At 42.0% G+C, this 57,671-nt stretch carries 56 protein-coding genes and 1 other RNA gene (1 of these 57 running past the window's edge); 39 read left to right on the top strand and 18 right to left on the bottom strand.

Annotation, left to right across the window (positions count from 1 at the left end):
* Nucleotides 1-1,965, top strand: the 3' portion of a protein-coding gene (leuS, locus tag EG2_RS12995; protein WP_060815072.1) for a leucine--tRNA ligase. Its footprint begins 450 nt before the window's first position; only the last 1,965 of its 2,415 coding nucleotides appear in the window; its start codon lies off the left edge, out of view; its stop codon occupies nucleotides 1,963-1,965.
* A 356-nt stretch (nucleotides 1,966-2,321) separates the two neighbouring features.
* Here leuS and EG2_RS12990 read toward each other — a convergent pair whose 3' ends face one another.
* A complete protein-coding gene (locus EG2_RS12990; protein WP_060815071.1) occupies nucleotides 2,322-2,552 on the bottom strand; it encodes a hypothetical protein in 231 nt (76 codons plus the stop codon).
* Nucleotides 2,553-2,782: 230 nt separating this feature from the next.
* Here EG2_RS12990 and EG2_RS12985 point away from each other — a divergent pair, with 230 nt between their 5' ends.
* Complete coding sequence (locus EG2_RS12985) at nucleotides 2,783-3,082, top strand: DUF5960 family protein (protein ID WP_005472910.1); 300 nt, start codon at nucleotides 2,783-2,785, stop codon at nucleotides 3,080-3,082.
* Between the two features lie 140 nt (nucleotides 3,083-3,222).
* Here EG2_RS12985 and murE read toward each other — a convergent pair whose 3' ends face one another.
* Complete coding sequence (murE, locus tag EG2_RS12980) at nucleotides 3,223-4,737, bottom strand: UDP-N-acetylmuramyl-tripeptide synthetase (RefSeq protein WP_060815070.1); 1,515 nt, start codon at nucleotides 4,735-4,737, stop codon at nucleotides 3,223-3,225.
* Nucleotides 4,738-4,933: 196 nt separating this feature from the next.
* On the opposite strand from murE, the gene EG2_RS12975 reads away from it, so the two are divergent.
* Nucleotides 4,934-6,580, top strand: coding sequence for a putative polysaccharide biosynthesis protein (locus EG2_RS12975; protein ID WP_060815069.1), 1,647 nt, complete (start codon nucleotides 4,934-4,936; stop codon nucleotides 6,578-6,580).
* 90 nt (nucleotides 6,581-6,670) lie between these two features.
* Nucleotides 6,671-7,396 (top strand): pseudouridine synthase, encoded by a 726-nt coding sequence (locus EG2_RS12970; protein WP_060815068.1) that lies wholly within the window; start codon nucleotides 6,671-6,673, stop codon nucleotides 7,394-7,396.
* 95 nt (nucleotides 7,397-7,491) lie between these two features.
* Here EG2_RS12970 and EG2_RS12965 read toward each other — a convergent pair whose 3' ends face one another.
* Nucleotides 7,492-8,343, bottom strand: a complete 852-nt coding sequence (locus EG2_RS12965) for an RluA family pseudouridine synthase (protein ID WP_060815067.1) — start codon at nucleotides 8,341-8,343, stop codon at nucleotides 7,492-7,494.
* A gap of 193 nt (nucleotides 8,344-8,536) precedes the next feature.
* Between EG2_RS12965 and EG2_RS12960 the strand changes: the two genes are divergently transcribed.
* From EG2_RS12960 to EG2_RS12940, 5 genes are all read left to right on the top strand, one after another.
* Nucleotides 8,537-10,693 carry a PBP1A family penicillin-binding protein gene (locus EG2_RS12960; RefSeq protein WP_060815066.1) on the top strand — a complete coding sequence of 719 codons (2,157 nt, stop codon included), beginning with the start codon at nucleotides 8,537-8,539 and terminating at the stop codon, nucleotides 10,691-10,693.
* A 70-nt stretch (nucleotides 10,694-10,763) separates the two neighbouring features.
* Nucleotides 10,764-11,105: a YlbF family regulator gene (locus EG2_RS12955; protein ID WP_060815065.1), complete on the top strand. Its 342-nt coding sequence runs from the start codon at nucleotides 10,764-10,766 to the stop codon at nucleotides 11,103-11,105.
* Between the two features lie 258 nt (nucleotides 11,106-11,363).
* Nucleotides 11,364-12,551, top strand: a complete 1,188-nt coding sequence (locus tag EG2_RS12950; protein ID WP_060815064.1) for a metallophosphoesterase family protein — start codon at nucleotides 11,364-11,366, stop codon at nucleotides 12,549-12,551.
* Entirely contained in the window at nucleotides 12,548-15,208 is a 2,661-nt protein-coding gene (locus EG2_RS12945; protein ID WP_071870146.1) for an ATP-binding protein, read from the top strand. Before EG2_RS12950 ends, EG2_RS12945 begins: the two co-directional genes overlap by 4 nt.
* 28 nt (nucleotides 15,209-15,236) lie before the next feature.
* Nucleotides 15,237-16,181 carry a 3'-5' exoribonuclease YhaM family protein gene (locus tag EG2_RS12940; protein WP_060815081.1) on the top strand — a complete coding sequence of 315 codons (945 nt, stop codon included), beginning with the start codon at nucleotides 15,237-15,239 and terminating at the stop codon, nucleotides 16,179-16,181.
* Nucleotides 16,182-16,219: 38 nt separating this feature from the next.
* On the opposite strand, the gene EG2_RS12935 is transcribed toward EG2_RS12940, so the two are convergent.
* From EG2_RS12935 to EG2_RS12925, 3 genes are all read right to left on the bottom strand, one after another.
* Nucleotides 16,220-17,248, bottom strand: coding sequence for a peptidylprolyl isomerase (locus tag EG2_RS12935; RefSeq protein WP_003128425.1), 1,029 nt, complete (start codon nucleotides 17,246-17,248; stop codon nucleotides 16,220-16,222).
* Between the two features lie 127 nt (nucleotides 17,249-17,375).
* Entirely contained in the window at nucleotides 17,376-17,741 is a 366-nt protein-coding gene (locus tag EG2_RS12930) for a YtxH domain-containing protein (RefSeq protein ID WP_060815063.1), read from the bottom strand.
* Entirely contained in the window at nucleotides 17,742-18,167 is a 426-nt protein-coding gene (locus EG2_RS12925; RefSeq protein ID WP_005472896.1) for an HIT family protein, read from the bottom strand.
* A 196-nt stretch (nucleotides 18,168-18,363) separates the two neighbouring features.
* Between EG2_RS12925 and EG2_RS12920 the strand changes: the two genes are divergently transcribed.
* The 14 genes from EG2_RS12920 to EG2_RS12855 all read left to right on the top strand — a co-directional run bounded on the left by EG2_RS12920 (nucleotide 18,364) and on the right by EG2_RS12855 (nucleotide 28,643).
* Complete coding sequence (locus EG2_RS12920) at nucleotides 18,364-18,840, top strand: hypothetical protein (protein WP_060815062.1); 477 nt, start codon at nucleotides 18,364-18,366, stop codon at nucleotides 18,838-18,840.
* A gap of 74 nt (nucleotides 18,841-18,914) precedes the next feature.
* Nucleotides 18,915-19,649, top strand: a complete 735-nt coding sequence (locus EG2_RS12915; protein ID WP_003128430.1) for an ABC transporter ATP-binding protein — start codon at nucleotides 18,915-18,917, stop codon at nucleotides 19,647-19,649.
* On the top strand, nucleotides 19,646-20,857 hold the full coding sequence (locus EG2_RS12910) for an ABC transporter permease (RefSeq protein WP_060815061.1): 1,212 nt from the start codon (nucleotides 19,646-19,648) through the stop codon (nucleotides 20,855-20,857). The genes EG2_RS12915 and EG2_RS12910 overlap by 4 nt, the downstream gene beginning before the upstream one ends.
* Before the next feature lie 104 nt (nucleotides 20,858-20,961).
* On the top strand, nucleotides 20,962-21,741 hold the full coding sequence (locus tag EG2_RS12905) for a phosphotransferase family protein (protein WP_003128432.1): 780 nt from the start codon (nucleotides 20,962-20,964) through the stop codon (nucleotides 21,739-21,741).
* 53 nt (nucleotides 21,742-21,794) lie between these two features.
* Nucleotides 21,795-22,457 (top strand): tRNA (guanosine(46)-N7)-methyltransferase TrmB, encoded by a 663-nt coding sequence (trmB, locus tag EG2_RS12900; protein WP_060815080.1) that lies wholly within the window; start codon nucleotides 21,795-21,797, stop codon nucleotides 22,455-22,457.
* A gap of 111 nt (nucleotides 22,458-22,568) precedes the next feature.
* Nucleotides 22,569-23,510: a competence type IV pilus ATPase ComGA gene (gene comGA / locus EG2_RS12895; RefSeq protein ID WP_060815060.1), complete on the top strand. Its 942-nt coding sequence runs from the start codon at nucleotides 22,569-22,571 to the stop codon at nucleotides 23,508-23,510.
* The gene (gene comGB / locus EG2_RS12890) at nucleotides 23,485-24,516 is read left to right on the top strand and encodes a competence type IV pilus assembly protein ComGB (protein ID WP_060815059.1); all 1,032 of its coding nucleotides are present in this window, start codon (nucleotides 23,485-23,487) and stop codon (nucleotides 24,514-24,516) included. The genes comGA and comGB overlap by 26 nt, the downstream gene beginning before the upstream one ends.
* Entirely contained in the window at nucleotides 24,513-24,788 is a 276-nt protein-coding gene (gene comGC, locus EG2_RS12885) for a competence type IV pilus major pilin ComGC (RefSeq protein ID WP_029487321.1), read from the top strand. The genes comGB and comGC overlap by 4 nt, the downstream gene beginning before the upstream one ends.
* Nucleotides 24,757-25,236 (top strand): competence type IV pilus minor pilin ComGD, encoded by a 480-nt coding sequence (comGD, locus tag EG2_RS12880; protein WP_060815058.1) that lies wholly within the window; start codon nucleotides 24,757-24,759, stop codon nucleotides 25,234-25,236. Before comGC ends, comGD begins: the two co-directional genes overlap by 32 nt.
* Nucleotides 25,217-25,528: a hypothetical protein gene (locus EG2_RS12875; RefSeq protein WP_071870145.1), complete on the top strand. Its 312-nt coding sequence runs from the start codon at nucleotides 25,217-25,219 to the stop codon at nucleotides 25,526-25,528. The genes comGD and EG2_RS12875 overlap by 20 nt, the downstream gene beginning before the upstream one ends.
* Complete coding sequence (gene comGF, locus EG2_RS12870; RefSeq protein ID WP_060815057.1) at nucleotides 25,518-25,931, top strand: competence type IV pilus minor pilin ComGF; 414 nt, start codon at nucleotides 25,518-25,520, stop codon at nucleotides 25,929-25,931. The genes EG2_RS12875 and comGF overlap by 11 nt, the downstream gene beginning before the upstream one ends.
* A gap of 22 nt (nucleotides 25,932-25,953) precedes the next feature.
* Nucleotides 25,954-26,241 (top strand): competence type IV pilus minor pilin ComGG, encoded by a 288-nt coding sequence (gene comGG, locus EG2_RS12865; protein ID WP_258863374.1) that lies wholly within the window; start codon nucleotides 25,954-25,956, stop codon nucleotides 26,239-26,241.
* A 191-nt stretch (nucleotides 26,242-26,432) separates the two neighbouring features.
* Complete coding sequence (locus EG2_RS12860; RefSeq protein WP_060815056.1) at nucleotides 26,433-27,434, top strand: class I SAM-dependent methyltransferase; 1,002 nt, start codon at nucleotides 26,433-26,435, stop codon at nucleotides 27,432-27,434.
* Nucleotides 27,435-27,458: 24 nt separating this feature from the next.
* Nucleotides 27,459-28,643 carry an acetate/propionate family kinase gene (locus EG2_RS12855; protein WP_003128443.1) on the top strand — a complete coding sequence of 395 codons (1,185 nt, stop codon included), beginning with the start codon at nucleotides 27,459-27,461 and terminating at the stop codon, nucleotides 28,641-28,643.
* 208 nt (nucleotides 28,644-28,851) lie between these two features.
* Here the strand turns inward: EG2_RS12855 and EG2_RS12850 are convergent, their stop codons facing one another.
* The 5 genes from EG2_RS12850 to EG2_RS12830 are packed head-to-tail and all read right to left on the bottom strand — an operon-like array spanning nucleotide 28,852 to nucleotide 31,561.
* On the bottom strand, nucleotides 28,852-29,163 hold the full coding sequence (locus EG2_RS12850; RefSeq protein WP_060815055.1) for a DUF1048 domain-containing protein: 312 nt from the start codon (nucleotides 29,161-29,163) through the stop codon (nucleotides 28,852-28,854).
* 9 nt (nucleotides 29,164-29,172) lie between these two features.
* Complete coding sequence (locus tag EG2_RS12845) at nucleotides 29,173-29,514, bottom strand: DUF1048 domain-containing protein (RefSeq protein ID WP_060815054.1); 342 nt, start codon at nucleotides 29,512-29,514, stop codon at nucleotides 29,173-29,175.
* A gap of 10 nt (nucleotides 29,515-29,524) precedes the next feature.
* Nucleotides 29,525-30,304: an ABC transporter permease gene (locus tag EG2_RS12840; protein ID WP_060815053.1), complete on the bottom strand. Its 780-nt coding sequence runs from the start codon at nucleotides 30,302-30,304 to the stop codon at nucleotides 29,525-29,527.
* 3 nt (nucleotides 30,305-30,307) lie between these two features.
* On the bottom strand, nucleotides 30,308-31,210 hold the full coding sequence (locus EG2_RS12835; protein ID WP_060815052.1) for an ABC transporter ATP-binding protein: 903 nt from the start codon (nucleotides 31,208-31,210) through the stop codon (nucleotides 30,308-30,310).
* Between the two features lie 9 nt (nucleotides 31,211-31,219).
* Nucleotides 31,220-31,561 (bottom strand): PadR family transcriptional regulator, encoded by a 342-nt coding sequence (locus EG2_RS12830; RefSeq protein WP_060815051.1) that lies wholly within the window; start codon nucleotides 31,559-31,561, stop codon nucleotides 31,220-31,222.
* A 991-nt stretch (nucleotides 31,562-32,552) separates the two neighbouring features.
* Between EG2_RS12830 and EG2_RS12825 the strand changes: the two genes are divergently transcribed.
* Together EG2_RS12825 and EG2_RS12820 are read left to right on the top strand one after the other, a co-directional pair.
* The gene (locus EG2_RS12825) at nucleotides 32,553-34,013 is read left to right on the top strand and encodes a peptide MFS transporter (protein WP_060815050.1); all 1,461 of its coding nucleotides are present in this window, start codon (nucleotides 32,553-32,555) and stop codon (nucleotides 34,011-34,013) included.
* Between the two features lie 99 nt (nucleotides 34,014-34,112).
* The gene (locus EG2_RS12820) at nucleotides 34,113-34,970 is read left to right on the top strand and encodes an SPL family radical SAM protein (RefSeq protein WP_060815049.1); all 858 of its coding nucleotides are present in this window, start codon (nucleotides 34,113-34,115) and stop codon (nucleotides 34,968-34,970) included.
* Between the two features lie 172 nt (nucleotides 34,971-35,142).
* On the opposite strand, the gene abc-f is transcribed toward EG2_RS12820, so the two are convergent.
* The 3 genes from abc-f to EG2_RS12810 all read right to left on the bottom strand — a co-directional run bounded on the left by abc-f (nucleotide 35,143) and on the right by EG2_RS12810 (nucleotide 39,025).
* On the bottom strand, nucleotides 35,143-36,726 hold the full coding sequence (abc-f, locus tag EG2_RS12815) for a ribosomal protection-like ABC-F family protein (protein ID WP_060815048.1): 1,584 nt from the start codon (nucleotides 36,724-36,726) through the stop codon (nucleotides 35,143-35,145).
* A gap of 104 nt (nucleotides 36,727-36,830) precedes the next feature.
* Nucleotides 36,831-36,959 carry a hypothetical protein gene (locus EG2_RS19720; RefSeq protein WP_005472862.1) on the bottom strand — a complete coding sequence of 43 codons (129 nt, stop codon included), beginning with the start codon at nucleotides 36,957-36,959 and terminating at the stop codon, nucleotides 36,831-36,833.
* A gap of 59 nt (nucleotides 36,960-37,018) precedes the next feature.
* On the bottom strand, nucleotides 37,019-39,025 hold the full coding sequence (locus EG2_RS12810) for a KUP/HAK/KT family potassium transporter (RefSeq protein ID WP_060815077.1): 2,007 nt from the start codon (nucleotides 39,023-39,025) through the stop codon (nucleotides 37,019-37,021).
* Nucleotides 39,026-39,295: 270 nt separating this feature from the next.
* Here EG2_RS12810 and EG2_RS12805 point away from each other — a divergent pair, with 270 nt between their 5' ends.
* Both EG2_RS12805 and EG2_RS12800 read left to right on the top strand, forming a co-directional pair.
* Entirely contained in the window at nucleotides 39,296-40,057 is a 762-nt protein-coding gene (locus EG2_RS12805; protein WP_003128453.1) for an ABC transporter ATP-binding protein, read from the top strand.
* Complete coding sequence (locus EG2_RS12800; RefSeq protein WP_060815047.1) at nucleotides 40,054-41,634, top strand: hypothetical protein; 1,581 nt, start codon at nucleotides 40,054-40,056, stop codon at nucleotides 41,632-41,634. The genes EG2_RS12805 and EG2_RS12800 overlap by 4 nt, the downstream gene beginning before the upstream one ends.
* A gap of 378 nt (nucleotides 41,635-42,012) precedes the next feature.
* Here EG2_RS12800 and EG2_RS12790 read toward each other — a convergent pair whose 3' ends face one another.
* The 4 genes from EG2_RS12790 to EG2_RS12775 all read right to left on the bottom strand — a co-directional run bounded on the left by EG2_RS12790 (nucleotide 42,013) and on the right by EG2_RS12775 (nucleotide 44,531).
* The gene (locus tag EG2_RS12790) at nucleotides 42,013-42,495 is read right to left on the bottom strand and encodes a universal stress protein (RefSeq protein WP_003128457.1); all 483 of its coding nucleotides are present in this window, start codon (nucleotides 42,493-42,495) and stop codon (nucleotides 42,013-42,015) included.
* Between the two features lie 63 nt (nucleotides 42,496-42,558).
* A complete protein-coding gene (locus EG2_RS12785; protein WP_003128458.1) occupies nucleotides 42,559-42,843 on the bottom strand; it encodes a hypothetical protein in 285 nt (94 codons plus the stop codon).
* A gap of 118 nt (nucleotides 42,844-42,961) precedes the next feature.
* Nucleotides 42,962-43,156: non-coding RNA, 6S RNA (ssrS, locus tag EG2_RS12780), on the bottom strand.
* Nucleotides 43,157-43,253: 97 nt separating this feature from the next.
* Nucleotides 43,254-44,531 carry a replication-associated recombination protein A gene (locus tag EG2_RS12775; RefSeq protein WP_060815045.1) on the bottom strand — a complete coding sequence of 426 codons (1,278 nt, stop codon included), beginning with the start codon at nucleotides 44,529-44,531 and terminating at the stop codon, nucleotides 43,254-43,256.
* A 176-nt stretch (nucleotides 44,532-44,707) separates the two neighbouring features.
* Here EG2_RS12775 and EG2_RS12770 point away from each other — a divergent pair, with 176 nt between their 5' ends.
* From EG2_RS12770 to EG2_RS12715, 12 genes are all read left to right on the top strand, one after another.
* Complete coding sequence (locus tag EG2_RS12770) at nucleotides 44,708-45,328, top strand: DNA-3-methyladenine glycosylase (protein ID WP_005472850.1); 621 nt, start codon at nucleotides 44,708-44,710, stop codon at nucleotides 45,326-45,328.
* Nucleotides 45,329-45,345: 17 nt separating this feature from the next.
* Nucleotides 45,346-45,834, top strand: a complete 489-nt coding sequence (locus tag EG2_RS12765) for a DUF3013 family protein (RefSeq protein ID WP_060815044.1) — start codon at nucleotides 45,346-45,348, stop codon at nucleotides 45,832-45,834.
* Nucleotides 45,835-45,845: 11 nt separating this feature from the next.
* The gene (gene prmA / locus EG2_RS12760) at nucleotides 45,846-46,787 is read left to right on the top strand and encodes a 50S ribosomal protein L11 methyltransferase (protein ID WP_060815043.1); all 942 of its coding nucleotides are present in this window, start codon (nucleotides 45,846-45,848) and stop codon (nucleotides 46,785-46,787) included.
* Between the two features lie 10 nt (nucleotides 46,788-46,797).
* Nucleotides 46,798-47,553 (top strand): 16S rRNA (uracil(1498)-N(3))-methyltransferase, encoded by a 756-nt coding sequence (locus tag EG2_RS12755; RefSeq protein WP_060815042.1) that lies wholly within the window; start codon nucleotides 46,798-46,800, stop codon nucleotides 47,551-47,553.
* Nucleotides 47,554-47,557: 4 nt separating this feature from the next.
* A complete protein-coding gene (locus EG2_RS12750; RefSeq protein ID WP_060815041.1) occupies nucleotides 47,558-48,217 on the top strand; it encodes a beta/alpha barrel domain-containing protein in 660 nt (219 codons plus the stop codon).
* Nucleotides 48,218-48,425: 208 nt separating this feature from the next.
* Nucleotides 48,426-50,636, top strand: a complete 2,211-nt coding sequence (locus EG2_RS12745; protein ID WP_003128466.1) for a RelA/SpoT family protein — start codon at nucleotides 48,426-48,428, stop codon at nucleotides 50,634-50,636.
* Between the two features lie 10 nt (nucleotides 50,637-50,646).
* The gene (gene dtd / locus EG2_RS12740; protein WP_060815040.1) at nucleotides 50,647-51,093 is read left to right on the top strand and encodes a D-aminoacyl-tRNA deacylase; all 447 of its coding nucleotides are present in this window, start codon (nucleotides 50,647-50,649) and stop codon (nucleotides 51,091-51,093) included.
* A 354-nt stretch (nucleotides 51,094-51,447) separates the two neighbouring features.
* A complete protein-coding gene (locus EG2_RS12735; RefSeq protein ID WP_060815039.1) occupies nucleotides 51,448-52,992 on the top strand; it encodes an ABC transporter permease in 1,545 nt (514 codons plus the stop codon).
* A gap of 12 nt (nucleotides 52,993-53,004) precedes the next feature.
* Nucleotides 53,005-53,679: an ABC transporter ATP-binding protein gene (locus tag EG2_RS12730; RefSeq protein ID WP_003128471.1), complete on the top strand. Its 675-nt coding sequence runs from the start codon at nucleotides 53,005-53,007 to the stop codon at nucleotides 53,677-53,679.
* Nucleotides 53,672-55,168 (top strand): PASTA domain-containing protein, encoded by a 1,497-nt coding sequence (locus EG2_RS12725; RefSeq protein ID WP_060815038.1) that lies wholly within the window; start codon nucleotides 53,672-53,674, stop codon nucleotides 55,166-55,168. The genes EG2_RS12730 and EG2_RS12725 overlap by 8 nt, the downstream gene beginning before the upstream one ends.
* 314 nt (nucleotides 55,169-55,482) lie before the next feature.
* Nucleotides 55,483-57,222, top strand: a complete 1,740-nt coding sequence (locus EG2_RS12720) for an ABC transporter ATP-binding protein (RefSeq protein ID WP_060815037.1) — start codon at nucleotides 55,483-55,485, stop codon at nucleotides 57,220-57,222.
* The coding region (locus EG2_RS12715; protein WP_255210088.1) for an ABC transporter transmembrane domain-containing protein at nucleotides 57,212-57,671 on the top strand (460 nt) is incomplete at its 3' end. The genes EG2_RS12720 and EG2_RS12715, both read left to right, overlap by 11 nt.

Here is a 57,671-nt window from a genome sequence, read left to right as displayed (position 1 = left end):
GCAGAAGTTCCTGTCAATTGGGTTCCAGAATTAGGAACGGTTATCGCCAATGAAGAAGTGATCGATGGCAAAAGTGAACGCGGCGGCTACGATGTTATTCGCAAACCTATGCGTCAGTGGATGTTGAAGATCACGGCTTATGCGGATCGCTTGCTAGATGATCTAGAAGAAGTTGATTGGCCTGAGAGCATCAAAGAAATGCAACGGAATTGGATTGGTCGTTCTGTGGGTGCCAATGTCACCTTCAAAGTAGCGGGTAGCGATGCAGCATTCACCGTCTTTACGACACGACCAGATACATTGTTCGGTGCCACTTATACGGTTTTGGCTCCTGAACATGAGTTGGTACAAGCCATCACTACACCGGAGCAAAAAGCAGCGGTTGAGGCATATGTAGCAGAAACAGCGAAGAAGTCCGATTTGAATCGTACCGATTTGTCTAAAGAAAAGACAGGTGTCTTCACAGGGGCCTATGCGGTCAATCCAGCGAATGGGAAAGAAGTGCCAATTTGGATTGCTGACTATGTGTTGGCTTCATATGGTACTGGTGCGATCATGGCTGTGCCAGCTCATGACGAACGTGACCATGAATTTGCAAAAACTTTTGGGTTAGAAATCGTTCCTGTTGTGGCTGGGGGAGACGTTGAAGAAGCTGCTTATACTGAAGACGGTCCTCATATCAATTCAGAGTTTCTGGATGGTCTAGATAAAGAAGCTGCAATTGAAAAAATGAACCACTGGTTAGAAGAACAAGGAGTCGGTAAAAAAGAAATCAGCTACCGTCTGCGAGACTGGCTGTTTTCTCGGCAGCGTTACTGGGGTGAGCCGATCCCGATCATTCATTGGGAAGACGGTACTACAACAACTCTTCCGGAAGATCAATTGCCACTACGCTTGCCAAAAACCGATAATATCAAGCCAAGTGGTACAGGTGAATCGCCATTGGCGAATGTCAGCGAGTGGGTCAATGTCGTTGATCCAGAAACAGGCATGAAGGGACGTCGTGAAACGAATACGATGCCACAATGGGCAGGGAGTTCTTGGTATTTCTTGCGGTTTATTGACCCTCATAATAAAAATCGCTTAGCCGATTTTGACAAATTGAAACGCTGGTTACCAGTAGATATCTATATCGGTGGGGCAGAACATGCAGTGCTTCATTTACTTTATGCTCGTTTCTGGCATAAGTTCCTTTATGATCTTGGTGTCGTACCGACAAAAGAACCATTCCAGAAATTATTCAATCAAGGAATGATCCTTGGGGAAAACAATGAAAAAATGTCGAAGTCTCGCGGAAACGTCGTAAATCCGGATGATGTCATCGAACAATACGGAGCAGATACACTGCGCATGTATGAAATGTTCATGGGTCCATTAGATGCGTCGATCGCATGGAATGAAAACGGCTTGGAAGGCAGCCGTAAATTCCTAGACCGCGTCTGGCGTCTGATCGTGGATGAAAATGGCAAAATGCGTGATCGAATTACTACATTCAATGATGGCAAACTAAGTAAAGTTTACAACCAAACAGTTAAAAAAGTTACCGAAGATTTTGAACAGCTTCATTTCAACACGGCTATTTCACAGCTGATGGTCTTTGTGAACGAAGCATATAAAGCCGATGCACTACCATATGAATACGTTGCTGGATTTGTCCAATTGTTGGCACCGATTGCCCCTCATATCGGTGAGGAACTATGGGCAATTCTCGGAAATAAAGAGGGCATCTCTTATGTGCCATGGCCAACTTATGATGAAAGTGCGCTAGTCGAAGATGAAATCGAAGTGGTATTCCAAGTGAACGGCAAAGTTCGCGCAAAAGCCAAAGTTCCTGCGGATGCAGACAAAGCGACGCTCGAACAGTTAGCTCAATCAAATGAACTGGTAAAAGAACAATTGAATGGAAAAACGATTCGCAAAATCATCGTTGTACCAAATAAATTGGTCAATATCGTCGCTAATTAATTGAAAAGAGGGACTGTGCCATAAGTCTCCTACAAGTAAAACTATCCGAACATTAACTAGTATTGCTCCTGCGGTGCAGTGACTCCTCGTCGCAAAAGTCAGAGGAATCTATCCTAGCAATAGAATACTATTCGGTTTAACTTGTTGGATGATGACTTATGGCACGGTCCCTCTAAACCTGTCTAAACGGCGGGAGCAGATGCAATTCCGAGAAATAAGACGAAATACCCAAAAATTTGAAAAGCAATTTCTGTGTATTCCTCCGTATTTCTCGGAGTTTAACACTTCTGTCCCCACCTTTTTTTGTACAAAAAAGCAGCGGTTCAGCTGATGCAAACATCAACTGCCGCTGCATACTATTTTTTGCGAATAATGCCGTAAAACAATACAGCTGTAGCCACTAATGGAATGAAGATCACCAATAGAAAGCCATTTGGATATGTTGCGCGAGTGAAGATTTCTGTGGAAGAATCATTTGTGCCGATCAAGTGGTTTGCTACTAAAAATTGTCCGACCAATGCGATCATTGCTAGAAAACCTACTGTTGCCCCTGTTCCAAAGAAGATTTTTTTCTTTGTGCTGTTCATTGCGTCTGCCCCTTTAATATTCTCTATGTCCCATTATACAAAAAATGAAAAAGTCTTCAATGCGATTTTGTCAAATCATTGATTCGTAATACACTTGAAATGAATTTGACATATTTTTCTAGTCAGCTGTCTCTTTCTAAGTGAAACGGCAATCAAATAATTCGCTGAACTAAGAGGGGTCTCGTATAATAGAATTAACGCAAATGAAAGCACAGAAAGAAGGAATAAAAATGGACTATCAATCTTTTGAAGGCCAAGAGGCTTTTTTCAATGATTATCAACGAGTAGCAAAAGCAGGTTACCAAGAAGAAGAAGTGATCGATGACGTGTTGGAACAGCTGAATCAGCAATTGACTGCGGACCAGCTAATCTACCGAGTGGAAGCGGAAAAAACGAAAGACGGTGAAGTCTTTCTGTTTCCTTTCAGCAAATTCATGTATACCGAAGATTTGGACGCAGCAATCTCGACAGAATTTCGCTATGATGGCGCTCCTTATGTCTATGAAACCTATGAGGATGAACAACCATAATTTTCAGCAAGGTACTTAAATCAAGAACTTTTTAAGTGCCATTTGCATAGACACAAAAATAGACACCCAAAGGATGACCTGCTTGATGCTGTCATTCTTTGGGTGTTTGTTGTTAACGGATAGGTGAGGCAATGAAAAAATCAAAGCAAACGCTGAGCGATCTGCAGATCACCTTCATAAGGTTCTTTTTGACCATTGACTTTCAAATATTGCTCAGCGCCTTTACCAGCTAGAATCACGATATCTTGACTAGTGGCTTCAGCAACCGCTGATTGAACCGCAAGGCTGCGGTCCATCTGTTCTTCAATAATGACAGTAGGTGCAGTGATCGCAGCGGCTATCTCGGCAGCGATAGCACGAGGATCCTCAAAGTTAGGGTCATCAGAAGTTAAATAGACTTTATCTGCATACTCAGAAAGCGCTCGACCCATGTCAGGACGTCGTGATTCTGCTTTGCCGCCGGCACTGCCGGTCACAAAAATCAGCCGTCCTTTTGGCCGCAATGTATGGGCTAGCTCACTCAGTGACTTAAAGCTTAAGTAGTTGTGGGCATAATCAACGATGATCAATGCGCCATTTTGTTTTTCCAGAACGATCATTCGTCCTGGGATCGTTACATTAGGCAAGACAGATTGGGCTTCTTCTTGGGTAGCTCCCGCAAGACAAGCAGCAACGATTGCAGCAGTAGCATTGTCGTGATTGAATTCTCCTAGCAAAGCCAACTGATAGTCGCCATTCACAAGAAAAATATCTTTTTCAGAATGGATGCGGAATGATTTAGGATCGCCCGATTCCGCTGGTAATACTTGATAATCTCCATCGCATTGGCCATAGGTGATCAATGGTACTTGATGAGCAGCACAAGTTTCTTTCAATAGCTCAAAATAATCGCTTTGTCGGTTAATGATCATTTGTTTACTATTGTGGATCAACTCGCGTTTGCAGAAAAGATAATCATCAAAGTCCGGATGTTCTACTGGACCGATATGATCGGGCGAAATATTTAGAAAGATTCCAATTTCATAAGTGATCCCGGAGACACGTTTGGTTTTATAAGCTTGGGAAGAGACTTCCATTACTAGATGTGTCATACCATTAGCGACTGCTTCGGCCATCATAGCATACAAGTCTAACGTTTCCGGAGTCGTCAAAACTGCTTCCTGATAGTTCTTTCCGTCAACAGTATTTTCTTCAGAGGAGAAAAAAGCTACTTTCTGATTGGTTGTTTTGGCTAAAATCTCCCGCACAAAATAAGCACAGCTCGTTTTGCCTTTTGTTCCTGTGATTCCAATTTTAAACAGCTGATCTTGCGGATTGTTGTAAAAAGCCTGAGCAATACAAGCCATGGCTGCTCGGATATCTGTAACGATGATGCCATAGGCGGAACAATTCTCATAAGGGTGTTCCGAAACATAACATTGAAGACCCTGAGCAACGGCACTTTCCAAGTAGCTTTCTTTGAACGCGGCACCTTTACAGAAGAATAGCGTATTTGCGTCTGTCTGACGCGAGTCATAACTTAATGAGGTAAAGATCAAGTCGTTCATTTCTTGTGGAACGGTATAATGCCATTCTTGGCCGATAAACTCTTTTAATAGATTTGCTTCGATCAACAACCCGCGGATCTGATGGGGGGTAATGGTAGGTAGTGACATCTTGGTTCTCCTCGTTTCAAAAAGTTTAGTTTATTATAGCATATTCAGGCAAATCGAATGGAAGACAGCACGAGATTGGTCCTTCTTCTTCAATAATGTGAAGAAACTTTAATATGTTGCAAAAATAGATTGCTCGAAGTCCTTTTTCGAATTAAAATGAAGGGGATATGTTTGTAGAAAGTTGGAGAGAACTGCCATGGATAATCATACGCAATCTGCGTCAAAACAATTAACGACACAAGAAAAAATGGCTCAAGGATCGGCTTGGATGACACTGGGAAACATTGGTTCTCGGTTGCTCGGTGCGATCTATATTTTGCCGTGGTACTACTGGATGGGAGCCAACGGAGATAAAGCAAATGCATTGTTTGGAATGGGTTACAATGTCTATGCTTTGTTTTTGATGATTTCTACTGCAGGAATTCCAGCAGCGATTGCGAAACAGATTTCCTACTACAACTCAAGAGAAGAGTATCGTACAAGTCAGCGCTTGTTCCTGAGAGCTTTACAGTTGATGGCAGGATTCGGGGTAGTAACTGCTGGTATCATGTACATAGTCGCTCCTTGGCTGGCAACCGCATCTGGTGGCGGAGAAGAATTGATTCCAACGATGCGCTCCTTAAGCGTGGCACTTTTGGTCTTTCCATGTATGAGTGTGATGCGAGGATATTTCCAAGGAAATCAAGACATGAAACCATTCGCGATTTCTCAGATCGTTGAACAGATCGCGCGAGTCTTCTATATGCTGTTGGCAACGTTTATTATCATGCGGGTGGTAGAAGGCGACTACACAGCTGCTGTGACTCAATCAACGTTTGCTGCCTTTATCGGCGTTTTAGCAAGTGTTCTGGTTTTGGTTTATTATTTCCAGAAGCAGCGGGTTCGGATGGATGTTTTGCTGGACATGAGCAAAGAAGAAACAGAGATTCAAACCAAAGAATTGGTTTTATCCACCATCAAAGAAGCGATTCCTTTTATTATTGTTGGTTCTGGGATCACAATTTTTAAACTTGTGGATCAGTATACCTTTGTTCGAATTATGAAAGGATTTACACAATATTCAAATGATCAGCTCTTAGACATGATGGCAATCTTTGGCAGCAATCCAGACAAGCTGACAATGGTCGTGATCGGCTTAGCAACGTCGATGGCATCTACAGGGTTGCCTTTAATCAGTGAAGCAGTAGCGAAAAAGAATCAAGGAAATTTAGCTAAATTGATCAGTAATAACCTCCAGTTGTATTCCTTTGTCATGCTGCCTGCTACGTTTGGAATGATCGTATTGGCATATCCATTGTATACATTGTTTTATCGACCGGATACATTAGGGGCAAGCGTCCTCGTTGCTGCTTGTATCTCTGGCTTAATCCTGGGCTTGTTCATGCTGACTTCTAGCATGCTGCAAGGGATGTACCATAACACAGAAGCGGTTATCTTCTTCTTTATTGGTTTGCTGCTAAAATTTATTTTGCAGTATCCGGCCATCTGGCTGTTCCAAGTTTATGGACCTTTAGTCTCTACAACATTGGCACTTGGTGTGACTTGCTGGCTGAATATTAGAAAAATGCTGACTAAAGGCCACTTCAATGCCAAGTTGACCTTTAGAAGAACGGTTTTGATTTTCCTGATGACTCTCATTATGTTAGTGATCGCGCTGATTGCTCGGCAATTGTTTGGTCTAGTCTTAAGTTCGGATCGCAAAGTCCAAGCCTTTATTCTTTCTCTACTGGTTGCAGCAGTCGGTGGCGGGGCCTATATTTATATGGCATTGAAAATCCGCTTAGCAGAAAAACTACTGGGCTCATCAATGATTCGTTTGCGTAAGAAATTGCGAATCAAATAATCCAATAAACCTGATTAGCCGCTGAGATCGCATGGACCGATCAGGCGGTTTTTTCAGTAAAAAAGATCGCAAAGAAAGAGGCGAGAAAACATGCGACTAGATAAATTCTTAGCAGATATGGGGTATGGCTCACGAAAAGAAGTGAAGCAAGCAATCAAGAAAGGCTTTGTTGCGGTCAATGGTCAACAAGTCAAAAGTGATAAATTCCAAGTAGCTGAACAAGAGGATCAGGTTTCGTTTGCAGGAGAACTGGTACGTTACCAGAAAGATTTCTATTATTTATTGAACAAACCGGCTGGTGTGATTTCTGCAACGACCGATCCTGAAAAGACGGTCTTGGATTTGTTTGCGGCGGAAGATTATCGCCGGGATCTTTTTCCAGTCGGTCGTTTGGATAAAGACACCGAAGGACTACTGCTAATTACGAATGATGGTCAGCTAGCTCATCGGTTATTGTCACCCAAAAAACACGTCGAAAAAGAATATTATGCAGAAGTTCGAGGGATCATGACCGAAGAGGATCGTCAACAATTTCTCCAAGGAATCGAACTGGATGGGGAAGCTCTCATGCCGGCACAGCTAACCATTTTAAAGGTAGACGAGCAGGCCGAGACATCCACGATTACCTTGATTTTGCATGAAGGGAAGTTTCACCAAGTAAAACGAATGGTGCAGGCAGTGGGAAAAGAAGTGACTTATCTCAAACGTATTCGAATGGGCGGTTTACAGCTGCCGAAAGATTTGGCATTAGGAGAGTATCGCCTAGTGACAGAAAAAGAGCTGGCACAGCTCTCTGCTGAACCAGCGGAAGGTTGAATTGTTGCAGCGAATGAAGACTGACGGCTGTGCCCAGTATGTGGAATGAGACTAGAATGGGCAATATCTCTGCTGCTTCAGAAACATTCTGTCCATCACCAGAGCCCAGGCAGCGCTTTGATCTGCAGTGACTCTTGTGAGAATGGATGGGTCAAATAAAGTTCATAGGCATGCAGCTCAAGGCGAGCTGCAGTTTTTTTCTGATAAAGAGGGTCTCCGACGATAGGGTGTCCAATGCTGGCAAGGTGGACACGAATCTGATGTGTACGTCCTGTATCTAATACACAATAGATCGAAGTCGTTTGGGCATTGCGAGCGGCAATCTCAACGTGTGTCACCGCAGATAAGCCATTGCGTGGGTCAATGACTCGTTTGCGACGGTCGTGGCGATCGCGTCCGATTTTTTTGCGAATGGTTTGGTTTTGATCCAATTGTCCCCAGACTGTTGCTTGGTAGCGACGATAAATTTGCTTACTTTCAAGCATTCGTCCCAAAATAGGCAAGACTAAGGGGTTTTTAGCAAATAAAATGACGCCGCTGGTCTCTTTATCTAATCGGTGAACGACATAGGGTCTTGTCTCTGGTGCAAGATATGCAGCCAGATCATTTAGAAGTGTGCCGGTTTCATTCGGTTGGTTGGGGTGGGTTTTGATACCAGCGGGTTTATTGACAACGATCAGATGTTCATCTTCAAACAACACCGTAATCTCCTCTTTGTTCCCAGGAATCACTGGCTGATACGTGTAATCTGCTTCTTCTAGAAGAAGCGTGAGCTGATCCCCACCTGCTACTTCCTGATGGAAAAGGGCTGTTTCGCCGTTGACGCGTACATTTTTGCGGGTTCGTAGTAAATGGCGTACTTTGCGAGGGACGAGCCATTCTTGTTCTAATAATTCCCGAATCGTTGTTCGAGGATGGTCATTAGGTAATGTAATGGTATATTCCATAAAAATCCCTTTCTAAGACGTGATCTATTTGCTATTATAGCATCTTTAAGATTTTCTTATAAAAAAAACAACAAAAAACAGAAGTTTCGCTGATAGAATTGACGAGCAATCTTTTGTGGATGAAATTTACTGCTAGAGCCGTATTCCAAACGGTTTGATTTATGCTACACTTTGATAAAAGGAGCGTGGAGAAATGGATTTGAAACAAATCCTTCACAAGATAAAAGAATCGATCCAAACTTTCTGGCATTGGATCAAGCCTTATCTACAGCAATTCCATCAATGGCGCAAACGCATTTGGAAGAAATATCATGTGAATAAAATAGTTATTTTACTGACTTTAGTGGGTATTTTAGTGATGAGCGGTTACTTGTTTTATATCGCCAAGAATACCAAAGTTAGTGAATTAGAATCAGGATTGAAAGAGTCCACTGTGATCTACGATGCGAAAGGAGAAGAAGCTGGGCAGCTCTATTCTCAAAAGGGCACCTATGTTGATTTAAAAAGCATCTCCCCAGCAGTCGTTCACGCACTGATCTCAACGGAAGACCGCAATTTTTATAATCACCATGGGTTTGATATCAAAGGGATCGCTCGGGCGGCATTGCGGATGGTAGTCAATCGTAGTGCAGAAGGTGGCGGTGGGAGTACAATTACGCAACAGCTAGCAAAAAATGCCTATCTTTCTCTCGATCAAACCTTTAGCCGAAAAGCCAAAGAACTGTTTCTAGCGATTGAAATCGAAAAAAAATACTCAAAAGATGAAATATTGGAAATGTATTTGAACAGTTCCTATTTTGGTAACGGAGTCTGGGGGATTCAAGATGCTTCGCTCAAATATTTTGGTGTCAATGCTTCAGATTTGACGGTGGGAGAAGCAGCTACCTTAGTAGGTATGCTTAAAGGTCCATCAATTTATAATCCTATCGATCATCCGGAAAATGCGACGAACCGACGAGATACTGTTCTAGGACTGATGGTGGACAACAAAATGCTGGATCAATCTGTTGCCGATCAAGAAGAACAAGTTTCAATAGCTAGCCTGTTGTACGATGGCTATGGGAATTCAGAATCTGGCTATAAATATCCCTATTACTTTGATGCAGTGATCGATGAAGCGGAGTCTTACGGACTTGATGCGGATGATGTGATGAATCGTGGATACAAAATCTACACAGCATTGGATCAAAACTATCAGGCACAAATGGAAGCTGCCTATAAAAACGATGCGCTCTTTCCAGAAAATGCGTCTGATGGAACGATGGTCCAATCAGGTTCGGTGGCATTAGATCCGACAACTGGCGGTGTTCAAGCATTGGTAGGGCGACGAGGTGAACATGTTTTTCGCGGGTTCAATTTTGCTACCCAAATGAAACGCTCGCCAGGTTCGACGATCAAACCCATCAGTGTTTATGCACCTGCAATCGAAGCGGGCTATAATCCAGATAGTATTTTGGAAGACAAACCTCAAAGTTATTATGAGGCAAAGAATTACGATGGAACCTATTCCGGTGAAGTGCCGATGTATCAAGCATTGGCTCAAAGTTTAAATCTGCCAGCTGTTTGGACACTTCATGAAATTGGTCTCGACCGTGGATACAAAAAGACTCAGGAATTTGGGCTAACATTGTCAGAATCGGACAAATATTGGGGATTGGCGTTAGGCGGATTGGAAACTGGCGAATCACCGCTGACCATGGCTGCCGCGTATGGTGTCTTTGCTAGCGGAGGCTATTACTACCAACCGCATTTGATCACCAAAATCGTTGATTCAACGGGCGCGGTTATTGTAGATAATACTTCAGTCAAAGGAAAACAAGTCATCTCCAAAGAAACAGCAGACAAGATGACAAGCATGATGCTGGGTACCTTCTCTAATGGAACCGGGGTCAGCGCTAGCCCTTATGGCTTTACGATCGCAGGAAAAACCGGTACAACGGAAACAAACTTTGATTTATCAAAAGTCAATGATCAGTGGATCGTTGGGTATACACCTGATCTCGTAATCTCTACCTGGCTGGGCTTTGAACAAACGAGTGCCGAACACTATTTGACTGGAACTAGTGGGCAAGTCGTCGGCAAGATATTTAAAGCGGAAGCCGAAAGTCTCTTGCCTTACAGCCAAGGAAGTCAGTTCCAAGTAGCAGATGCCTATATGACTGGTGGGAAACTGATGGCAGCAGATGAAGTGCCAGATCCAAATGAATCAACGGACAACGATGACTGGAAAAAATCAGTTGACGAGTTTGCCGAAAATGCCAAAGAAGGATTAAAAGATTTTGGTGAGCGCGTCAAACAAGGAACCAAAGAACTTTTTGGTAATCTATGGAATACGATCAATGGTAATTGATGCTAGCTTCTACTGCATGTGCATCCGAACAGTATGTTATAATAAGAAAAAAATAAAGTGAGGGAATAGCATGGCAAACATTTATGATACAGCGAATCAATTAGAACGAGAATTACGGGAATCTGAACAGTTTCAAGATTTAAAAGCCTCGTTTGATCGTTTGAAAGAAAACCAAGAAGCATATAGCTTATTCAAGGAGTTCCAAGGCTTGCAACAAGCTTTGCAACAAAAAATGATGTCAGGTCAAGAAATGACAGAAGAAGAAGCACAGCAAGCACAAGAACTTTCTCAAAAAATTCAGCAAGATCCAATCGTTTCGGAATTGATGCAAAAAGAGCAAGCATTTAGTCTGGTGGCCAATGATTTGAATCGAATCATCATGGGCCCTGTGCGGGACTTATACGAAGCCTAAGCGCTAGCTTGCTGGCTTACCGCAGCCCAAAAGAGACAAGGGGTTCTCAAACAGAGGGCTCGGACTTGTGCTCATTCTATGCCGATTTACAGTGCTTTAGATAGCGTTATAGGCTAATTTGAGCGGACAACATTCGAAGGATCGGGGACTTCCTCGACTCTTCGAATTTTTTTGTTCAAAAAGGCGAACAAATTTTCGTATTTTGCTGACGAAAAAACAAAGAAATGTTATGATAGAAGCAAAAGGGGGAAAGGTATCATGCGTTTTTTACATAGTGCTGACTTGCATATTGATCGTTCTTTCGAAGGGATCCGCATGTTATCGGATAACGTCAAAGAGCAGCTTCCACTGATCAATCGAAAAATAATCAATAAACTGGTTGATACGGCACTGGAGCATGAAGTGGATTTTGTTCTCTTGGCGGGGGATACCTTCCACCAAGCCCGTCCAAGTCTGCGGATCCAGCATGACTTTTTTCAAGAGATTTCCCGACTTGCGTCAGCAGAGATCCCTGTCTATATGATCTTTGGAAACCATGATTACTATGATCCGCAGCGTTATTGGTTTGATTTTCCTGAGAATGTTGTGCTGTTTCCCAGTGAAACGGTTGAAACGATCAAAGGCGTAACCAGAAATGGTGAGACCTATGCTATCAGTGGGTTTAGTTATCAGCAGCCTTGGATTACACAGAACAAGATCAGGGAATTTCCCAATCGCCAAGCGGTTGATTTCCATATCGGTATGTACCACGGGGATAGTGCAGGGGAACATTATGCACCCTTTTCTATGAGTGAAATGAAGCAGAAAGGCTATGATTATTGGGCACTAGGTCATATTCATGTTCCTAAGATCCTTTCAGAAGAGCCTGCGATCGTTTATCCAGGGACCCCACAAGGCAAAACGCAAAAAGAACAAGATACAGGCGTTGTTTTAGCCACTTTGAGTGCTCAGGGTACCGAGATTCAGCCGATCGATCTGGCTGAGATCAAATGGGCCCAGCAAGAGGTCTCATTAGCAGCTTGTAAGGATCAGCGTTCGATTTTGCAAACGATCTTGAAGGAGGTCAACACGAGTCAGCCACGACTGATCAAATTAGTGCTGACAGATACGGATCAGTTATCTTCAGATTGGTTTTCTGAAACAGAAAAAAATGAAATGATCGCCTATTTGAACGAGCAGCTGTCAAGAGACGTGTTACAGACAATTTATGCAATCGAAGTCTACAAAACAGAGACAGACAAAATTCCATTAGCGATCCCGGCGTCCTATGTCGATCAATTACTAGCTATTTATCAAGACCCGTCTATTTTTGCTGAAGGACTGAATGATTTGCTTCGTCATTCGTTACTTTATCGCGGGATTGATCAAGGTGCCTTTCAAGAAGAGGTCTTACAGCAGACGAAACACTTGCTGGAGAATGATTTCCAGTGGGAGGAAGAAGTATGAAAATTTTAAAAGCAGAGATCACCGGGTTTGGCCGTTACCATGATCAAGTGATTGAATTTTCCCAAGGAAATCAATTGCTTTTTGGCAACAATGAAATCGGCAAGTCGACATTGTATCAGTTTATTGCGGCTATGCTGTTTGGTTTTCCTAAAAGAACAGCTAAGAAAAAGGATTATACCCCAAAAAATGGGGCCGCTTATGGAGGCAGATTGTGGCTAGTTGTCGAACCTTACGGGGAAGTGATGATCGAACGTTACCGTCAAATCGATCGAGGAAGAGCCAAAGTCCATTTCAACGGGCAGACCGGCGACGAGGAAATGCTGGCACAGTTGCTGCAACCCTTGAATCAGACGTTGTTTTTCGATGTATTTACTTTTCAGCAAGAACAACTTGCCCAAATTGACAAGCTGCAAGAAAATGAATTGCATCAAGCACTGATTTCTTTGGGAATCAGTGGGAGTCAGAAGATGCTGCAACAAGTGGCTCGCTATGAAGCAATCAATCAACAAAATTATAAACCGCGGGGACAAAAACTCCCTTTGAACCAAGCGTTGAAACGCTTGGAAAAACTACAGGAAAAAATTGCCCAAAAAGAAAGCGAAGAACATCGCTTGCAACAGCAGTATCAGCAGATTTCACAGATTCAAAAAGAATTGCGGCAGCTAGAAGAACAGCAGCAAGTGCAAAGCAATGCTTATCAAGCTGTTCAACAACAGATCAGCCATTGGCCATTGTATGAAGAATGGCAACAGCTATCAAGCCAGCCAGCTGCAGTAGCGGAAAAAGACGCTCAGGAAATCAGCAGATTTTATCAGACCTATCAGCACTTAACAGAAGATATTCATCAAAAAGAGGCAGAACTTGATCGTTTGGAACAAGGGCAAGCTTCAGATAAATATTTCTTTTATCTGGACAACGAACATTTGATCACTCAGATCCTTCAGAAACAAGTTGAGATGGCCCGATTGATGGATCGGCAGGAACAGGCGCTAGAAAAGGAACAACAAGCACGAATGGCGTTGAACCAGCTGATCAATAGACGGCAATGGTCAAAAGAATCACCACCACTGCAGACAGAACAAATTCAGGAACAATTAATGAATCTGGAGCAAAGCGACTACCAGTTAGAGGAAGCAAACAAGCGCTTAGAGTGGTTAAAAGAGAAGGAAAATCATCTTCAACATGCTTTATCACGGTTGGAACAGGCGCACCCAGGATTGATGGGAGAGCAAAAAATGGCTATTCCTATGGTGCCATTAGTAGGTGGTTTGGTTGCTTGTATTGCAGCATTCTTTTTACCGTCTCCTTGGCGCTGGTTGTGTATAGCGGCTGGCACCGTTGGTATTGGACTAGCAATTTGGGAGGCGATGAAACAACGTCCTCATAAACAAGGTGACAGCAAAAAACAATGGCAAGAGTTATTGTTGCAAACGGATCTGATTGCCTCAGAGATCGCAGATTTGACAGAAGCCAATAATTTACAAAAACAGCAGAATGAACGATGGCGTCAGGCGCTGCAACCTTTTTTTGGAACGGAACCTTATCACAGATGGTCGGTCTTCTTGCTGCAGTACCAAGAGGATGTTACTAATTATCAGTTGTATGCTCGCCAGCTTCGCGAAGCCAAAGAACAACTGCAAGAGGTCACAGAACAGCTTCAGCCTTATCAAGCGGTGTTTACACCTTTTGCTGATTGGTTGCCCCTGCAAAATAAGACAATACTGGAGCAGGCTCAGCTATTGCATGAATTCAATGAAGAGATGCAGGCTGTTAAATTGGCGCGTTTACAGCAGCCCAGCACGTTGTTGGCGCAGCAACTTGCTCGCAAAAAGGCGGAGCGGACTGCATTGTTGGAGGCTTCTCAAGAGATTCTCTCACAAGCTGGCATTGATCAGCCAGCAGAAATCAGTCTTTGGCTCAAACAATGGGAGACGCATCAACGGGCAGCAAAGCGGGAAGCCGAATTAGCAGTCATGCTGGATTCGATTTTCCCGGAACCAATCACGCAAGAAGAATTGCTGGAAAAGAAAACGCAAGTGGCACAAAAGCAAAAAGAGCTGCACCAGCTTAGTCGACAAAAGGCAGAGCAAAGGCAACGGCTTGAACTAGAAGTAGCCGCCAGCCAAAAAAGCGGTACGCTGAGTCAGCTCTATCAGGAAGAAAGCGAACTGCGGGCAAAAATCGAGGAATTGGCTCTTGCTTGGAGCAGTCGACAATTAGCTGCTTCGGTATTGTCCGATTTGACGACTGAATTGTCTGAGCAACAATTGCCGCAATTACTAGAAAAAGCTTCGACATATTTCAGATTGCTTTCCAATGACCGCTATCACCAAGTAACACTGCATGAGGGACAATTAGTTGCCAGCAATGCTAGCGATAGTTATTCGATCATCGATCTATCAACAGGAACAAAAGATCAGCTGATCATGGCGATCCGCTTCGGTTATCTTGCGTTGCAACAAAATCATCCTCTTAGTCCCATCATTATCGATGATGGCTGGTTGCATTATGATAGTGCACGAAAAGAACGGTTAGCGGAATTATTCGCTGAGTTTGGCCAATATTACCAAGTAATTTGTTTGTCTTCTGACCAAGAAATGGTAAGCTATTATCATAAATACCAGCAATCCGTACAAGAACTTAGTCAAAGGATGTGAGAAATTTGGCTATGCGCCAAATGTTAACATGAAAAAAATTCGAGAATTGACCGTAGATGAGACGTTTCAACTGTTTTTGCTGATTAAAAATGCGGATGTTCGTATCGCAAAAAATGGCAAAAAGTTTATCGCGTTTACTTTTCAAGATACTTCTGGAACAATCGACGGAAAGTTTTGGGATGCTTCTGAGGAAGAAATCAATCGCTTCGAGGCTGGTAAGGTCGTTTTATTAGATGGAAAGCGAGAAGTTTATCAAGGAAATCCCCAAGTCAAGATTTTGCATCTGCGTCTGGCAAAACCAGAAGAACCTCATGACCCGAGCCAGTACATGGAAAGAGCCCCTCTGAAAAAAGAAGACATGGAAGAGGAAATCAATCAGACATTGTTTGAAATCACCAATCCTCATTGGAATCGTATCGTTCGTTTTTTGCTGAATAAATACAAGAAAGAATTTTTCGATTTTCCAGCAGCTAAACGGAATCACCATGCCTTTGCTAGTGGATTGGCTTACCATACAACGACAATGTTGCGAATCGGAAAATCTTTGGTCAAAGAGTATCCGGAAATCAATGCACCGCTTTTGTATGCAGGAATTATCCTGCATGATTTAGGAAAAGTGATTGAATTGACGGGTCCAATGACGACAGAGTATACATTAGCTGGAAATCTGGTTGGACATTTAGTGCTAGTAGATGAAGAAATTACCCAAGCGTGTATTGCTCTTAAATTTGATGATAAACAAGAAGATATCGTTGTGCTGCGGCACATGGTTTTGGCTCATCATGGATTGTTGGAATATGGCTCACCAGTTCGCCCAAGAATTATGGAGGCGGAGATCCTGCATCAAATCGATAACATCGATGCTTCTATGCAAATGATGTTGTCATCTATTCGCTTAACGGAACCAGGAGAATACACTGAGCGGATTTTTGGGATGGATAATCGTAGTTTTTATGTGCCGAAAGATGTATAAATAAAAAAAGATTGGCTTTTGCCAATCTTTTTTTGCTGTTATTTTTCAGAGGAATCTGTAGCAGATGAACTTGTTGTTTCAGTTGATTCTTTTGTGGAATCAGTTGCATTCTCTTTGTTATCTGATGCATCTGTAGCAGAAGAATCAGTTGAATCTTTTGTTTCTGCTGCAGAAACATAGTCAGAAAGAATATCAGCTAGATCTTCATCTTTCATTTTCACATTGGCAGCTTTCAATTCTTTACCAATCGTTTTTGCCACGAATGTAGAATCGTTCAATAGCGTGTTTTGTGCGATTTCTGTGATTTGATCTTTGTATTTGTCCATGTCGTTGCCTTTGTCTTGGTTTTTGACCATTTTGACAATGTAGTAGCTTGTTGTATAAGTAGAAGCATCCGTAGCAGAAATGACCTCTGAAATTTCACCATCTTTTAATGCAAAGGCAGCTGTTTGTACTTCAGCTGGCACAGTTGTTGAGGTTGAGTCGAATTTGACTGTACCACCATCTTCTGCAGTCGCTGTGTCTGTTGATTTTTCTTTTGCTAATTTACTAAAGTCAGCACCATCTTTTTGAGCTTCTTTCAATACATCTTTCGCATCATCTTCACTAGTCAATTTGATCAATTGTGCTTCAACTTCTGGATGGAAAGAATCCCAAGCTGCTTTCAGCTCATCATCACCGATATCCATGTTCGCTTTTAGACCTTCTTGTAATGCTAATTGTTGTCTGATTTGTTCACGATAGCTTTTTTTAGTAAGCCCAGAAGCTTCCAATGCAGACTCAAATTTATCGCTGTCGCCATATTGTTTCGCAGTTTGATCGTATTGTTTGTCGATCATTTTCTCTGTAACATCATCCCCATATTTTTGATCGAAGACTTTTAAGACGATCAATTGGCGGATAAGACTTTGGTTATTCTGATCTGTTTTTGCTTGTTCGTAAAAATCTTCAACCGTGATTTTACCGCCTTTCATGGTTGCAATCTCATTACTTGAACTTCCGGAACAAGCAGCTAATGTCAAAACGCTTAGTGCACTGACTGCTGCTAAAATCAATTTTTTCTTCATTCGTTTAAGCACTCCTATTTTCTAAATATTTCAAAGAATCACAGCTAATACTATACCACACTCTTTTTTTAATTGGGAAGAAAACAAATGATGTTTCAAACAAAATTCATAGATTCTCCAATATTTGCTAATTATTTTCTTCTTGGGGAACTGATTTGGCTTGAATCGTCGTGACATGTTGGTTCAAACGATCCACGTGGGTCTTTATCCGCTCGATTCTTGGCTGTGCTTGGAATTTGAATGATTCAAAATCTTTTGTGAAAGATTCTTTGACAACAGGAATCGTTTCGTCAACCGTTTTACGCGTCAATGTGACAGCATCTTTTAAGTTTTTGACACTTTCATTAAACTCAAGAGTCGCTTCCGTGGTCTCATCGACATAACGAATCATTTGTTCGCGGGTTTCTTTGCCGCTTTTTGGTGCAAATAGCAGCCCGCCTAATCCGCCGGCTAGAGAGCCGAATAACAAACCTTTGATAAAGTTACCGATCATTTAGTCCACCAGCTTTCCGATTTTTTCAGCGATCTCTGTTAGCTGTTCTTGTGAGTAATCCTCTGCATGATTACCGAAATGCATCGAGAAATCATCTTTCTCATCGTAACGAGGAATCAAATGAATATGGGAATGAAAAACAGATTGATAAGCCAATTCTTTATTGTTATTGATTATGTTGAGTCCATTGATCTCAGGAAAGGCTTTTTCGATTGCCCGAGCGATTTTAGGAACGCGAGCAAAGACCTCTGCAGCAAGGGCTTCATCATACTCAAAAATATCCGTTACGTGGACTTTCGGAATAACTAATGTATGTCCAGGTGTTACTTGGGAAATATCCAAAAAGGCATAGACTTGATCATCCTCATATACTTTGTAACTAGGAATGTCACGATTGTTGATCTTACAAAAAATACAATTTTCCATTTCATAAACCTCCTTGTTCTTCTAGTCCTACTTTACCATATTCTGCTGATTTCGACAGTTTTTGTTCTTGAATTCCTTCAAAAGCAGGCCATCGCTTCTTTTCCATGTAAAGTACGGATGTTTGTGGAGAGAAACGCTTGCATTTGTCCGCTTGCACCAATAGACTTAAAAGCAGAAATAGAAAAGGACGGATACGATGAAACCAATCATTAAAGAAACGTTACAGAAAAAAAAGACCAAACGAGAAAAAATCAGCTATCTTGCCTATGCGTATAAGGAGTGGCTGATTGCAGGACTAGCAGTCATTCTAGTAGGAGGTTCACTGATCTATTCCATGACAAGACCAAAAGAAGTTGTTTATACAGTGGCTGTCGTTTCTGAAACTGAGCAACAACCAACCCAATCCGAATTTGAAAAAGCAGCGACGGATTGGGTGAAACAAAACGTTGCGCCTGATCACGAAATAACAGTTACATTTGTTTCCTATGAAGATCCAGCCGCTGTCCAAGCCTTTACGACCCGTTTAGCTGCCGGAGCAATTCAAGCCGTCATTTTTGATGCGTCCGAAGCAGACAAGTGGGTCGAGCGTTTTGGTAGCAGTGAGTTGCCAAAAGAACCGTTGCAAGTAGCTGGACACGAGTATGTTGTTCAAATAACTAATAACGGAAAATAGCAGATTTCAAGAAGTAGATGACTGCTCTTTGACCGCTGCTTCATGGTATAATAGTCGATATTGGAGGAACGAAAATGACATTACAAGTAGAAAATGTAACAGGCGGTTATACACAGCTACCTGTTCTAAAAAATATTGATTTTTCGATCGCGGATGGTGAACTTGTGGGGTTGATCGGTTTGAATGGTGCTGGTAAAAGTACCACGATTAAAGAAATCATTGGTCTGCTACAACCTCACACTGGAAAAATCACTATCAACGGACTATCGTTGAAAGAAGATCCGCAAGCGTATCGCAAGCAGATCGGCTACATTCCTGAAACGCCTTCGCTTTATGAAGAATTGACTTTAAAAGAGCATATCGAAGTAACGGCAATGGCTTATGACATCCCTAAAGATGTCGCACTGCAACGGGCGGAGCGGTTATTAAAAACATTTCGCTTGGAAAATAAGTTGGACTGGTTTCCAGCAAATTTTTCTAAGGGAATGAAACAAAAAGTCATGGTTTTGTGTGCTTTTCTAATTGAACCAAGTTTGTACATCATTGATGAGCCTTTTTTGGGCTTAGATCCATTGGCGATCAATGCATTGCTTGAATTGATGAATGAGATGAAACAAACCGGGGCATCAATTTTAATGTCGACCCATATCTTGGCTACAGCTGAGAAATATTGTGACAAGTTTATCCTGCTTCACAATGGCGAGATTCGAGCCCAAGGAACGCTGTCGCAATTACAAAGCCAATTTGGGGCTGAAGGAGCGTCCCTCGATGAATTGTACTTAGCATTGACAAAGGAGAGTCAGCTATGAAGGGGTTCTTCTCACAACGCTTGCAACGACACCAGAAACAGATGAGTCGCTATTTGCGTTATGTTTTCAATGATCATTTTGCGATCCTCAGCACATTTCTAATGGGTGGATTGGGTCTATATTATTCGAATTTGTTAAAAACGCTCCCTCGGCCGTTCCCTCAGGGGGGAATCGTATTGCTATTGATCTGGTTGGCACTTTTGTCAGTCGGCAAGTTGGCAACATTGGTGAAACCAGCAGATTTGATTTTTCTTTTAGCTAAAGAAAAGCAGATGGCGGACTATCTTGCTCAAGCACTGCGTTATTCGATGTGGCTGCCTTTTGGGGTCTCCTTTTTAGTCGTTGGTGCGACGATGCCTTTAGTCGTAGTAGTTACTGAACAAACGTTTGCGAGCTTTTTCTTTTATTTAGGGACGATTTGGTTGTTAAAAGTTACGGATCTCTGGCTACAGCGTTTGTCTCTTTATCAAGGACAAGAACAGCTTAACAATCAGCGTGTTCTGTGGGTGATTGCTGCATTGAGCAGCCTTTTAGCTAGTCTGTATGTTGCGCCTTGGGTTGGATTGCTCTTAGCTGTTCTACAAGCTGCTTGGTTCAACCTTCAGTGTCGTCCGACAGGCCTTCTATTAGATTGGGATCGCATGATCCACATGGAAGAAACGAGACTTCATCGCATTTATCGGTTTATCAACTTGTTCACAGATGTACCTCAAATCACAGCAGCAGCCAAACGCCGCAAGTATTTAGATGGTCTGTTGAATAGGATTCCTTTTGGACAGGAACAGACTTATCGCTATCTATATGCTCGCCGCTTTTTGCGAGGGGAACAATATAGCGGGCTTTTTTTCCGTTTGACACTGATTGGTGTATTAGTGCTTTTCTTTGTTCAAGAATGGTGGCTTAGTCTAGTGTTAGGATGTATGTTTCTTTATTTGATCGGTTTTCAGCTACTGCCGATGTATAATGAGTTTCAGTACATGATTTTGACTCATTTATATCCAATCGAGGAGGGACAAAAACAGACAGCCATTAAATGGCTATTGCTTAGATTATTAGGCGGTGCTGCTTTCATTTTTGGTGTAGTCGGCTTGTTCCGAGTGACAATTCTTTGGCAAGGAGTGCTAGTGCTGTTGGGCTTTTTGTTATTTACAGGACTCTTTTTGGTTTTCTATGTACCTGCCCGCTTGAAAAAAATGCAAAGTCAATAAAGATGGCTGGACGTTACTCGAAAAAACCGAACGCATATGCGCTTGACGTTGACTCTTTAGGAAGCTAGAATAAGAGATACTGTGAAATAAGGAGAGAAGCTAGGATGGATATTCGCTTGGATCAAGATTGGCGCCTGAGACCAATCAAAGGCGACACCGGCAAAGCCTACATTGGCTTGAAGGACAATGATAAAGTCTTTATCAAACGAAATACGACCCCGATGCTTGCGGCACTCTCCAAAGAGGGGATTACTCCTAAACTTGTGTGGACCAAACGTACCGGCAATGGCGATACGTTGTCTGCTCAAGAGTGGCTAGATGGTCGTGTATTGGACCCCGAAGAGATCGGTCAAAGAAATGATGTGATCGATGTATTGTATCATTTGCACCATTCCAAAACATTAGCGAAGATGCTAAGCAAAATCGGTGGTCAAGTGATGACGCCAGAAAAAATGTTAGTTGAATATGAAGAAAATTTACCTAAAGCGGTTGTTCAAAATCGCTTTATTGCTATTGTTTATCGTTATTTAAGAGAGAACATTCCAGAATTTCAGGAACAAAAGGCCTCCGTCGTTCATGGGGATGTCAATTACCGTAATTGGCTTGTTTGCCAAAACTATCTGTATTTGGTTGATTGGGATTCGATCATGTTTGCGGATCCTGCAATGGATATCGGTACGATCTTAGGGCATTATGTTCCATTATCCAGCTGGCCACATTGGCTAGTGCGTTACGGGATTCATGGCAGCAGTGAAGTGATTGAGAAAATTTATTGGTATGCTTTATTAAGTATGCTTCAGGAAGTAAAGAAGTACTACCAACGCGGGGATTATAAAGCAATGAATGCAGAGATTCTGCAATTAAAAAGAATTTATAGTGAATGAGAAGATGGAGCGAAGCAACAAGTTCCATCTTGTTTTTTCGGAAAGGAAACAACATGAGAGTAAGAAAACGTGCGGGAGCAGAAGAATTAGTCCAAGCGCATCCCGAATTTGTAGTAGCTGAACCGACAGCGTGGAAAGGCCGTTGGAAGGAACGATTTGGCAATGATCATCCATTGCATATTGAGATCGGTATGGGAAAAGGCCGTTTCATTACCGAAATGGCTAAAGCACATCCGGAAATTAATTATATTGGCATCGAAATGCAAATCAGTGTGGTTTCCATTGCACTGGATAAACTGATCGAACAAGACATCCCTAATGTGCAGCTGCTGCACGTTGACGGTTCCGCATTGACGAATTATTTTGCGGATCATGAAGTCGATCAAATCTATTTGAATTTTTCAGATCCTTGGCCAAAAAAGAAGCATGAGAAACGCCGACTAACATCGAAAGCTTTTTTGGCAGTCGATGAACAAATTTTACGTCCGAATGGTGAAATTCATTTCAAAACGGACAATCAAGGCTTATTTGAATATTCACTCGCCAGCTTTTCACAGTATGGTATGATTTTAAAACAAGTATGGTTGGATCTTCATCAAAGTGACTATGAAGGAAATATCATGACCGAGTATGAAGAGAAGTTTTCCAGCCGCGGTCAAAGAATCTACCGGGTAGAAGCCCAATTTGTGGCACCAGAAGATACGACCAAAAATTAAATAAGCGAATCCTAGCGTTCAGACTGTAGTACAAGGCAGAAAATGTCTTTGTTCTACAGTTTTTTTGTATAGAAAAGTAAAAGCTGCGTATCTCTTTTTAGGAGGGTGACAATGGACATTTGTGCATTTTCAGATGAGTTGGTGGAGTATGCGAAGGTGCATAAAATGCAAGATCTATCCATACTGCCAACAGTCGAAGGGATGACTCTGATTTTCAGCAAAAGTTACTATCGGCAAATGTATCGCAAAGTTACTGCAGAAGACGCGCAACAATTGATCACTCGATTCAAATTTTTGGGCGGTATGGAAGTAGGGGAAAAACGAAGAGCGCAATTAGGGGCTATCAGCTATCCTTTGGCAGATGGAGAGCAGCGTATCCGGGTTTCGACTGTTGGGGATTTCCAAGGTCAAGAAAGTTTAGTTCTGCGTTTTTTGCACTCTTTAGGTAAGTTCCATCGATTCTTTATGAATGAACAATATGAAATAATCGCAGATGCATGCCGCTATCGAGGGCTCTATCTCTTTTCTGGTCCTACTGGATCGGGGAAATCAACACTGATGTATCGCTTAGCTTCAGCTGCAGCAGGTCAGGTGATCACGATCGAAGACCCGGTTGAGATCGTTGAGCCTCGTTTTTTACAGTTGCAGACCAATCCAATGATCGGCCAGGATTATGATGAGCTGATTCGTTTGTCGTTGCGGCATCGACCTGAGCTATTGCTGATTGGTGAGATCCGCAACAAAGAGACGGCCAAGGCTGCGATCCGTGCGGCACTGACAGGGCATCGGGTTTTTGCGACGATCCATGCACGGGGATTAACGGAAACAATTGCGCGATTGCAAGAGCTGGCAGAGGAAGCAGCTGTGATCGACCAATGCCTCCAAGGAATCATTTATCAGCGCTTACTGCCAGATCTTCACGGAGTCCCTCACGCATTGATGGCCTATACCTTTTATGAACCCCACAAATCCTCAATGACTTGGGATCAAGCACTAACAAGGATCAGAGAAAAGGAGCAGATCACCCGTGAGATTTTTAACAAGGAAAAGTAAACGGCTTTCCCGCAAACAGACCCACGTCTTATTAGCCACATTTACGGTTTTATTAGAGAGTGGTTTCTCATTACAGGAGAGTTTGCTTGTTCTACTTCGCAGTGGCCAATTTGATCCGAATACAGTAAAAGATATTGATCAGCGACTGAAACAAGGTCAACGACTCAGACAGGCCTTTTCTTTGCTGCATTTATCTGAAGCCGAACAAAATCAGTTGGACTTGGCAGAGACCCATGGCAATCTGGTGGATACGTTGCAGCGAATGGTCGCTTACCAGATCCTTTTAGAAAAACAAAATCAGGCATTACAAAAAGTGTTGGCGTATCCCCTTCTATTGCTGGTATTTGTCTTTACCGCTCTCTTTGCCATGCGCCGGTTTCTATTGCCTCAACTTCTGGCCTCCGGCATGATCGATGCGAATCATTGGGGCATTCTCTTTATTACGGCAGCACCATGGATCGGTGCGGTCATTGTAGGCGGATTGGGAGGTTTCGTTCTTGTTGTAAGAGGAATCTATGCCAAGCAGACAGCATTGAAGCGAGCCACTTTTTTGAGTCGATTGCCTTTTTGGGGAGACTTGTATCGCTGCTATCAAACTAGTTATTTTGCATTAGAGTGGGGGAAATTATTTCAGCAAGGCTTGGAAATTCGTCAGATCATTACGTGCATGCAACAAACAAGTACAGCAACATTAGTACAAGAACTAGCTGTTCAATTAGAGCTGTGCCTAGCAAGTGGCGGATTGTTGCCGGACAAATTAAAGGACTATGCATTTTTGACGCCAGAGTTTTCATTGATTGTGTTCCAGGGTGAAATGCGAGGGAAATTAGGAGAAGAATTGTTTGTTTATAGTCAGCTTTTGACAGATCGGCTTTTCCAACAAATCGAGAAGAAAATCCAGTGGATTCAACCAGTCATTTTTTTATTAGTGGCCCTTCTGATCGTGGGAGTTTATGCTGCAATGTTTTTGCCGATTTACGGCAATATTCAAGGAGTGATCGAATGAGAAAATTGAAGCATCAAGGGTTCACATTGGTGGAGATGCTGATTGTACTGTTAGTGATCAGTATTTTGATTTTATTGTTTGTACCAAACTTATCTGCACAACGTACAGTGATAGATGAGAAAGGAAATGCGGCAATCGTCAAAGTCGTAGAAACCCAGATTGAGTTGTTCCAGCTTAATGAGAATCGAACACCGACTCGACAAGAATTACTAGCTGGAAATTATGTAACGGAGGAGCAGTATGCGATTTATCTTGCCCATCGAAACGAATAGCAGTTTTTTTACTTGGCGGGGATTTACAATGGTGGAGAGTTTGATTGTCCTATTAGTCGTTTCGATTTTCGTCTTTCTTCCGCTAGTAGCTATCGACCGTTACCAAGCATATTTTGAAGTGTGGGGGTTTTGTGCTCGTTTGGAAAAAGGATTGGCAGTAGCACAACAAACAGCGATCATTGATGCTCGCGAAACGAAAGTCGCTTATTCTGATTCACCAGTTCCTACGATTTATTTTCATTCGACGATCACAGGTGAAATCAAAATGGAGCCCCTTGAAGTTCCCTCGCAGCTGGCAGTACGTGTTTTTCCTGTGCTTACATTCACCAGTCAATCCGGCAATTATACACGGATGGAAACATTACGGTTTGAATGGCTCGACCAACAAAAGAGCATTATCTACAAATTTCTTTTTGGAAGTGGACGATATGATAAGATCATCGAATAAAGGATATATCATGCTGGAGAGTATCATTGGATTTGGCTTGCTGACGACGAGTGTCTTCCTTTTTGTGACTGTCCAGACCCATATTTTGCAGCAAAGTGCACAGTTACAGGCCAAGGTGGCTGCTATTCGGGTATTGTATGAAGAAGTCCAATGTCAAGCATTTGAACAGGAAGTCGTTTATTCGACACAACGTACAGAGACGTATCAGTTGTCTTTCGGTTTCAAGCGTGACCGAAGCTATGGACGGATTGTAAGAGGCCCTCTCATCATGGAGATCAACTATGAAGAGTAAGGGTTTTACTTTGTTGGAATGTTTGCTGTCTTTAATAATCTTAGGACTCAGTGTGTTGTTGATCAACGGAATCATTCGCCAGATGCCTCAAGTTAATCAACAGCTTTTTGCTCGCAAAGACCAAGAATGGCAGATATTTTTGATTCAGTTAGAAAGGGAGCTTCAAACGTGTACGTATGTTTCAGTGAGTCCGTATACACTTTTTTTAAAAAGCAGCAAAGAAAATGTAGTCACGATCGATCGAATCAATGGGAAAGTCCGTAAAAGAGACAATAATGGCTACCATCCGTTATTGACGGAAGTATCATTGATTTACTTTGAAAAAAAGGCATCCTCGATCCAGTTTACAGTGACTTTCGAGAATGGAGAGGTGAGAATTGGTCAATGGCAGATTCCTGCATAAGGGCGGTATCTTTTTTTCAGCAATGATGCTGATTCATTTGCTGAGCCTTATGTTGCTAACGGTTTTAGAAAACACTCGGACAACTACTGATTTCTATATTAAGACTCTTCACATGTATGAGGCACGAATCATGAAAGAACTTTTTTTGGCGGATTATCAGCGGTTAACATATGCCGAGCAGGGCAGTGTCAACTACAATGTAGGAAGGGTCATTTATGAACAAAAAGAAGAGCTGTTGTTGATTCAATGTGTCGTCAATCAGCGCACCTTCCGTTTTACCGAAATTTTGTCAGGTGATTTAGAAAAATAGCAACAGATCTTGAGTAACTATAATACAGAAAAAGGCACAGACATACTGTGTCTTTTTTCTGTATAAAAGAGTTGGAAAGTATGTTTGTCTCTTCACAAATTATTCTGAAAGATAGCGATTGATTATTTTGGCTGAATCAGCTAAAATTAAACAGGTATGTATGTTGTTATAGTTTTGAAAAGAGGTGCAAGATGTCCCCAGAAAAAATGGAAGAGTCTTTTCATTTATCGCTAGAAGCGATTCAAGTGCTCCAAAACGCACTAGAAACACCTTATTTGGATGCATATATCGAGACGATCGAGAATTTTATTGATCAGTATCGCGTACGGGTGATCGACGGAGTACCTAGTGAAGCGGATGCTCAACGGTTGGAAGCGATTTATAAAAAATTAGAGCAGATACCCTTAACAGCAGAAGAACGGCGTAAACTTGCTCAACTACTTCTGTTAAAGGGCGGACAAACCGAACATCTGCAGCCTAATCATCAGCTGACACCAGATAGTATCGGTTTTTTGTTTGTGTATTTGATCGAGCAATTGACACCAGCGAAGCAACAAACCAAGATTCTGGACCTTTCGGTTGGAATGGGGAATCTTGTCTTAACGCTCTTGCTCAATTTGCAGTTAGCGCAAAGAGATGTGCAAGCAACAGGTGTTGACATTGATGAAACATTACTGAGTGTTGCTGCAGCTACAAGCGAATGGACTCAAGCCCCGCTGCATTTGTTTCATCAAGACGGGTTGCAAGAATTGTTAATCGACCCAATGGACATTGCTGTCAGTGATTTGCCAGTCGGCTATTATCCACAAGATGAAAAAGCAGCATCGTTTCTTACTTCAGCTCCCGAAGGACATAGCTTTGCCCACCATTTATTGATGGAGCAAGCAATGAACTATGTGAAAGAAGATGGCTATGGACTATTCTTAGCTCCGGCTAATTTCATGGAAACTGAACAAAGCGATTATTTGAAGAAATGGCTCAATGAAAAAGTCTATCTGCAAGGAATCATTCAATTGCCAGACGAGCTTTTCAAAAATGAGCGATCAAGAAAAAGTATTGTGCTGATTCAAAATCATGGTGCAACGAGCAAGCAAGCACCAGTATTACTTGCTAAACTCGCATCTCTCAAGGAACCAAAGAACATCAAGAAATTTTTCGAACAATTTGAAGCTTGGAAAGCATCAAATTTGTAATATAAATCGGATAAGGAGAAAATTATGTCTAAAACAATTGCAATCAATGCTGGAAGTTCAAGTCTAAAATGGCAGTTATATCAAATGCCAGAAGAAACGGTGGTCGCTAAAGGGATCGTTGAACGTATCGGATTAAAAGATTCGATTTTTACCATCAAGTATGGGGAAGATCAAAAATTCGAACAAATCATCGACATCAATGATCATGAAGTCGCAGTAAAAATGCTTTTGGATCAATTGATCGAATTGAACATCTTAGGTTCATATGATGAAATCACTGGTGTTGGTCACCGTGTCGTTCATGGAGGAGAAGACTTCCCGGATTCTGTTGTGATCACAGATGAAGTGATGGAACGCATTGAAGCATTGGCAGAGTTTGCACCATTGCATAACCCAGCCAACTTGATGGGGATCACTGCTTTCAAGAAGATCTTACCAGATATTATTAGTGTTGCTGTTTTCGATACTTCTTTCCATGCAACCATGCCAAAACACAACTACTTGTACAGTCTGCCATTGGCTTACTACAACGACTATAAAGTACGTAAATATGGTTTCCATGGTACAAGTCACCGTTACGTGTCAGAACGTGCGGCTGAAATGTTAGGCAAACCGATTGAAGATTTGAAAATCATTACTTGTCATTTAGGAAATGGCGCATCGATCACTGCAGTTGATGGTGGAAAATCTGTTGATACATCAATGGGCTTCACACCACTTGCAGGAGTGACGATGGGTACTCGTTCTGGTGATATCGACCCAGCTGTATTGCCTTATTTAATGGAAAAATTAGACCTATCGATCGATGAAATGATCGATGTTTTGAACAAAAAATCTGGTTTGTTAGGACTTTCCGGGATTTCTAGCGATATGCGGGATCTTGAAGCTAATTATGACAAAGAAGAAGTAAAAGTTGCGTATGATGTCTTTACTGACCGCATTCGTAAATATATCGGCGGCTATGTAACAACAATGAACGGTGTTGATGCAATCGTCTTTACTGCTGGTATCGGTGAGAACGATGCCCATGTCCGCAGTGAAGTCATCAAAGGAATGACTTGGTTTGGTTGTGAACTTGATGAAGAACAAAATGCCAAACGCGGTGAAGAGTTAGTCATTTCTACAGAAGATTCTAAAGTCAAAGTCTTGTTGATTCCAACAGATGAAGAATTAATGATTGCTCGCGATGTGGAACGTTTGCGCGGTTAATTGTCAGAGATCAATTGGAACAGACAAGCTTTATTATCAGACAAAAAAGTGTTAAGCCTCGGCTTAACACTTTTTTTTAAAACATTTGATCTCCGTGGATACGAATAAAAAATAGGTGAAAGCTGCAAATTCAGCTAGAGCTAGTGTGTTCTTTCTTATATTTTCAGCGAATCAAACGGTGGAACTCAAAACTTATCTAGCCATTTTCTCATAGCTTTTTTGACTTTGGTTCCATTTCGTTGTCAGAGGTTGCTTGGTTTACCAGCAATCCGTCCGCAAAGGCGGCCACGTCTTCGCCAGTTACTTGAAGAACACTTTTTTCTTGTTGCGCACTGTCTTCAAACAAATCCAACAGATCAACGAGTGGTTGGAAATCGCTGGCAAGATTTATTGGATCAACTTTCATAAAGTACTTTTGGATTTCTTTGTAGACGATTCGATAATCATTCGGCAACTGATTTGCCCGTTTTTGCAGAGCACGCCATTCTTTTTTACCTTCTAATGCTTCTTTTATTCCCATCTTCATCCCTCACTTTAGTTTTTTTGTCACTTGATTCAAGTGTTCTCGCAATTTGTCTCGCTCATTTTTGGCACCAGCTGCTTCAGCGATTTCTGAGATGAAGGTAGTCATATTTTCACCGATCACGCTATTGATTGGCAGTTTTTCTGCGGCACTTTCTTCAAAAAGACCGACGATCCCTTCCAAGATAGGGTACAGATTTCTTCCAGAAAAATCACTGTAGTTCCAGATTTTTTGATTGAGTTCGCGCCACGCATCTTGGTAGCTAGCGGGTAACTTATCAATACGAAGTTGAAATTCTTTTTGTTGCTTATTCATGTCGTTACCTGTTATTTTGTCATAAAAGTTCATGGTGGGCCTCCTAATTAATAAATAGTTGTTTGTAGCGTTTCATTGACAGGAAAGAGAAAAAACTTAGTAATAGGGCTAGCCACAAAAGGGTCAAAAGGCTGCTTTGGGAACCAAAAGAGAATGTACCAGCAAGCAAATTCTTTGTCGTTTCGATAATGGGCGTCATCGGCTGGTTCTCAGCAAATAGACGTACAGGTTTTGCCATTCCAACGACCGGCACAAAGGCTGGACTGATAAAAAGCAGAAAAATCAAAATATACGAAAAGGCTCCTGCTCCAGCATAATCTTTTGCTGTTAATGAAAAGGGGATAGCTAGCACAGTGAGACTAACGGCAAAAAGTACGATCAAAAGGATGAAAAGCAGGAAGTCACCAATCGTTGCTTGTGGTCGATAACCCAATACTAGTCCGATCAGCAGCACAGAAAGTACAGAAATAAGCATAAAAATTGTTGAAGCGACAATATGCGATCCTAGAATCACCCAACGTTTCATGGGCATAGATAACAATCGCGTCAGGAATCCTTTTGTTTTATCATTGTTGATCCTCAAAGCAGTGTAAGCCGATCCCATTGCCATAGACATCAGCAAAAATCCTGGCATAACGTAGCTAAGATAATCTGAAGGCTCTCCTGCAGTGCCCCCGACTAAAATATTGCCACCAATGACATAAACGAAAAAAAGTAAGATGAAAATAGGCATAACGATACTTGTAATGATCGTATCGACACTTGTTAAATTTTGTCTAACGATGCGGTTCGTTAATGTGAAAAGTTGCTTGATTGTCTTCATCTTTTAGTCCTCCTTTCCAGTAGCATCCAAGAATATTTCTTCCAAGCTAAGTTCAATCGGAGCAGTTGTTAGAATGTCAATATCATTTTGCAAGAGTTTCATCATCGACTCTTTTAAATCATTTCTAGCAAGAATAATGGTATCATTTTCAACCGTATAGTGAATCGCAGATTCGTTTAGAAGAGAAGTCGCTTGATCGATCGCTTTTTTCAGAACGATGACTTTGTGCAGATCTCTTGCTTGCTTTTTCAATTCTTGTGGTGTGCCAATCAATGAAATCTTCCCATCGTTGATAAAAGCGATTCGATCAGCTAAACGGTCTGCTTCATCAAGGTATTGAGTTGTCAGAAAGATCGTCTTTCCTTCTGCTTTAAGTTGAAGGATTAGTTGCCAAATCTCTAATCTGTTTTTTGGATCCACACCAGTAGTTGGCTCATCAAGAAACAAAATTTCTTTGTCAGGGAGCAGAGAGACTGCAATATCTAGTCGTCGCTTCATTCCTCCAGAATAGGTAGCGACTTTTTTATAGAGAAAATCTACTAAATGAAGTCGTTCTGATAAGGTATCTATTTTCCTGCGCAGATGAGGGATGTCCAACAGCGCGCCAATCAGTTTCAAATTTTCAAAACCGGTAAATTCATCATCTAATGTGATCGATTGACTATTCAAGCTGATGACATCCCGCACTTGATCGGAGTCATTTTGCAGGTCTAACCCTAAAATTGTTGCATTGCCGGATGTAGGTTTAGCGAGTGTAGTTAGAATATTGATCAGTGTTGACTTTCCAGCACCGTTTTCTCCAAGTAAAGTAAAGATTTCGCCTTTTTTGATTTCAAGAGTAATTCCTTTTAATACGTCAAGATCACCATAGGTTTTTGTAAGATGATCCACAGTGATGGCTTTCATAGTTATCCCTCATTCCTGATTGAAAAGTGTCTCGTGCTTGATTTTATCTAGCTGATCTACAAGAAACGCCCATTTATTCCAGAAATCTTGGAGGTAAATTTCTCCATTTGCGTTCAAACGATAAAACTTCCTTGCCGGTCCAAGGTCAGATTTCCTTTTTTCAACAGTCACCAATTCTTTTTTTTCTAAACGGAGTAAGACTGTATAGACGGTGCCTTCGACGATATCCTGAAACCCTAATTCGATCAGTGTATTCGTGATTTCATAGCCATAAGTCTCTTTGCTGTTATGGATGACTTGAAGCACGACACCTTCTAGCACACCTTTTAGTAATTCAGTCATTCCTTTCACATCGCTCATCCTCTCAAAAACCATTTGTCTCTATACCTAGTATTACTTAGTACTACTACATAATATTACTTAGTAGATGAATTGTCAACTACTTTGTAACATTAAGTAGAGGTGCAAAAAAAAGTAACACCTTGAAAAAAGCTTCCCGCTTAGTGGCGAATGGTACTCAGGAGGCTGGCCCCTGTTAAACTGAGCTTTATTGTGGGTTCCTCTGCAACTACTTCGTTCGAATCTAAGTTTGCAGCTAATCATCGGGGACAGTGATTAGCTACTGCTCGCCGTTGTTATCACTCTTAAGAACAAGTTCAACAAGATAGGCTCTGATTTGATGAATTGTGTTCAGTAAAGATAAATAGGACTTCGGTACCGATCATGGTGTGAATCATTGAGATGAAATGTTAGACATCGGTTGAGAAGGGAGCAAAAAAATCGAGATTTGTTGAGCTCTGTTATGAAACTAAAGATTTTTTCATTAGGGAATACCGCCGATGCATAGGCGCCCAATGCACTTGATTTGACTGAGACAGCAAGCAAGCCTAGACTAAAAGAGGAAAGCTCACAATTGCTGCTCTTTGTGCCCAGTCGACGGAAATGTTCTGCCAGATGTTGAGAGAGGCTGTGTCCTGCTAAATAACAAAGAACATTGAATAAAAAATCGTCTGATTCAGTATATAAGTGTATGAATAAACATTGATGTGATGAATCAGGTTATTTTTATTAACAAATTCTTGAATCTAGAGTAAAAAAACGGTAAAAATAATTTTAATCGATAAAAAACGTTATTTAATTAACGTACAATTTTTGAGGTTGTTAGATCAGTGATTTCCTAGTATCTAGTAAAAAACTCTCATTTTCGACTCAGCATATCGCCATTTTACAAAACATAATCTAAGCAAAATAACCTTGTAAAGGAAGCCAAACGGGAATAAACTGGCATTTGTGAATTTTCAGAAAAATTTCTAAATTTGTTTTTTATAAGGAGCCAGTAATTATGGAAAAAGAAAAGACTTTCCTAGGACAGCCGCGAGGGTTGTCGACACTATTTTTCACTGAGATGTGGGAACGATTCAGCTACTATGGCATGCGGGCCATCTTAGTTTACTTTATGTATGATGCTGTGACGAATGGTGGCTTAGGCCTGCCTAAATCAACAGCTGTAGCGATCATGTCAATCTACGGTTCACTCGTTTATATGTCTAGTATCGTTGGCGGATGGATCTCTGACCGCTTATTAGGATCGAACAAATCCGTTTTTTATGGCGGGATTCTTATTATGTTTGGACATATTGTTCTGGCAATGCCTCTTGGTATTGCTGCACTATTTGTTTCTATGATGCTGATCGTTATTGGGACAGGTTTGTTGAAGTCCAATGTATCAGGGATGGTCGGCCACTTATATTCGAAAGAAGATGTGCGCCGAGATGCAGGATTTTCAATCTTTTATATGGGGATCAATATTGGTGGACTTTTAGCACCGATCATTGTGGGTATTTTAGGACAAAATGTCAATTACCATTTAGGTTTTTCAATAGCAGCTATCGGAATGTTCATTGGTTTAGTGCAATATTATGTTCAAGGGAAGACAACGTTGAAAGATGTTGCAACGACACCAACTAATCCATTATCTGCGCAAGAGAAAAAAATCTTTTTCCGTAACGTTATCATCGTACTAGTGCTTGTAGCAGTGGTTTTCGGTGGTGCAGCTGCGATGGGCTATCTGACCGTTGATTTCTTTATCAATTGCATCAGTATCTTAGGAATATTTTTGCCGATCTACTACTTTACTAAAATGTTGCGTTCTCGTGATGTGACACCGGATGAAAAGAAAAAAGTTTTAGCGTATATTCCTTTGTTCTTATCTGCGATCGTTTTTTGGTCCCTAGAAGAACAAGGGTCATCAATATTGGCACTTTTTGCGGCCGACCGGACACAAGATACGTTGTTTGGGATCACGATTCCGGCGAGTCTGTATCAAACACTAAATCCATTGTTTGTCGTGCTGTTGACACCGGTATTTGTTTGGTTGTGGACGAAACTTGGCAATAAGCAACCTAGAACAGAAGTGAAATTTGCAATTGGTTTGATTTTAGCAGGTTTGTCTTTTGTCTTGTTGATGTTCCCAAGTATGCTGTTCGGAGTTGATCAACGGGTAAGCCCATTGTGGCTAGTCTTTAGTTTCTTTATCATGATTGCTGGCGAAATGTGTCTGTCACCAGTTGGATTGTCTGTAACGACCAAATTAGCACCAAAAGCCTTCGAAGCGCAAACTCTTGCTATTTGGCTATTAGCAGATGCTTCTTCGCAAGCGATCAATGCTCAGATTGCTCGTTTCTATACACCGCAAACAGAAGGGGCTTATTATGGCATTGTCGGTGGTGTTGCAGTAGTCGTAGGGATTATTCTTTACATGGCAAGAAAACCGATTCGTAAGCTGATTGGGAATATTCATTAATCAACGGACTTGATCTTGAAAAAGATCAAGTCTTTTTTTGCACTTTTAGTCAAGTTATGAGAAAATGAATGGGAACATAAGTTCTGTAGGAGGGGTTAAATGCACACTCGACGCTATAAAACGATTCTTTCACCAAACAATACAATGAACCTCTATCGAGGGTGTACACATGACTGTATTTATTGTGATAGTCGCAGCAGCTGCTATCAGATGGCACATCGGTTTGAGGATATCGAGATCAAAGAAGCAGCAATAACGATTTTGGACCAGCAATTAAAGAAGCGCCGACAGCCTTGCATGATCGTTACCGGTGCTATGTCAGATCCTTACGTTCATGCAGAACAGCGTTTGAGACAAACGAGGCAAGCACTGGAAGTAATCAAAAAGAACGGTTTTGGTGTTGCGCTTTTGACCAAATCAACGCGTGTGTTGGAAGATTTGGATTTGCTGATAGAAATCAATCAGCAAACGAAAGCAGTTGTTCAAATGACTCTGACGACTTATGATGAAGCACTATGTAAAAAATTAGAACGACAAGTCGCTACCACTTATCATCGTTTTTTGGCGCTTAAGACGTTTCAAGCAGCAGGTATTCCTACTGTTGTTTGGTTATCACCCATTCTTCCTTTTATCAATGACAGCGAGGAGAATCTATTGGGGATTTTGGACTACTGTCGCCAAGCGGGAGTGAAAGGCATCATCTGTTTTGGATTTGGGGTGACGATGCGGGAAGGAAATCGCGCATACTTTTATCAGCAACTAGACCGTGATTTTCCTGGTATGAAGGAAAAGTATCAGCAAGCTTTTGGCGATCGGTATGTTTGCGACAGTCCGAATCAGCAAAAGCTAATGGCTATTTTTTGTGCATTCTGCCAAACCCATCAAATCCTTTATCGACCAGAAGAAGTCTTTGCCTATATCCATCGTTTTGAAGACCAGCAGTTGACACTCTTTTAATTCGTGTCTTTTAAACAAATGAAATAGCCGCAGGGACTGAGAGTGTTCCAGTGTACGAGCAACACCTCGTCACCATGTCCCGAGGTGTGCCAGTTCTCTTATCCTGCGGCTATTTTTATTTGATTTTTCTGATATGCGATTCCTTATGGTGAAAAAAACGAACGTAATCTTCTTAAAGAGCCTGCCAATCGATGGGCTGCCGCATGACCTGCTGGTCGCGGATCAGCAGCATGTCTTGGAAAGTTTGTTTTAGAAAATAGCGGTCATGGCTCACAGCAATTAACGTACCACCAAAGCGCTGAATCAATTCTTCAATTTCTTCACGAGCATAGATATCCAAATGATTGGTAGGCTCATCTAATAGCAGGACGTTGATTTTTTTATGAAAAAGTTTCAGCAGATAAAGGCGAATCTTCTCACCGCCAGAAAGATCCTGAATGCGTTTTGAGACATCATCCTGATAAAAACCGATTTGTGCCAGCTGTTGTCGTGCAGATTGTTCGTTGCCTATGAACTGATAGGCAAAGGACAGGACCCGCATAGCGGGATTAGAAAATGAGAGCTTTTGAGGCAGATACCCGATCTGCAGATTACTGCCGGATTTGATCGTTCCCGCGTCAAGCGCCAAAGTACCTAACATAAGCTGAATCAGGGTCGACTTACCGGTGCCATTTTCACCAATGATCGCTAAGCGCTCACCACGGTAAATCGAGAAACTACTGTCTTCAAAGAGTAGCCGATCAGCCATAATTTTACCGATATTTCGGGCGATAAAGACTTCCTTGCCTGTTCGATCACTTTGATTGACTGTGTGTATCCTTTTTTTAGGAGGCAGCGGTGGCTTGACGAGAGTGATCTTCGCTAAGCGCTTTTCAATTTCTTTGGCTTTACGGAAAAAGTCCTCATTGTCCCCTTCATTCCCCCATTGACGATAACGACGAATCATATTTTTAAGCCGTTGGCATTCTTTTTGCTGCAGCTCATAGTTCTTTGTCAGTTCTGCAATCCGGGCTTGTTTCAATGACCGATATTGGCTATAGTTTCCCGGATAAGAAATCAATTGACCATCTTCGATCTCACAGATCCTAGTCGTCACTTTGTCCAGAAAAGCGCGGTCATGAGAAATGACGATATAAGCTTTTTTCGTATGGATAAGATAGTTTTCCAGCCAATGCAGACTAGCTAAATCAAGATGATTCGTGGGCTCATCCAGTAAAAGCAAGTCATGCTCTGTCAACAGCAATCTTGCTAGTTCTACTTTGACTCGCTCCCCACCACTTAACGCCTGCAAAGAAGTTTCTTGCAACTGCGCTATTCCCAATCCTCTTAAACTAGCAAGAATCCGGTCTTCTAACAGATAGCCACCGTGTTCTTCAAATCGTTGCTGTAATTGACCATAGCGGTCCAATAACTTCGATAAGTCAGCGGCAGGGTCGCTCATCTGTTGTTCACAACGTCGCATATTGCGACTTATCTCTTGTAGTCGGGGAGAGGACGTTTGTAAATACGTCAGCACCGTTTCTGAAGAGGGCGAAAATTCTTGTGCCAAATGACCAATAGAAAGACCTTTACGTCGGCTGATCGTTCCAGTATCATTTTTCTCGGTTCCGAGTAACAAATCTAGGAAGGTTGTCTTACCAGAGCCATTGATGCCGATTAAACCAATCTTTTCACCGGGATCAATTTGGAAAGTTAAGTGTTCAAATAGCGGGATACCGCCAAAATTTTTACTGATTTTATTTGCTTGAATTAGCATGATCTCACTCCTTGAGACCACTCAAAAAGGCCATGGAAATCCATGGCCTGTGTTATTTTTATCTGATGTTATTCGAGATAAGCACCTTGAGATGGCCATTGATTTTACGAATATTCAACTGTTTTAGACAGACTCGTCCCTAAAACGGTTTTTGTAAAACCAATTGCATGGCTAAATGCGATATGGTAACGCTGATAGTTGACGTTACATGTTATTTTAGTCATGCGCATCATGGTGTTTCCTCCTTTTGCTTATTTGCCAATAGTGTACCGCAAGTGTCCTTACTTTGCAATTAGTCAGTCAGTTTTTTCTTGACTGGAACAATTTCAGAAAGATTACTTGCCTTCGGTTGCCCGATCACTAATGGAACGGTCTCATGGACCACATCACTGTAAGTGAGTCCAAACCAACGTTCCGGTGAAATAGTATGCCGTTTGATAAAGAGTTTGGCTAACATTACTTGTCGCTCCCATCGGGTCAATGAAGTGACATTCGACAACTCTTCTTCAATCAGAACAAACTGGAAGTCGCCAACTTGACGTCCCGGGGTCAGTGAGTATTTTTGCGGCTGTTTTGGTAAGCGACCATCCTTCATCAATTCCTGAATGATTTGTCGGATGTAGACATTGACTTCTTGAGAAACCCGAAAACCTAAGTAGAGTTTCAATTTTACGATGAAATCTGTTTCAGACATCGAGACTTCGTACTGTTTTGTATAAGGTTCATCTGTAACTTCCACATTCACAAACCAATAAACTTTGGCGCGTTTCGGCCGTTTATCAAGGATCGAATAAATAAACTGACGGCCAATCGTATTTCCTTGCAGTTTTGGAACTAAAAAGACGACATTGGTCTGAGAAAATGGCAATGTCTCATCATTCCGCAATTCCTGTAGTTGGGGAATGTATTCGGTCAAGTCAACTTCTTCGGCAGCTTGTTCTTGAATGTGGTTGCCCCATTCCCAAATGAGCATGATGGCGATAATCAAAGCGGCCATCAAAACCGCGACGAACCCACCGTGGAAAAATTTTGCGGCACTCGAGATGAAGAAGATGCCTTCGATAGCTGCAAAAAATAAGGTAATAAAAGGAGCGATAAATCGCGCTTTTTTGAATTGACGCAAAAAGAAATACAACAAGACTGTGGTCATCAGCATGGTTACTGTAATCGCTAAACCATAAGCGGCCTCCATTCGCGTGGATGTCCGGAATAAGAGAACGACGCCAGAACAAGCGATCCACAGCATCAGGTTAAGCGCGGGGATATACATTTGTCCGATGGAAGAACCAGGATACATGATCTGCATCCGCGGTAACAAACGCAACTTAATTGCTTCCGAAACTAACGTGAAAGACCCGGAAAGTAAAGCTTGGGAGGCAATGATTGCAGCCAACGCAGAAAAGCCGACGCCAAAAACTGTCCAACCTTGAGGCAAAGCCTGGAAAAAAGGGTTTAGGTTTTCAATCTGTTGATAGGCAGGATCTTGATAAACCTTTAATAACCAAGCAGCTTGACCAAAGTAATTAAGCATCAAACAGATTTTGATGTAAGGCCAGCTGGCATAAATATTCTTTTTGCCCACATGTCCTAAATCGGAATATAGTGCTTCAGCCCCAGTGGTTGCCAGAAAGATATTCCCGAGAATGAACAAACCTGAGGTGTTATAAGGGCTAAACAGCAGCCCGATGGCATAACGGGGATCCAACGCACGAATGACAGACAGATCACCGGAAAAGTTGATCAAACCAACGATCCCCAAAAAGGTAAACCAACCAAGCATGATCGGTCCAAATGCTTTACCAACGAATTCTGTCCCAAAGCGTTGCAGGCTAAAAAGAACGAAAAGGATCGCTAATGTAATCCAAACAATAATGGATTGATCATTCCCAAAATGATCATAAAACATCGGAATGCCCCGCAACCCTTCAATGGCTGTCGTGACAGTGACGGCAGGAGTTAGTACACCATCTGCCAATAACGCAGCGCCACCAATGATTGCCGGAATGATCAAGTAGCGGCTTTGCTTACGAACAAGTGTGTATAAGGAAAAAATTCCGCCCTCACCGTGATTATCCGCGTTCAAAGCGATTAAGACGTACTTAATCGTGGTAAGCAGAGTCAGAGTCCAAAAAACGAGTGAGACACTTCCCAATACAAAGTCCGGGGAGAGTGTTTTCAACCCGCCGTTGTCTTCAACGATTGCTTTCATCACATAGAGTGGGCTGGTCCCGATATCTCCATAGACCACACCCATGGCGACCAAAAGGCCTCCCGCGGTTAATTTTTTCATTTTACTCATAGATTTTCCCTCCAAATTGAACTGCAAAAAGACCCAAGAGGCCCTTTGCCACTTAGGTCTTGCAAGAAACATCATAGACCAGCGGATTCCCGCTTGCTGTTGATCTATGATCATGGAAAAACCCATGTGCTACTCCCCTAAATTGCTATAATTATCTTTGTTTTGCTGATTCCTGTCAACTTTTTTCATTTAAAATGTAAATAAACATTTTAAATTTTCTGTTTATTCACGTAAAATTACGTTAAGTCTTATTTCTAAGGGGGATAGTAAATGATTGAATTGAAACATGTAAGTAAAACGTATGGAACAAAAAAAGCATTGAAGGACCTTTCTTTGACGATTCAGCAAGGTGAGATCTTTGGCTTTTTAGGACATAATGGTGCGGGGAAATCAACGACCATCAAGAGTCTAGTTAGTATTTTACAGCCGACGAGTGGCGAAATCGTTTTTGATGGCAAAGCATTAGCCCAATACCGAGAAGAAATAAAAAAACAGATTGCTTATGTCCCGGATTCACCGGACATGTTTTTGCAGTTGACCGCCGGAGAATATTGGGATTTGATCGCAGCTGCTTATGAAGTACCGGAAACCCAAAAAAAGGTACGCTTAAATGAACTGGGCCAGCTATTTGATATGACGACGCATGCAGAAGAAACGCTAGCCAGTTTTTCCCATGGTATGCGGCAAAAAACCATTCTAATTGGAGCATTACTGCCAGATCCGGATATTTGGATCTTAGATGAGCCTTTGCAGGGATTGGACCCGCAGGCAGCGTTTGATCTAAAAGAAATGATGAAAGCACATGCTGCGAAAGGCAAAACGGTTATTTTCTCGACGCATGTCTTGGATACTGCCCAACAGCTTTGTGATCAGTTAGCTATTTTGAAAAAAGGTGAATTGCTTTATAACGGTTCTGTCGATGAATTGCTTGCACAAAATCCAGATCTTTCTTTGGAAGCGATCTATTTAAAAATGACAGGTAGAGGCGCGGAAGAGCCATCGTTGACAGAAAATGGAGGCGAGTTCAGATGAACAAGCGACAGTTATTGACGTTGACCAGCGTCAATCTTCGGTACGCCAATCCGCAAGTCACAGACAAAGCCCGTAAAAAAGGAAAAAGCGGGACACAATTGACTCGTTATTTGATCCAGCAATATGTATTATCAGGTTTCGTTTTTTTAGTGATTTACGGCCTAACAATGATCGCACTGGATTTCAGCCGTTTGCCAGGTTTTTTCACTTATTATGTTGCTCTTTTTGGCGTTCTAGGATTTTCTCAAGGAATCTCGTCCATTTTTAATGTCTTCTTTGAGAGTCAAGACTTGCCTGCATATTTGCCATTGCCTTTCCGGCAAGCAGAAATTTTCACCGCCAAGATTCTTGTTGTCTTTTTAACAGTGGCACCATTTGTTTTTCCATTATTTGTCCTATTTCTTTTAACGGGAATGCGTTCACAGGTCTTTATTCTGCTCACGCTTTTGTTAGCGATTGTGCTCTTTTTATTATTTCTCGTGATTGTTTTTAGTATTTGTAGTTTGATCGTTTTTGGATTGGCTCGAACAAAATTGTTTCGTGAACATAAAAAAATGATGACCAGCTTGTTGTTGGGAATTTCTATGATCGTAGTAGTGGTAGGGATCTTGATGATGAATCAAACCAGTTCCTACGATACACAGATCATGGATCGCGGGGCCATTGCCTTTTTACTGCCATTTTTCTATATCATGCACAGTCCCTTTGCAGCTGCAGGAATCGGGAGCTTCGCTCTTGTTCTAGTGGTTTGTTTGTTGCTGCTAGGAGCGATTCGGTTCTTTATTTTACCGAAGTTTTATGATCAGGTGGCGATGGCTGTGCCAGACCATGGAAGCGTGCGACGGAAGCAGAAGTCCGGGCAAGGATTGTCGCAGATGTTATTCAGTTATAATTCCCAGCTGGTTCGTGATCCCAACTTGATTATGCAAGTATTGTCCACTTCACTGATGACACCGATCATTTTTATTGTGACATTTGCTTTGAGCGGTACGTTTGATTTAGGACAAATGGACGCTCGTTTTTGCGGAGTGTTCTTTTTGGCAGGTATCGCATTAGCTGTGATGATGGTCAATCCAACCTCTTTTATCAGTACCTTGATTTCATTGGATCAGCAAAACTTTCTGTTTGTCCGTTCATTGCCGTTGTCTATGAAAAAATATTTACAAGCAAAATTCCGATTTGGCCTAATGCTTCAAATGGTTTTGACTGGCGGGATCGCCTTATTGGCGATTTTGCTCTTTAAGATGCCGATCCTATTGGCAACGACTTTTTTCCTAGGTACGTTACTTGGTTGTTACTTGCTATGCTTAAAATATTTTGCCCGTGATTATCGCTTGCTTTTGCTTGATTGGACCAATGTCAGTCAATTGTTTACCCGGGGTGCCGGAAGTGTGGGAATGATCATCGGCATGATGGTGGCACTTTTTCTTAGTATTCTGTTACTCGTCGGTTACGGTTTTGCAGCAACGATGATTCCATTTTGGCTCTTGAATGGACCAGTCTTGCTGGTTCTGTTGATTGTTAGCGTGCTATGGCACAACTACTATCAAAGAAAATTTTGGCAGTTGATTCACTGAGTCTAGTTGCCGTCGATGGCGTATTGAAAAAGAAATAGATTTAATCAGAAAATTCAGAAAAAAGACTTTACAAGTATTCCGAAACATGATTAGATAATAAATAACCTATTACTTTGCTTTCATTTTTTGCTGGCAAGCTTGCTCCACAGGCTTGTTGCAAGAGACTGTGCCAAACGTCAGAGTTATTGATCAGAAGGAACCAGAAGCTGTCCGCTTCAAGAAAGACAGCTGGGTCATTTTGAGCTGAGACGGCTGGCGCAGTTTTTTTAATGGCTAAAACTAACAAATCGTGAAAAATAGAAAAAAACACTCTGACAAGAATCTTTTTGTCAGAGTGTTTTTGTTTTTGATTTGAGTATATGTTGGTTTATTCAGAGATTATGCTTCCTCTTTTTCGTTGGTTGTTGGCAAGTGATTGTCAAGGTCTGTCCGTACGACCAATACGTCACAAGAGGCATGACGGATTACATACTCAGAGACTGAACCAATAAAAATTCGTTCGACGGCATTGAGACCAGTAGCGCCGATCATGATTAAATCGATTTGATTATCTTCTGGTAATTGTTTCGCAATGATTGGTTTTGGCGATCCGTATTCGATGACAGTCTTTACTGCAGTTACTTGGTTCTTACGGGCATAGTCTTCATAATCTTTCAATGTTTGCTTAGCCATTTCAGTCGCTTGCTCAGCCAACATGCCATCAAAGGAAGAAACAGTTTGAAAGGCACGGGTATCGATTACATGGGCTAGTACCAATTCAGAATTGTTCCGTTGGGCCACATTGACCGCTTTTTTAAAAGCTAATTCTGACTCACTCGAGCCATCGACTGCAACCATGATTCGTTGATATTGTTGTAACATATGAAACACTCCTCTCAGATAACTTCATCTTTATTGTAAAACTTTTTGACTAAAAAGAAAAACCTAATTATCTGTTTTTTTCATCTTACGGGCAAACAGCAAACTGAATGAGGCAGAAGTAATCATTAATACTGCTAAATAAACGAGGGCAATCAACTTTTTGTCTAAAAAAGCAACGATGATCGCAAGAATACCTAAAATACCATGAAGATAGCCATAAATGGTCAAAAAAGTTTGATTTTTAGTATTTTCAGGAATAAGGGAAAAGAAAATGGCATGTTTTGTTAACAGTAAGTAGCAGACGCCAAACAACAAAACAGCAGCAATCAAAAATAATAGAAAAATCATCCGTGAAATCCGTCCTTCTCTTATAAGATAGTTTTAGTATAGCGAAGTGCTAAAGGAATAGCAAAAAGCACAAAAAAGCCACCTGTCTAAAACAGATGGCACATTCAATAAAGAATGGGTAATATCCGTAGATGCCGTTCTTTTTCCCGTAGTATTGATCCCGCAAATTCTAGCAGGTGGGTTCCACGGTCTAAGCATCGAACTACCAAATGAAAAGGCATGTTACCAGCTTTGACACAAGACGGATCCCAATATATCAATAAAAATGTTCGGTCAACACACAGATGGGACAACTCGTACATCACAGAATTCCCACCTTCATAGTAGCATAGGACAACAAAAGTAGCAATAAAGAAGATTGAAAACGGTGACAAAAACATTTCTCGCTTCCATGAAGCGGCTGCTGAGGGTTAGGACTGTTTTTTTCGTTGCTGCAATTGTTGATATCTTTGACCTAGAGCTTGCTCGTATTTTCCGGTAGCCTTTGGCTGATAATAGTGAGCTTGCTTGATTTTATCGGGTAAGTATTGCTGATCGACCCACGCATCATCAAAGTTGTGTGGGTATTGATAACCGACGCCTCGATTCAAGGCTTCAGCTCCTTTGTAATGACTGTCTCTTAGATGATCAGGGACATCCCCGGCATTGCCTGCACGAATATCTGCGATGGCAGCGTCTAGTGCCATATAAGCCGAGTTGGACTTAGGGGATAGACAAAGGTCGACCACAGTATCTGCTAAAGGGATCCTCGCCTCAGGTAAGCCTAATCGTTCCGCTGCTAAGACAGCATTGACTGTTCGAGCAGCTGCCGCTGGATTGGCCAACCCTATATCTTCATAACCGATCACCATCAAACGCCGGCAGATGATTGCCAAGTCTCCTGCTTCTACCAGACGACCCAAATAATGGAGTGCCGCATCAACATCGCTGCCGCGGATCGATTTTTGAAAAGCAGAGATGACATCATAATGGGCATCGCCATCTTTGTCATGGGTCAATGCTTTGCGCTGAACACATTCTTCAATAATTGGCAAAGTCAAATGGATTTTCCCATCAGAACTTGGCGGCGTGGAGCGAGCAGCGAGTTCTAATCCATTGAGTGCACTGCGGAGATCCCCATTGGTCGCTCGTGAAAGATGGAGACGAGCTTCTTCTGTCAACTGGATCGATTCTGTACCCAAGCCACGTTCTTTATCAGCTAAAGCCGCATCAATGGCGGCTAAAATATCTGATTCTTGCAATGGTTTTACTTCAAAAATCTGTGTACGACTACGGATTGCTGGGTTGATAGTGATATAAGGATTTTCAGTTGTGGCCCCGATCATAATGATTTTTCCGCTTTCTAAATGAGGCAGTAAGAAATCTTGCTTTGTTTTATCCAGACGATGGACTTCATCCAAAAGTAAAATGACTGTGCCGCTCATTTTGGCTTCTTCGGCGACGATTTGAAGGTCTTTTTTCGTATCAGTCGCAGCATTCAGCATGCGGAAAGCGTAACGTGTCGAACCGGCGATTGCACTAGCGATACTTGTTTTTCCGGTCCCTGGTGGACCATACAGGATCATGGAAGAGAGCATCTTGGCCTCAACCATCCGGCGAATGATCTTTCCGGGTCCAACTAAATGCTGTTGACCTACGACTTCATCAAGGTTGCGGGGACGCATGCGGTACGCAAGTGGTTGCTGCATAATAAGCTCCTTTCTTTTTTCTTTAGTATATCATAAGAACGTATATTCCCATAAGGAAGTGGGTATTTTGCTATTGAAACTAGTCAGTGGCGATAGAAAGGTCAAACAATTGATAAGATGGTCGTAATCAATAGTAAGTTCCTTGAGAATTGTGTAAAATAAAGAAGGTGAAGAAAATGAATGAAATTGAACAATTATTTGCACAACAATCAACAACAGCGATTGCCCGGCAATTATTAGGAATGTATCTGGAACATGAGACGCCCAGTGGGAAATTAGGCGGTTATATCGTCGACTGTGAAGCTTATTTAGGACCAGAAGATCTGGCTGCTCATAGTTTCGGGATGCGTAACACGCCACGAGTTCGAGCAATGTATGAAAAGCCGGGAACGATTTATTTATATACGATGCATACTCATTTGATTTTGAATTTTATCACACAGCCTGAAGGTATTCCCCAAGGGATCATGATCCGCGGCGTGGAGCCCGTCGAAGGAATCGCACAAATGGAGATAAATCGCAGTAAATCCGGTCCTGATCTCTCGAACGGACCTGGAAAGCTCGTGAAAGCTTTGGGAATTACGCCTGATTATTATGGCCATTCAATTTTTACAAGTCCACTGCATCTTGTCAACGAGAAACGGCGAACACCGAAAGAAATACTCGCTGTTCCCAGAATCGGTATCCCGAATAAAGGGGAGTGGACCCATAAGCCACTACGGTTTGTCGTAGCAGGTAACCCATATATTACCAACAGCAGAAAATCTGCTGTCCAGCCAGATCACGGCTGGCAATAGGAAAGAAGGAACGTATAATGGCTAAAGAAACAATGTTGACTTATTTGGACAGACAATTAACAAAAAAAATCCCTGAGTACGATGTTGCCCTTGATTGGGATGCAAGAAACCATACCATCGAACTTGTTTTACGCTTATTTGCAGAGAACCCGAATCATTTGCAGGTAGACGATGCCCAAGGAGTAGCCTCTGAAGAAGAGATCATCGAATTTGAAGACGGTATTTTATTGTTTGATCCCCAAAAGTCTTCCTTTGTAGAAGAGGACTTTTTGGCAGTTATTCCCTACGCAGGCAAAAAAGGAATCCAAAAAGCGTTGCTGGATGCTTTGGTTGATTACATCAAAGAGATTCTGACGGAGGGAGAAAGTGATTTACTAGATTTTCTAAACGATGAGAGTGAAGAAGCGGTCTTCGAACTAGCTTTTGATCAAGATCAGTTGTTAGACCGTATGAACACCTATCAAGAAAGCGATGGGGAATCGTATATTCCTTATCCAAGTTATTAAGGAGCAGATAGATGAAATGGAATGAAGTGAAAGTAGCTACTGCAAGTGAAGCAGTTGAAGCGGTCGCCAATATTTTGATGGAACAAGGGGCCAGTGGTGTAGCAATCGAAGATGTTCTTGACATTGAAAATTTTAAAAGCGATGCCTATGGTGAAGTGTTAGACAAAGAAACCTATACAACGCTGGATGAAGGCGCTCAGGTAACGGCTTATTTCCCCGAGACCATCTTTTTACCTGAAATTTTGCCATTTATTGAGGCGGCGATCGCTCGTTTACCGGAATATGGGTTAGCAATTGGCAAAAATGAGATTACCTCCAGTGAAGTAGTAGAGGAAGAGTGGGCGACTGCTTGGAAGAAATATTATCATCCAGTACGGATCACTCGCTATTTAACGATTGTTCCCAGCTGGGAACAATATGAAACGACGGACCCTGCCGAAAAAATCATTACGCTAGATCCAGGAATGGCTTTCGGAACTGGTACCCATCCGACGACGCGCTTGACGTTACAGGCGTTAGAAATGTATTTACGAGGCGAGGAAACGGTCTTGGATGTTGGAACCGGATCAGGGGTTTTAAGTATTGCCAGCCGCCACTTAGGGGCCAATCAAGTATATGCCTATGACCTTGACGAGGTGGCTGTTCGGGCGGCAAAAGAAAATATGGCACTAAACCCAGTTGCCGAAGCAGTGAATGTTGCTGCCAATGACCTTTTAACAGGTATTGAAATCGAAGCAGATATTATTGTAGCGAATATTTTAGCCGATATCATCTTACTGATGATCCCAGATGCTTGGCGGGTGCTGAAGCCTACCGGAACATTGATTGTTTCTGGAATCATCGAAGCGAAAAAACAACTTGTGATCGATGCCATGACAGAGCAAGGATTTGTTGTTGACCAAATCTTGAATCAAAAAGATTGGTATGCGATCGCACTAAAAAAACCAGAGTAGGGAATGTCATATGCAGCGATATTTTTTGAATGAGGATTATGAGGCGAAGCCTGTTTATGTAGTAGAGGGAGAACCGTTCCATCACATGGTACGTGTGATGCGGATGGTTCCGGATGACTGTGTCTATTTGGTCTTTCAAGACCAAGTAGCGATCCTCGCGAAAATCCAGCAGATCAATGAACAAGCGGTTCATTTGATTGAAGTAGAAAAGGAACAGCAAGACAAAGAATTACCGATTCATGTTACGATCGCCAGCGGGTATCCTAAAGGAGATAAATTGGAATTGATCGTCCAAAAAGGAACAGAATTGGGAGCCGCTAAATTTATCGGTTTCCCCGCCCAATCCTCGGTAGTTAAGTGGGATCATAAGAAACTCCAAAAGAAACAGCAGCGGCTGCAAAAAATTGCCCAAGAGGCTGCTGAACAAGCGCAGCGGCAACGAACACCGATCATCCAACTGGCTGCTTCGGACAAAGAGTTGTGGGATAGTCTTTCAAACTATGACTATGTGATCGTTGCTTATGAGGAATCTGCTAAAAGCGGCGAGAATGCCAAACTGATCGATATTTTGACCAAAGCAGCACCCGGCAGCAAAATCTTAGCAATCTTCGGACCCGAAGGTGGGCTGACACCTGCTGAAATCACTCGCGCTGAATCTCAAGGTGCTGTGATCTGTGGGTTAGGGCCACGTATTTTGCGAACCGAAACCGCACCATTTTATTTTTTGAGTGCTGTCAGCGTACTAACTGAATTAGTAAGGAAGTGATCAAGTGACGCAATTCAAAGACATGCTTAGTTTTCGATTTTTACAAGCTGGACTGACGGATTGGTTGTTAAAAGATACGATTACTGAATTTAAAACACTTGGTGTCCAAGAAGTCATCGTGTTGCCTAGTGATTTGCGCAGAGCGAAGCAGTTGACTGATGGCTCCGAGATCCAAGTCGGCTGTGCAGTTGATTTTCCCTTGGCACAAGGAACAATCGCTAAGAAAGCTTTTGAGATCGGTCATTCCTTTATGGATGGCGCTGATTTTTTAGAAGTCTGGCTACCAGCGGCTTTGTTGGTGGAAAAAGAGCGGACGGCCGATCTGGCGGAGTTAATGGAGACAAGCCGGTCACTGGCTTTGTCTGGTGGTGAGATCCGCTGGGCTGTCAATACTTCACTTATGAATGAATTGACAAAGATCCAAGTAGCACAGCGTTTGAAAGCATGGGACTGGCCTAGTATTACTCTTGGTCAGCAGTTAACTGTTTCAGATGCTTTGCATGATGTCTCGATTTTTGCTCTAGATGGAGGACCGCAACTGACGATCCAAGTCAACACGGCAGCATCTGTTACGGATCAGAAATCACTTGTAGATCTTTTACAGGCAGGGGCGGCAAAAATCGGCGTGCCCTTTACAGAGTCAGCGTTACTGTTGAACGAATAAACCGGTATTTTGTCTCGCTTGACCAGAATAGAGAGAATTGAAAAAAACAAGAAAAATTTGTATAATGACACTAATCATAAAAGAAGATGGCCAGGCAGAAGCGCATTGCTTCAAGAGTTCTGTTATTCAGAGAGTTGGGGATAGCAGAATTCTTTAGAAGCGGCTTCTGTCTTGCTTTTTGAAAATAGGAAAAAAGGAGGCGCGTTTCATGGCAAAAGAAGTGATATTATCCGGACCTGGTGTGATCAAGCTCGTGGCCCATTATATGAGTGAAGAACATGTTGCATTTGTACAGAAAGCTTTAGATTATGCGACAGAAGCCCACAAAGATCAGTTTCGCAAGTCCGGCGAGCCTTACATCATCCATCCTATTCAAGTAGCAGGGATTTTAGCGGAACTACAAATGGATCCTCATACAGTCGCCACTGGTTTTTTACATGATGTGGTAGAAGATACGGAAGTGACCTTAGCAGATCTAAAAGAAGTCTTTGGTGCAGATGTAGCGATGCTGGTCGATGGTGTGACAAAATTAGGGAAAATCAAATACAAATCCCATGAAGAACAACTAGCAGAGAATCATCGCAAAATGCTGATCGCGATGGCTCAAGATTTGCGCGTGATCATGGTCAAATTAGCGGACCGCTTACATAATATGCGTACATTGAAACACCTGCGGGAAGACAAACAACGGCGAATCGCCCAAGAAACGATGGAGATTTATGCACCATTGGCGCATCGTTTAGGGATCAGCCGGATCAAGTGGGAGCTAGAAGATATTTCACTACGTTATTTGAATCCACAACAATATTATCGGATCGTTCACTTGATGCAAACCAAGCGGGAAGAACGAGAAGCTTATGTGTCGGAAACCGTTGAACAGATTCGACTTGCAACTGAAGAATTAGATATTTTTGCTGAGATCTATGGTCGTCCGAAACATATCTACTCCATTTACCGCAAAATGAAAGACCAGAAGAAACAATTCAATGAAATCTATGATCTTTTGGCTATTCGGGTAATCGTTGATTCAATCAAAGATTGTTATGCTGTTTTAGGAACGATCCACACAAAATGGAAACCAATGCCAGGCCGATTTAAAGATTACATTGCGATGCCTAAAGCAAATATGTATCAGTCACTACATACGACAGTGATCGGTCCCAAAGGCAATCCGGTAGAAATCCAGATACGTACCCATGAGATGCATGAGATTGCTGAATTCGGGGTTGCTGCTCACTGGGCATATAAAGAGGGTAGAACCGAGAAAGTCAAAGCAGACAAAATGACCCAGCAAGTCGGTTGGTTCCGCGAAATTTTGGAACTGCAAGATGAAAGCTACGATGCTTCTGAATTTATGGAAGGTGTCAAAGGGGACATTTTCAGTGACAAAGTATATGTATTCACACCGAAAGGCGATGTCACAGAATTGCCTCAAGGTTCAAGTCCGCTGGATTTTGCCTACAGTATTCATACCGATATTGGGAACAAAACCACTGGTGCAAAAGTGAATGGCAAGATGGTCCAGTTGGATTACAAATTGAAAAACGGCGATATCATTGAAATTTTGACATCACCAAATTCATTTGGACCAAGCCGCGACTGGATTAAGCTTGTAGCTACCAGCAAAGCTAAAAACAAGATCAAACGTTTTTTCAAGGCCCAAGATCGTGACGAAAACATCATCAAAGGGCACGAAGCAGTGGTCAAAACATTGCAAGACATGGGCTTTGTACCAAAAGAATTTTTAACGAAAAGCAAGATGGCAGAAGCCTGCGAACGATTTAATTATCAAACAGAAGATGATTTATTTGCTTCTGTCGGTTTTGGCGAAGTGAGTCCAACTACACTGGCCAATCGTTTGACGGAAGAAGAACGCCGTGAGAAGCAGATCGAAAAACAAAAACAACAAGTACAAGACATGATCAATCAGCCAGCGAAGAAAGAACCAGAGAAAATGAAAGTCCGCCATGAAGGCGGGATCGTGATCGAAGGCGTGGACAACTTACTGATCCGAATCTCTCGTTGCTGTAATCCAGTTCCTGGTGATGCCATTGTCGGGTATATCACGAAGGGCCGCGGCATCTCGATCCATCGCAGTGACTGTCCGAATGTCCAAAGCAAAGAAATCGTCAATCGTCTAATCGATGTCGAGTGGGAAGATACTTCTAACAGCGGCAAAGAATACGATGCAGATCTGGAAATCTATGGTTATGATCGTTCCGGATTGTTGAATGATGTCTTGCAAACAGTCAACGCTGTTACTAAACGATTGGTCAGTGTGGAAGCGAAAACCAACAAAGACAAGATGGCCACGATTAGAATCACGGTCTCAATCCAGAACCTAACACATCTTAAGTCAATCGTGGACAAAATCAAACAAATCCCAGAAGTATATAGTGTCAGAAGAACAAAGGGGTGAGAAGCGAGACATGCGAGCAGTCATTCAACGTGTGAGTGAAGCCAGTGTTGCAATCGATGGAACTACGGTAGGAGCAATCCAAAAAGGTTTCTTAGTTCTCTTGGGAATCACTCATGAAGATAGCCAAGAAGATGTGGATTATTTGGTTCGAAAAATCAAAAATTTGCGGGTGTTTGAAGATGAAGCGGGAAAAATGAATCAATCGATTGAATCAATCGAAGGTGCTATTTTGAGCATCTCGCAATTCACATTGTATGGCGAGACCAAAAAAGGGAACCGTCCAAGCTTTATTCAAGCTGCCAGACCTGAAGTGGCTACACCATTGTACGAAGCTTTCAATGCGGGTCTGCACGCTGCAGGTATCGAAGTGGCTACTGGTCGCTTTGGCGCAGACATGCAAGTGTCATTAATCAATGACGGTCCTGTAACGATCCTGATCGATACGAAGGAAAAATAGGCTGCGTTCACAACGACTGCCTATCCAACATGCCAAAAGAACCAAGGCAAATAGTTTAAAGAGGACTGCCAACATGCAAGTTGGTAGTCTTTTTTTAGTGGAAATAAGACCTTCTTGTAGCACTTCTGGTACCCTACCTTTTGTCTTTGGGCTGTCTTACAAAACTGTAAGATAGTTCTTTCCGATCAGAAATAGTTATTTAAGAGCTGAATCTATTCCTTTTCGTAATGGTAGCAGTTACAAAAAAGTTATTTATTTTTATCCATCCCTAAAAAACTTTCAATAAATTAGATTGTCCTTAAAGCGCAAATGTGAAATAATAGTTAAAAAATAATGTCACTGGAGGAAATGACAATGAATTTTTGGCAGCGTGCATTAAAAAGTGTTACTCGCAGGAAAGGGAAGTCGTTTATTTTATTTTTAGTCATCTTTATTTTAGGTAACGTGATCGCAGGTGCGGTAGCTGTGCAGCAGTCTACGATGAATGTGGAACGGGAAACGAAAAAGAAAATGGGCAACGTTGCTACAGTCGAGTTTGATTATGAGCAGTTTGAGAAAGACAATTCAGGAAAATCAGATGAGGAAGTTTATTCTGAAGAAAATAGTCCGAAAACGCCAAAAACGGCGGACTATGACAAAGTGGGAGAATTAGATTACGTCAAATATTACGACTATACCATGATGGGTTGGTTAGAGACCAAGAAATTCAAAGCCTATACACCAGAAGATGAATCTTTTGGCATGGCGGGCGGCAACTATTTTAATTTAAAGGGCGGCAATCGACCACAGCCATTAGATATGGAAGAAGGCAACATCAAGCTGATCGATGGAGAAGTGTTTAGTGAAAAAGACTTGTCAGAAACCACTAACTCGATTTTGATCAGTAAAGAAGTCGCTGAAAAAAATAATTTGTCGGTTGGCGATCAATTTGTTTGGGACATGTATAGTGAAGTCCCTCAAGATCCGATGGGTGACAGTGATGATAGTACGGCTACTTCAGATGATGAAGATGCGGAGAGTGAAAGTGAAGAAATCCAAACAAAAGTTGTCACAGCTGATTATCCTGTCAAAGTTGCAGGGATTTTTAGTGTAGTCAAAAAGGAATCGGCCAATAGTAATCCTTCGCAAGAAGAAAAATCCAATCAAATCTGGCAAGCTGTTGAACAGATCAATACGATTTATGCTGCCAATCAGTTGGTGAAAGATTTTAGTAAATTCCAAAACGAAAAATTGTGGGGAGATACGTTAATGGCCGAAGATACGGAGGCCGAACCGGAAGAGTATTATCAAGCGATGTATGTTTTGAACTCTACCGACGATGTTGAAGCATTCAAACAAGAAGCAAATCCATTATTACCGGATTACTATCATGTGGTAGCTTCCACAGATCAATACGATCAGATTGCCGGAGGAATGAATCGTCTGGGAACGATTTCCCGCTATATCGTGATTGTTGCTGCTATTGCTACGGTCTTTATCATTTCATTAGTCGTTCTATTGTTTTTGCGAGACCGCAAGCAGGAATTAGGGATCTATCTATCTCTAGGAGAAGGCCGTGGGAAAGTGATTGGGCAAATTGTTATTGAAGTGGTGCTGGTCAGCTTAGTCGCGCTAATCTGTTCATTGGTGACAGGAAATCTATTAGGAAGTGCGGTTTCTCAAACATTGATGCAAAGTGACTGGATGACGAATCTGTCCCAAACGGATACCTATTCCATTTCAAGCACAATGATGACAAATACTCTCAGCTATGCGGATGTTCAAAGTGCTTATAAAGTCACTTTTTCTATGGGGTATGTCATCACCTATCTATTATTGGGATTAGGTACAGTCTTATTGTCTGCAATCTTGCCGTTGTTGTATATTCTGCGGCTGAATCCAAAGAAAATCATGATGTAGGAGGAAGAAAAAATGGCTTTGTTGGAAACAAAAGAAGTAGATTACTATTACCAAGATGGCGACCAACGGCGCTATATTTTGAAAGAAACATCGGTAGCGTTTGAAAAAGGCAAGTTTTATGCCATTTTAGGACAGTCAGGGTCAGGAAAAACCACATTTCTCTCTTTGATCAGTGCGTTGGATACACCTAAAAGTGGCGCTGTTTTCTTTAATGGAGAAGATATTCAAAAAATCGGACATGAGAAATATCGCCGAGACGATATCAGTATCATCTTTCAAAGTTACAATTTGATTCCGTACCTGTCTGCGGTAGAAAATGTACTAGTTCCAATGTCGATCACGGATAATCAATTGCCGGAGAACCAGCGGGAAGTCGCATACAATTTATTGGACTATATTGGGATCACAAAAGAAAAAGCGGATCGTTTAGTCAATCAGTTGTCTGGTGGGGAACAGCAACGGGTGGCAATTGCTCGTGCGCTGGCGACGAATGTTGATATTATTTTGGCAGACGAACCAACGGGAAATTTAGATGAAGAAATGGAACAGGAAATCATCGATATTTTTAAAGATTTGGCTCATATGCATAACAAATGTGTGATTGTTGTGACCCATGCGAATGAAATCGCCCAACAAGCAGACGAAGTACTCTATTTGCGTAAAGGTGTGTTGAATAAAGATGAGTGATTTTTTATCAAATTTCAGTCCTGGTAATTACGATGGCAAGAAACAAAGCTCTCCTAAAGAAACTGAGTTTGACGAAAAAACAGAGCGTGAAGCAGAACCAATTCCAGATTCTCAGACATCTGATCAGGGCGCAGGAGAGAGTAAAGCTGCAGCAGCATCGGATCCGAAGGAAATGAAGCGAAGAACGCGCAAGGAAACTAGCTCTTCTCAACCGGTCAGTCGGTTTGGAAAAGAAGAGACAGAATTTGATCCAACTTATCGCAAGCGGCAGCGTAAAAAATACGCGCTGATCGCTGGTGCTGTCATTGTGCTGATTGCCATCAGCAGTGTGGTATATTATCAATTGACTCATGTGAAGGTTCCTGATTTTGCTAAGAAAGATTTATCCGAAGCCCGAACATGGGGCATGGAAGAAGGCGTGGCGATCAAAGTCGATCAAGTGTATGATTTTGAGGTAGAGACCAATCGAATCGTTAGTCAAAGTGTTGCTGCAGATCAGAAGATCAAAAAAGGCAAGACTTTGATAGTCAAAGCAAGCCTAGGTCCTGACCCAGAAGAAATGATCGAGCTGCCGGACTTTTCGTCACTGACTACCGAAACGGCAAAAGAATGGATCGAGAAACAAAAGGCAGAAAATATCTCGTTGATCGAACAGTATGACGACAAAGTCGAAGCAGGTGTATTCATCAAACAAGAAGCAGCAAATAAAGAGCAAGATCTCAAAGCTTATAAGCGCAAAGATCGCTTAAGCATCTATTATTCAAAAGGAAAAGAAGTCTTCGAGAAGAACATCGAAGTCACTGATTTTACAGGAAAAAACAAAGGTGAAGCTCAAGAGTGGGCTAAGAAAAATGAATTGAAGTACAAAGAAGAAGCTGTTTTTTCTGATACAGTTGCTTTAGACGTCGTGGTTTCCCAAGAACCAGTCAAAGGCAGCAAACTGGCAAAAAAGGATCAATTTCTTGTCAAAGTTTCTAAAGGGAAAGCATTAGTTGTTCCTGATTTCTCACAGTATACCATCGAACAAGCTGAGGGGTTGGAATCGAAGATACCAATTCAAGTCAAGACGGTTTATTCTGATCAAATCGGTTATGGCAATTTCATCAGTCAGTCGGAAGAGGCGGGCAAAGAATATAGTGACAGCGATACATTGCCAACAGTGAAAGTGGTTTATTCACTGGGACAACCGTATTTGAAGGACATCCGGCACCAAGCAACGGAAGGCGACCTACCAAAAATGTTCTTTGATGAGTACAAATCGAAAGGGGCTTCTATTTATTACGATGTCTACTATGTGGATTCAGCAGAACCTAAAGGAACGGTTGTTGAGATGAGTCGTTATGGTGAATTTATTCCATTGGAAGTATCGATCACCATTGGGATCAGCCGCGGAAATCTGCAAGGTGAAACCGAATCATTACCGGTCAGTCCTGAGACAGAAAATGCAAAGGATCCGCTAGAAACAGTCAACAGTGCCACTGCCGAATGAGTCCTTTGGCAATCGGGCCCGTAACAAAGCTACAGAACCCAAGCTACAAAACCCAAGCAATAAGTGAGTGAACTATCTAAATGAGTGTGTCCTCTGTTTGTCGATAATGACAGATCGAAACAGGAGGAGCAACCTTCATTTAGATAGTTTTTCTGTTTTTTTAGTTGGTTTAGAGAAAATGGCGGGGTGCTCTTTGTCATCAAGAAATCACAGAGTTGTAGGCAAGCATGCTTGAAAACCTTGTATCGATAAGGTACAGTTGAATTAATAACTAGTCAATAAGCGGTATCTTACATAGAGAAGGGACGAAAAAAATGATCAAAAAATTACTAGCAAATGTTGGTGCTTATAAAAGAGCCAGTCTGATGACACCGGTCTATGTTGCTGGCGAAGTGGCACTAGATGTCATTATGCCACTGATCATGGCAATGATGATCGATCAAGGAATTGAAAAAGGACACGCGGGCGTTATTTTGCGCTATGGCGGTCTGCTTTTTTTGTGCTCATTATTGGCATTGGTGCTCGGGACTTTAGGAGGACGAACAGCTGCGATTGCTTCTGCCGGGTTTGCTCGGAATCTTCGGCACAACCTTTTTAGCAAGATTCAGGATTTTTCTTTTTCCAATATCGACCGTTTTTCTTCCTCTAGTTTGATCACGAGAATGACCACCGATGTGACTAATGTGCAAAATGCTTACCAAATGATTATCCGAATTTTGGTGCGCAGTCCATTGATTCTGGTTTTCTCACTGATCATGGTTAGCACGATCAGTCCAGAATTGATGCTGGTTTACCTGGTTGTCTTACCAATCTTAGCGATCGGACTTGCTTTAGTGATTCGCTTTGCTCATCCGCTTTTCTTGAAAGTATTTCGTATCTATGACCGTTTGAACAACGTAGTCCAAGAAAATCTTCAAGGAATCCGTGTGGTCAAGTCCTACGTCAGAGAAGAGCAGCAAGAAAAACTTTTCGATGAAGTGTCAAATGATGTCTATCGCAACTTTACGCTAGCACAACGAATCGTCTCATTCAATATGCCTTTGATGCAATTCTCGATCTATAGCTGCATGTTGCTGTTGTCTTGGTTCGGTGCCCAATTGATTGTTGAACACAGCAGTTTGACGACGGGAGAATTGGTCAGCATGTTCAACTATACCATGCAGATCTTGATGAGTTTGATGATGATGTCAATGGCTTTTGTTCAAATTCTGATTGCTCGCACTTCAGCACAGCGGGTGGTGGAAGTTTTGGATGAAGAAAGCGACTTGAAAAATCCGGAATCGCCATTGACCGAAGTAAAAGATGGCTCGATCGTTTTTGAAAATGCTTGTTTCAGTTACGCGAATGATCAAACGAAATTGGCATTGGAAAATGTCAACTTACGGATTGAATCCGGAGAGGTGATTGGGATCATCGGCGGAACTGGAAGTGCAAAATCGACGCTGGTCCAATTGATTCCCCGTTTGTACGATGTGATTGAAGGTCGTGTTCTCGTTGGGGGACAAGATGTTCGTGCCTATGATTTGGCAGCATTGAGGGATCAAGTCAGTATGGTTTTGCAAAACAATGTCCTTTTTAGCGGGACGATCAATGAGAATCTTCGTTGGGGAAACGCGGAAGCGACTGATGAAGAGATCCAAAGGGTGGCAAAAATTGCCCAAGCGGATCCTTTTATCCAAGAATTTCCTGATAAATATGACACATTGATCTCTCAAGGAGGAAATAACGTCTCCGGTGGACAGAAACAGCGGTTAACGATTGCACGAGCGTTGCTGAAAAGACCGAAAATTCTGATTCTAGATGATTCGACTAGTGCTGTCGATACAAAGACGGATCGTAGTATTCGAGCAGGATTGAAACAAGAGATCCCGGGAACGACCACGATCATCATTTCCCAAAGAATCAATTCGATCGAAGATGCCGATCGAATCATTGTGATGGATGATGGTAAAATCAATGGTATCGGAACCCATGAAGAATTATTAGCTAACAACGAAATTTATCGTGAAGTCTACGACTCGCAGCAGAAAGGATTTGGTGAAGGTGAAGAATAGACAAGCAGCAAATCCCCAGAGAACTTTGAAGCGGCTGTTGGCGACCATGTTTGGCGATTACAAACTGCAGTTGATCATTGTATTGATCATGATTTTGTTAAGTGCCTTTGCTAATGTTCGCGGTTCACTCTTTTTGCAAGTAGTGATCGATGACCATATTACTCCGCTGCTAGGAAAAAGCAATCCTAACTTCAGTGGCCTGCTGGCAGCTATTATTCAGATGGCAATCATTTATTTAATTGGGATCATTGCTGGTTTGACCTACAACTTTATGATGGTCAAAATCAGTGAAGGCACTCAGAAAAAAATCCGGGATCAGATGTTCAAGCATATGCAAAAATTGCCGATTGGTTACTTTGATGCCCACTCTGACGGTGATATGATGAGTCATTTCACCAACGACACGGACACATTGCGGCAAATGATCTCTCAAAGTATTCCCAATTTAA

The organism is Enterococcus gallinarum NBRC 100675 (assembly GCF_001544275.1).
GTDB lineage: Bacteria > Bacillota > Bacilli > Lactobacillales > Enterococcaceae > Enterococcus_D > Enterococcus_D gallinarum.
The sequence above is the reverse complement of the archived record's forward strand: the minus strand, read 5'-3'. Positions and strand labels throughout refer to the sequence as shown.

Coding starts and splice junctions, on each gene's coding strand:
- EG2_RS12990 (WP_060815071.1), bottom strand. CDS start 2,552: ATGAACAGCACAAAGAAAAAAATCTTCTTTGGAACAGGGGCAACAGTA.
- EG2_RS12985 (WP_005472910.1), top strand. CDS start 2,783: ATGGACTATCAATCTTTTGAAGGCCAAGAGGCTTTTTTCAATGATTAT.
- murE (WP_060815070.1), bottom strand. CDS start 4,737: ATGTCACTACCTACCATTACCCCCCATCAGATCCGCGGGTTGTTGATC.
- EG2_RS12975 (WP_060815069.1), top strand. CDS start 4,934: ATGGATAATCATACGCAATCTGCGTCAAAACAATTAACGACACAAGAA.
- EG2_RS12970 (WP_060815068.1), top strand. CDS start 6,671: ATGCGACTAGATAAATTCTTAGCAGATATGGGGTATGGCTCACGAAAA.
- EG2_RS12965 (WP_060815067.1), bottom strand. CDS start 8,343: ATGGAATATACCATTACATTACCTAATGACCATCCTCGAACAACGATT.
- EG2_RS12960 (WP_060815066.1), top strand. CDS start 8,537: ATGGATTTGAAACAAATCCTTCACAAGATAAAAGAATCGATCCAAACT.
- EG2_RS12955 (WP_060815065.1), top strand. CDS start 10,764: ATGGCAAACATTTATGATACAGCGAATCAATTAGAACGAGAATTACGG.
- EG2_RS12950 (WP_060815064.1), top strand. CDS start 11,364: ATGCGTTTTTTACATAGTGCTGACTTGCATATTGATCGTTCTTTCGAA.
- EG2_RS12945 (WP_071870146.1), top strand. CDS start 12,548: ATGAAAATTTTAAAAGCAGAGATCACCGGGTTTGGCCGTTACCATGAT.
- EG2_RS12940 (WP_060815081.1), top strand. CDS start 15,237: ATGAAAAAAATTCGAGAATTGACCGTAGATGAGACGTTTCAACTGTTT.
- EG2_RS12935 (WP_003128425.1), bottom strand. CDS start 17,248: ATGAAGAAAAAATTGATTTTAGCAGCAGTCAGTGCACTAAGCGTTTTG.
- EG2_RS12930 (WP_060815063.1), bottom strand. CDS start 17,741: ATGATCGGTAACTTTATCAAAGGTTTGTTATTCGGCTCTCTAGCCGGC.
- EG2_RS12925 (WP_005472896.1), bottom strand. CDS start 18,167: ATGGAAAATTGTATTTTTTGTAAGATCAACAATCGTGACATTCCTAGT.
- EG2_RS12920 (WP_060815062.1), top strand. CDS start 18,364: ATGAAACCAATCATTAAAGAAACGTTACAGAAAAAAAAGACCAAACGA.
- EG2_RS12915 (WP_003128430.1), top strand. CDS start 18,915: ATGACATTACAAGTAGAAAATGTAACAGGCGGTTATACACAGCTACCT.
- EG2_RS12910 (WP_060815061.1), top strand. CDS start 19,646: ATGAAGGGGTTCTTCTCACAACGCTTGCAACGACACCAGAAACAGATG.
- EG2_RS12905 (WP_003128432.1), top strand. CDS start 20,962: ATGGATATTCGCTTGGATCAAGATTGGCGCCTGAGACCAATCAAAGGC.
- trmB (WP_060815080.1), top strand. CDS start 21,795: ATGAGAGTAAGAAAACGTGCGGGAGCAGAAGAATTAGTCCAAGCGCAT.
- comGA (WP_060815060.1), top strand. CDS start 22,569: ATGGACATTTGTGCATTTTCAGATGAGTTGGTGGAGTATGCGAAGGTG.
- comGC (WP_029487321.1), top strand. CDS start 24,513: ATGAGAAAATTGAAGCATCAAGGGTTCACATTGGTGGAGATGCTGATT.
- comGD (WP_060815058.1), top strand. CDS start 24,757: ATGCGATTTATCTTGCCCATCGAAACGAATAGCAGTTTTTTTACTTGG.
- EG2_RS12875 (WP_071870145.1), top strand. CDS start 25,217: ATGATAAGATCATCGAATAAAGGATATATCATGCTGGAGAGTATCATT.
- comGF (WP_060815057.1), top strand. CDS start 25,518: ATGAAGAGTAAGGGTTTTACTTTGTTGGAATGTTTGCTGTCTTTAATA.
- comGG (WP_258863374.1), top strand. CDS start 25,954: ATGATGCTGATTCATTTGCTGAGCCTTATGTTGCTAACGGTTTTAGAA.
- EG2_RS12860 (WP_060815056.1), top strand. CDS start 26,433: ATGTCCCCAGAAAAAATGGAAGAGTCTTTTCATTTATCGCTAGAAGCG.
- EG2_RS12855 (WP_003128443.1), top strand. CDS start 27,459: ATGTCTAAAACAATTGCAATCAATGCTGGAAGTTCAAGTCTAAAATGG.
- EG2_RS12850 (WP_060815055.1), bottom strand. CDS start 29,163: ATGGGAATAAAAGAAGCATTAGAAGGTAAAAAAGAATGGCGTGCTCTG.
- EG2_RS12845 (WP_060815054.1), bottom strand. CDS start 29,514: ATGAACTTTTATGACAAAATAACAGGTAACGACATGAATAAGCAACAA.
- EG2_RS12840 (WP_060815053.1), bottom strand. CDS start 30,304: ATGAAGACAATCAAGCAACTTTTCACATTAACGAACCGCATCGTTAGA.
- EG2_RS12835 (WP_060815052.1), bottom strand. CDS start 31,210: ATGAAAGCCATCACTGTGGATCATCTTACAAAAACCTATGGTGATCTT.
- EG2_RS12825 (WP_060815050.1), top strand. CDS start 32,553: ATGGAAAAAGAAAAGACTTTCCTAGGACAGCCGCGAGGGTTGTCGACA.
- EG2_RS12820 (WP_060815049.1), top strand. CDS start 34,113: ATGCACACTCGACGCTATAAAACGATTCTTTCACCAAACAATACAATG.
- abc-f (WP_060815048.1), bottom strand. CDS start 36,726: ATGCTAATTCAAGCAAATAAAATCAGTAAAAATTTTGGCGGTATCCCG.
- EG2_RS19720 (WP_005472862.1), bottom strand. CDS start 36,959: ATGATGCGCATGACTAAAATAACATGTAACGTCAACTATCAGCGTTAC.
- EG2_RS12810 (WP_060815077.1), bottom strand. CDS start 39,025: ATGAGTAAAATGAAAAAATTAACCGCGGGAGGCCTTTTGGTCGCCATG.
- EG2_RS12805 (WP_003128453.1), top strand. CDS start 39,296: ATGATTGAATTGAAACATGTAAGTAAAACGTATGGAACAAAAAAAGCA.
- EG2_RS12800 (WP_060815047.1), top strand. CDS start 40,054: ATGAACAAGCGACAGTTATTGACGTTGACCAGCGTCAATCTTCGGTAC.
- EG2_RS12790 (WP_003128457.1), bottom strand. CDS start 42,495: ATGTTACAACAATATCAACGAATCATGGTTGCAGTCGATGGCTCGAGT.
- EG2_RS12785 (WP_003128458.1), bottom strand. CDS start 42,843: ATGATTTTTCTATTATTTTTGATTGCTGCTGTTTTGTTGTTTGGCGTC.
- EG2_RS12775 (WP_060815045.1), bottom strand. CDS start 44,531: ATGCAGCAACCACTTGCGTACCGCATGCGTCCCCGCAACCTTGATGAA.
- EG2_RS12770 (WP_005472850.1), top strand. CDS start 44,708: ATGAATGAAATTGAACAATTATTTGCACAACAATCAACAACAGCGATT.
- EG2_RS12765 (WP_060815044.1), top strand. CDS start 45,346: ATGGCTAAAGAAACAATGTTGACTTATTTGGACAGACAATTAACAAAA.
- prmA (WP_060815043.1), top strand. CDS start 45,846: ATGAAATGGAATGAAGTGAAAGTAGCTACTGCAAGTGAAGCAGTTGAA.
- EG2_RS12755 (WP_060815042.1), top strand. CDS start 46,798: ATGCAGCGATATTTTTTGAATGAGGATTATGAGGCGAAGCCTGTTTAT.
- EG2_RS12745 (WP_003128466.1), top strand. CDS start 48,426: ATGGCAAAAGAAGTGATATTATCCGGACCTGGTGTGATCAAGCTCGTG.
- dtd (WP_060815040.1), top strand. CDS start 50,647: ATGCGAGCAGTCATTCAACGTGTGAGTGAAGCCAGTGTTGCAATCGAT.
- EG2_RS12735 (WP_060815039.1), top strand. CDS start 51,448: ATGAATTTTTGGCAGCGTGCATTAAAAAGTGTTACTCGCAGGAAAGGG.
- EG2_RS12730 (WP_003128471.1), top strand. CDS start 53,005: ATGGCTTTGTTGGAAACAAAAGAAGTAGATTACTATTACCAAGATGGC.
- EG2_RS12725 (WP_060815038.1), top strand. CDS start 53,672: ATGAGTGATTTTTTATCAAATTTCAGTCCTGGTAATTACGATGGCAAG.
- EG2_RS12720 (WP_060815037.1), top strand. CDS start 55,483: ATGATCAAAAAATTACTAGCAAATGTTGGTGCTTATAAAAGAGCCAGT.